This is a genomic window from Bradyrhizobium sp. AZCC 2262, assembly GCF_036924535.1.
Taxonomy (GTDB): Bacteria; Pseudomonadota; Alphaproteobacteria; order Rhizobiales; family Xanthobacteraceae; genus Bradyrhizobium.
This window is the reverse complement of the sequence record NZ_JAZHRT010000001.1, coordinates 8,111,165-8,164,756: the sequence shown is the minus strand read 5'-3', so window position 1 is coordinate 8,164,756 and position 53,592 is coordinate 8,111,165. Positions and strand designations below refer to the sequence as shown.

The window sequence follows — 53,592 nt, the reverse complement described above, 5'->3', positions numbered from 1 at the left end:
ATGAAACCCTGCAACACGGCTACATCTAGTTAAACTCGAAAAGCGCCTACGCGCCGGCCTCGGGCGAGCCATCCTCGCGATTCAGCCGCTCGCGCATTTCCTTGCCGGTCTTGAAGAACGGCACGCTCTTCTGGTCGACCGGCACATGCGCGCCGGTGCGTGGATTGCGCCCCGCGCGCGCCGGGCGATGCTTGACCGAGAAAGCGCCGAAACCGCGCAGCTCGACACGGTCGCCGCGCGCTAGCGCAGCGACGATCTCATCGAGGATCGCATTCACAATGTTCTCCACATCCCGCTGGTAGAGGTGCGGGTTGTGCTCGGCGATGCGCTGAACAAGTTCGGATTTGATCATCGAAGTTGGGATCCGGGACCGTGCGGATAACCATTTCCGTGAAAATGCCTTGCACTGTCAAGTCGCTAAATCACTTTTGGGCAGCGCGAAAGCACGTGACAAACGACCCGGAGGGGGTTTGTGACGACACCCGCAGTGCGGGAGAATGTGACGAACCGCAGCCGGTGCGGCTCAGTTGGTGGCTGCGGGGCGCCACAACGCCAACATGCCGCCAAGCGAGAGCTGATCGACCGCCTGGGCAACGCCGGCCTGCTCGATCTGGCGCGCGATGGAACTCAGGCCGAGCGCATCGAACGTGACAGAAGCCGCCGCGCGCAGGAACGTCAGGTCGCCGAACTGCGGGGTCAGCTTGTAATCGCGCACTGGCAGATCGCTCTTGATCTTCTTTTCGGCAACCAGCCAGGCAATGGCTGCTTTTTCATCACCAAGCTGATCGATAAGCTTCAATTCGACCGCCTGACGACCAGTGAAGACCCGTCCGTCCGCAACCTTTTCGAGTAGCGCGTCGTCCATGCCGCGCCGCTCCTTCACCAGGCCGCGGAACCAGGCATAGGAATCCTTCACCAGCGCGTCGAGCGCGGCGCGCGCCTCCGGGCTGGTCGGCTCGAAACCGTTGGGCGCAGCCTTCAACGGCGAGGATTTCACCTCCTCGACCTTGACGCCCACGGTCTTCATCAGGTCAGTGAAATTCGGAAACTGGAACAGCACGCCGATCGAGCCGACCAGCGAGCTCTGGCGGGCGACGATATGATCGGCTGCGATCGCCGTGATGTAACCGCCCGACGCGGCCAGCCCCTCGACCACCACCACCAGCGGCTTCTTGGCCTTCACGCGCACCAGCGAATCATAGAGCTGCTCGGAGCCGGCCGTGGTGCCGCCCGGCGAGTTGATGTGGACGATGACGGCGACGTGGCTCGATTTCTCCAGCCGCTCCAGCGCCTCGACCCGTTGCTGGTCGCTGCGGATCAGGCCTTCGATGTTGACCCGCGCGATCGATCCCGATGCCGAGAGCGCAGCCGGCCCGATCTTTGTCGCGATCGCGCCGACGGTGACGATCGCCGCGATGGCAACCAGGCCAGCCGCGACACGCCAGAAGGTCAGCTTGCGGCGGATCCTGCGGCGATCGACGATCACGTCCGAATCGAGCGACATCGAATTTCTCCTGAAATAATCAGCGCGTTTTGCGCTCGCAGCGTGAGCTAAGCGTTACCTGATTATATCAATTGCGGTGCAATATGAAGAAAACAAGACCCCTGCAATTGTAGCCCGGATGGAGCGAAGCGAAATCCGGGCTACGGGCGCCGCCGGGATGACGGCTCAAACGAAAAAAGGCCCCGGTCGAAACCGGGGCCTGATGTCACAGACAGATAAGCTAAGCGCTTACTTGTCTCGGTTCTTGAGCGCGGTGCCGAGAATGTCGCCCAGCGTCGCTCCCGAATCAGAGGAGCCGTATTGCGCGATGGCTTCCTTCTCTTCGGCAACTTCCAGCGCCTTGATCGAGACCTGCACCTTGCGGGCCTTCTTGTCGAACTGGATCACGCGGGCATCGACCTTCTCGCCGACGGCGAAACGTTCGGCGCGCTGATCGTTGCGGTCACGGGCGAGTTCGGAGCGCTTGATGAAGGTGGTGAAGTCGGTGCCCGAGATCTTCACCTCGATGCCGGCTTCCTTCACTTCGAGCACTTCGCAGGTCACGACCGCGCCCTTCTTGACGTCGCCAGGTTCTGCGAAGGGGTCGCCTTCGAGCTGCTTGACGCCGAGCGAGATGCGCTCCTTTTCGACATCGACGTCGAGCACCACGGCCTTGACCATGTCGCCCTTCTTGAAGTTGTCGATGACCTGCTCGCCCGGAAGCTTCCAGTCGAGGTCGGACAGATGGACCATGCCGTCGACGTCGCCGTCGAGACCGAGGAACAGACCGAACTCGGTCTTGTTCTTGACTTCGCCTTCGACGGTCGAACCGACCGGGAACTTCTCGACGAAGACTTCCCAGGGGTTGCGCATGGTCTGCTTGAGGCCGAGCGAGATGCGGCGCTTGACCGAATCGACTTCCAGGACCTGCACTTCGACTTCCTGCGAGGTCGAAACGATCTTGCCGGGGTGCATGTTCTTCTTGGTCCACGACATTTCCGAGACGTGGATCAGGCCTTCGATACCCGGCTCCAGTTCGACGAACGCGCCGTAGTCGGTGATGTTGGTGACGCGGCCGGTGAAGCGCGCGTTCAGCGGATACTTCGCCTCGATGCCCTGCCACGGATCGTCCAGCAACTGCTTCATGCCGAGCGAAATGCGGTGGGTCTCGTGGTTGATCTTGATGATCTTGACCTTCACGGTCTGGCCGATGGTGAGCACCTCGGTCGGGTGGTTGACCCGGCGCCAGGCGATATCGGTGACGTGAAGCAGGCCGTCGATGCCGCCGAGATCAACGAACGCACCGTAATCGGTGATGTTCTTGACCACGCCGTCGATCACCTGACCTTCTTCGAGGTTCTGCACCAGTTCCTGGCGCTGCTCGGCGCGGGTCTCTTCAAGAACCGTGCGGCGCGACACCACGATGTTGCCGCGGCGGCGATCCATCTTGAGGATCTGGAACGGCTGCGAGTTGTTCATCAGCGGCGCAACGTCGCGGATCGGGCGGATGTCGACCTGCGAGCGCGGCAGGAAGGCGACAGCGCCGTCGAGGTCGACGGTGAAGCCGCCCTTGACCTGGTTGAAGATGACGCCGTGAACCTTCTCGTTGTTGTTGAAGGCCTTCTCGAGCTTGCCCCAGCTTTCCTCGCGGCGCGCCTTGTCGCGCGACAGCACGGCTTCGCCGAGCGCATTTTCGATCCGATCGAGGAACACCTCGACCTCGTCGCCAACCTTGAGATCGCTTTCGCGGCCGGGGCCGGCGAATTCGCGCAGCGCCACGCGGCCTTCGGTCTTCAGGCCGACGTCGATGACGGCCATGTCCTTTTCAATTGCAACTACCTTGCCCTTGATGACGGAGCTTTCCTGCAGATTGCCGCCGGCGAAGGACTCGTCCAGCATTGCAGCGAAATCGTCACGGGTAGGATTATAAGAAGCAGCAGTCGAAGCCATATGTTCTCCAGATGCGGTATTGCCGGCCATTCGGGTTAAGGGGCGTATCGCGCGTGAAGTGTCGGGGTCCGCAAATCCCAACGACCGCTGTTTGCGGGAGGCGCAAAAGCGGGCCGGCAGCATGCCTGCACGTTCGGTACGTTTGATTTATCCGGAGCCTGAAACGAGCGTATCGACTTCAAGAACCTGGAGCGGGCTTTCCTCCAATGACAGCAGGGGTTCAAACCTCCCGCCGGCCCGCTCGGACAGCCCTGATCTTATCGATGGCGGCCCGGATGGGCGTGGATATAGCCCCAAGGGCCATTTTCGGCAAGCCGGAAATGCCCGATTTACGGGCCCTTAAGGCTGACGGACGCTAACCATGGTCCCGCGCTTTCAACGCCTTATTGACCGCATGACGCGAAAGGTCCGCGGGCCTTGGGTGGGCTGGAACCCGACCTTAATCGCGGCCTCATACGATGGCGCCGTCCAAAAACAGGGGTGCCCCCATGAAGAGCCTGATTGCTCTGACCGCCATCGCCGCCTTTACCGTCGCCACGGCCGTTGCCGGCAAGCCGGGTGCCTTTGCGACCGACAAGGCGATTGCCGCTGCCAAATCGAAGCCCGTCATGATGGCCGAACAGCAATTGCCCTTCGATCGCGCACGCTCCAAGAACTGACACGCGTTTCGGACCCAACTAGCGAGAGCTTCCCCGCCCGGCGCGGACCGCCTCGACGATCGCAATGGCGGCGCGAACGCCGCCTTCGATGTCGAGATTGGAATTATCCAGGATATGGGCGTCCTCGGCGGCCTTCAGGGGGGCGGCTGCGCGGTTCTTGTCCCGTTCATCGCGCTTGAGAATATCGGCCAGAACCAGCGCCTCGTCGGCGGCTTCGCCGCGCGCCAGCGCCTCCAGCGTGCGGCGGCGGGCACGCACATGCGGGTCGGCGACCACGAAAATCTTCACATCGGCATTCGGGCAGATCACGGTTCCGATGTCGCGCCCGTCGAGCACGGCGCCCGGCGGATCGGCCGCGAACTGGCGCTGAAAATTGACCAGCGCCTCGCGCACGCTGGGTATTGCCGACACGACAGAGGCGGCATCGCCGATGCGCTGCGTCTTCAACTCGGGATGGCCGAACCTTTCGGGATCGAGCTCCATGGCAACCGCCACCGCCCGCGCCTCGTCGGTGAGGTCAAACCCCTCATCCAGCAGCGCTTTCGCGACCGCGCGATAGATCACGCCGGTGTCGAGATGGCGATAGCCGTAATGGTGGGCGAGGCGTTTGCCGAGCGTGCCCTTGCCGGATGCCGCCGGTCCGTCGATGGCGATGATCATCAGAGCCATGTGCGACAGAGCGGCCATGTGGTCAAGGCCGTGGAGACGCAGGTGCGTCCAAATGTTCCTCGCCCAGGCCGTCGACCGTCCCTATTCTGAGACCTGCCCGGAATTCCATCCAAGGATCTGCAGAAATAGCACCGGCCGGAGGGATACGATGAGCGCCATTTCACGACGTCGTTTTATCGGCAGCGCCGCGGCCACCTCGGCGATCCCCCTGATCGGGTCCTCGGCCCACGCGCAGACCGACTGGCCTATGGCGCCGGCTCATACGCGCACATGGCGGTCGCCGAAATGAACAAGCAGTATGGTCTCAGGATGGAAGCCGTGCACTATGCGGCGAAGCCCCGATGTGGACCGATCTCGCCGGCGGATTTATCGACGGCGCCCACGGCAGCTATTCCGCGGCGTTGTCCGTGTTACAAAGCGGCCGCGGCCGTCCGGTCGCTGTCTCGCGCAAGCGCATGTCGACCTTGCCCGACGTTCCTTCTTTTGCCGAGCAGGGCACGACATCGCCCATTTTCAAGCTGACCGGCTTCCAGTGCTGCGCGGTGCCGATGGGCACGCCGGCAGCCGTCATTCAAAAGCTGTCAAAACTCCTGGTCGCCGGCGGCAAGAACGAGAAGGTGCTGCAGCTCATGAAATCATTCGGCGTCGACGATACCGCGATGACGTTCGAGCAGACGCAGAAACTCTACAAGGAAGAATCGCCGATCTGGCTCGAGGCGGTGACCAGCCTCGGGCTCGCGCCCTCCTGAGCCGCGCGGGCGCGTGCTCTATTGCTCTGACGGATGCGGGCCGCGTGCACGCCGTAACGGTCGCTCTTCGGTAAAAATGTTGCGCGACGCAAATTCGGCAGGACTGCTGAAGGTCAGATATTCGCGCATGGAATCGGACGGACTCGTCACCGTAAACCAGGGCTTTTCCAGACGGCGCGCAGGATCGCAGACCCAATGCGGAACTCGCCCCAATCTGCGCTGCTTGGCCAGATATTCGGCGATAGCACCCACGAGGGCGTCGAGCTGGTCGTCACCAGTCAGTTCCGGCTCTTCCTCGATCGACGCGTAGCGATCCTGATCGGTTTGCGCTGAGTCGAAACTATCCACGAATTCGGCCAATACCGTTTCGCGCGCCGAACCGGCCTGAATGGTTTGGACGGCTTCAGCGAGGGTATTCGGGCGCATCGGCCACTCCCTCGCGATTCATGTGCCTCAGCAAGAACTGTTGCTTCTCCGAAGAGGCGGCGCTGAGGGGGAAATATCGACCCAGCAGGGCGATGGCTTCGTCCACCGTCGATATCCCGACAACGCGCATCAAATTCAGTATGTCCAACCGCTCGGTTTCGCCGCGAATCGGATCCATGATCCTGAACGCCTTCAATTTAAGCGCTAGCAAATACTCTGCCGACGGAACCGAAACCACGAGCCCTGCCGGCGTACCATCGCGAGGAAAAGTCCCGAACTCAAGATGGTCGGCGGCACTGCCTGCGAGCGGGCTGAGGTGAAACGCCACTCCGTCGTTGAACCAGTCCTTCTGCCAATGGTTCTGGTCGGCGAGTTCTTGCACAACGGTTGCCAACCAGTCTGGCAGCGGATGGTCGAGTTTGGATACGTCGACGTCTTCCGTTGCAAACCGAAAATTGCTCGCCAGCATCAGCGCGGACCCACCATACACGGCGATTTGCAGCTTCGTTCCGGCGTCGACCGCCGCGCGTCCAATCCTGTCAAAGGCGTCGAGGAGCGCGTCGCGGTCGAAGGTTGCACTCATCGCGCCCGCCTCATGAGAACTCAGCCCCCAGCGAGCGCATCATCGGGAGGAAATCCGGAAAGCTGGTGGCGATGAAGGCGGTGTCGTCGACCTTGACCGGCTTGTCGGCAGCGAGCCCCATCACCAGCGCGGACATCGCGATGCGGTGATCCATGTGGGTGGCGACAAGGCCGCCGCCGGGCACATGGCCGCGGCCCTCGACGATCAGATCGTCGCCCGCGATCTCGACCTTGACGCCGTTGACGCGCATGGTGGAGCGCAGCATGGCGGCAGTCGCCTCCAGCCGGTCGGATTCCTTGACGCGCAGCTCCTGCAGGCCGCGCATGATGGTGGTGCCTTCGGCGAAGGAGGCTGCCACCGCCAGCACCAGATATTCGTCGATCATCGAGGGCGCGCGCTCCGGCGGCACCTCGACGCCGCGCAGTTTGGAGGCGCGCACGCGCAAGCGGGCCATCGGTTCGCCGGCATCGCCGCGGACTTCGCTTTCTTCGATGGACGCGCCCATTTCGCGCAGCGTCGTGAACAGGCCGGTGCGCAGCGGATTGGTCATGACGTCGGAAAAAGTCACGTCGGAGCCATCTACAATCAGCGCCGCCACGATCGGGAATGCGGCCGAGGACGGATCGGCGGGCACCACGACATCAGCGCCATGCAGCTCGGGCTGGCCCGTGAGCGCGATCTTGCGGCCGTGGATGCCTTCATTGACGGAGACGATCTCGGCGCCGAAATGTTTCAGCATCAGCTCGGTGTGGTCGCGGCTGGCTTCCTGTTCGATGACCGTGGTAACGCCCGGCGCGGCAAGTCCCGCCAGCAGCACCGCCGACTTGATCTGGGCCGAGGCCACGGGAGTCCGGTAGAGGATCGGCACGGGATCGCGGGCGCCGTGCAGCGTCAGCGGCAGGCGGCCACCTTCCTTGCACTCACCGGCTTTGGCCCCCATCAGTTCCAGCGGATCGAGGATCCGGCGCATCGGGCGGGACCGCAGCGAGGCGTCGCCGTCGAACACGGCCGTGATCGGGCACCCCGCGACCGCCCCCATCACCAACCGGCAGCCGGTACCGGAATTGCCGAAATCGAGCGGGGAACCTGGCTCCGCAAAACCCGCTACCCCCACGCCGGCGACCTTCCAGGCAAACGGCCCCGTCCGCTCGACCCTAGCGCCTAGCGCCTGCATCGATTTTGCGGTGTTGAGGACGTCTTCGCCCTCGAGCAGGCCGGAAATCCTGGTTTCACCGACCGAAAGCGCCCCCAGGATGAGGGCACGGTGCGAAATCGACTTGTCGCCGGGAACGCGAACTTTGCCGCTCAAAGGGCCGCTTGTGCGTGATTCCAGCGGGGTTTGGGTGGTTGAATGGGTCAAGATTGGGGTCCTCTGCGAGGGCGGCAGTACCACATGGCCCCCACGGCGTCACGCGGCCGTCAAATGCGATAAACCGCTATTGACACCGGCCTCTCAACTAGCCAAGTGAAGCACCGTTTTTCAGAATTTCCCAGGATCCACACGTGGCCAAATCCGATCTCGGAACCAAACGCATTTGCCCGACGACGGGTAAGAAATTCTACGATCTGAACAAGAACCCGGTGATCTCGCCCTACACCGGCGAGGTCGTGCCGATTGCGCCGATTGCGCCACCGCGGGCCGCCCGTGGCGATGCCGCACGCGCCGCGGCTGCCGCTTCGGCCACCGCCGCTGCCGATATGCCGGAAGCCGCCGAGGCCGAAGAGTTGGTCTCGCTCGAGGAAGCCGACGCCGAGGAGAACACCGGCAAGGTCAAGGCTGTTGTTCCCGAATCGGAAGACGACATCGAGATCGACGAGACCATCGAAGGCGATGACGACGACGATTCCACCTTCATTCCCGACGAGGAAGAGGGCGATGAGGACGTCACCGACATCATCGGTGATGTCGGAGGCGACGAAGAGACTTGAGATCGGCCCAGAACTGTGTTCTGGGTCTCCCCCGCAAGTCGCCCAAGGCTTGCGGGAGCATGGTCGGAAGAGACCGTGCCCTGACTGTGACGGGGCCATAGCTCAGCTGGGAGAGCGCTTGCATGGCATGCAAGAGGTCGGCGGTTCGATCCCGCCTGGCTCCACCAGCCTTCGCTCGCTTCGCGAGCTTCGGCTGGGCAGGCCCGGGAAGTCCTTCGTAGCGAAGTGAGCGAAGGCTGCCACGCCATAGCCCGAAGGGCGACGGCGGGCTCTATCTGCAGTACTCAATTCGCGATCTATAGCTGGGCGGGCTCTCTCAGACCAGAAACGCGATATCCTGCGGTTTTTCCCCAACGCAGGTAGTCACATGAAATACGTCTACATCTTGGAGAGTCTCGATTCCGAGCACTTCTATGTCGGCATCACGGAAGATCTACGCGCCCGCTTAACGAAGCATAATGCGGGGGAAGTTCCTCATACTTCGAAATATGGACCTTGGCGGTTAAGGACCTACATCGCATTCAGCGACGAGAAATGCGCCCGTGCATTCGAGAAATACCTAAAGTCAGGCTCCGGCAGGGCATTTGCGAAGAAGCATTTCTGAGCCTCCGCACGGGGCATCAGCCCCCCTACTCCCCCAACACCGCATTCAACCGATCGCGAAGTGCGACGATCTCGTTCTTCATCGCCACGAGTTCGCCGACCGAGCAGGCTGACGCCGCGAGAATCGATTGCGGCACCGCTCTCGCTTTCTCCCGCAGCGTCTCGCCCTTGGACGTCAGCGCAATCAGCACCTGCCGTTCGTCCTCGGTGCTGCGGGTGCGCTTGATGAGTTCGGCTGTCTCCAGCCGCTTGAGCAGCGGCGTCAGCGTGCCGGAATCCAGGAACAGGCGCTCACCGATGTCCTTCACCGGTACGCCGTCGCGCTCCCACAGTACCAGCATGACGAGATATTGCGGATAGGTCAGACCGAGTTTGTCGAGCAGCGGCTTGTAGACGCGGTTGAACGCGTGCGCGGTCGAATACACCGCGAAGCAAATTTGATTGTCGAGCCGGAGCGGAAAGTCCGCTGAAGATTTCCTGGCCATCACGTCCTCGTCAACGAGCCGCGCCCAGACACTGATATGGTGGCTAAGCGCTTGATTTCAATTGCATACAATTAAATCGCGCAGCCTGCAATAATTTATATTGCGCACAATCTAATTGCGTGCAGTATATCTTTCATCGAAACGGCAAACCCAAGGGAGACCGATATGTCTGTGAACGTGCTCTACAAGACCAGCGCCAAGGCCACCGGTGGCCGTGACGGCACCGCCGCGACCCTCGACGGCGCACTCGACGTCAAGCTCGCGACCCCGAAAGAACTCGGCGGCGGCGGTGGCGCCGGCAACAATCCCGAACAGCTGTTTGCGGCCGGGTATGCCGCCTGCTTCATCGGCGCGATGAAATTTGTCGCTTCGCAGGGCGGTCCGAAGGTGCCCGCGGACGCCACCGTCACCTCCACCGTCGGCATCGGCCCGCGTTCGGAGGGCGGCTTTGGCCTCGATATCGACCTCGCCGTCTCACTGCCCGGTGTTCCCAAGGCGGAAGCGGAAGCCCTTGTCGCGAAAGCGCACCAGGTGTGCCCGTACTCCAACGCCACTCGCGGCAATGTGGATGTGCGCCTGACGGTCGTGTAACGACCGGCGGTTGTATGAGATGACGCCCGAGTGGCCCGCCGCTGATGTCGGCGGGCCATTCGCACGCCTCACGGAATTTTCCGAGAGTTTGCTATGGCCGCCACGTCATGCGCCTGTGCGCGAGACGCCATTGCCGCCGCGCCTGAAGACCGCTAGCTCAAGACTTCGATTTTCTCCTTGAGCGAAGGTTCTTATCCCATGAGTTCTGTAGCCGCTCCCGGTGCAATGACCGGCCTGCGCGTCGTCGATCTCACGCGCGTGCTCGGCGGCCCTTACTGCACGCAAATCCTCGCCGACCACGGCGCCGACGTCATCAAGGTCGAACCGCCTGCCGGCGACGAAGTGCGCGACTGGGGCCCTCCGTTCCACGAGGAAGACGCGGCCTATTTCGTCGGCATCAACCGCAACAAGCGCTCGATCGGACTCGACCTCGCCTCCGAAGGCGGGCGCGCCGTGCTCTTGAAGATGCTGGAGACGGCCGACGTCCTGATCGAGAATTTCAAGCCGGGCACGCTCGACAAATGGGGCATCGGCAACGACGCGTTGCGCGAAAAATTCCCAAAGCTCGTGCATTGCCGGATTTCCGGCTTCGGCGCGGACGGCCCGCGCGGCGGCAATCCCGGCTATGACGCCATCATCCAGGCCATGACCGGCATGATCGCGGCGACCGGCTCGCCGGAAAGCGGTCCGATGCGGATCGGCGTACCCCTGGTCGACATCACCACCGGGCTGTATGCGGCGATCGGCATTTTGATGGCGCTGTCGGAGCGGCAGCGTTCTGGTTTGGGGCAGTTTCTCGAAACGACGCTGTATGAAACCGGCCTTGCGATCATGCATCCGCACACCGCGAATTATTTCATGCATGGCAAGCCGCCGGGCCTGACCGGCAATGAGCATCCCAATCTCGTGCCCTACGCGATCTTTCCGACCAAGACTGACAACATCTTCATCGGCGTCGGCAATGACGGCACCTTCCGCAAGCTCGCCAAGGAGATCGGCAAGTCCGAACTCGGCACCGATCCGCGCTTTGCCCGCAACAAGGACCGCATCGCCAACCGCGACGCGCTGCGCGCCGAGCTTGCCGCCGTGTTCAGCCAGCATGAGGCTGAGCCGCTCTGTAATCGCCTGCTGGCGGCAGGACTGCCCGCAGGCCCGGTACAGAAGATCGACCAGGCGCTGACCAATCCGCATACGTTGCATCGCGGCGATATCATTGAGAAGGATTGGTACAAGGGCGTCGCCTCCCCGATCCGGCTCGAGCGGACCAAGCCGAGCCTGCGCCGGACGCCGCCGAAATTCAGCCAGCACACATCGGAGGTGCTGGGCGAGTTCGGCTATTCCAAGAGCGAGATCGAGGCGCTGGTCGCCAAGGGCGCGGTCTGCGGCGCCGAACGCAAGCGGTAACCTTTGGTCGCCCCTGCGACAGCAGGGGCCCATACGCCGCGGCTCTGTTTTTCTGCGCTGTAGCAGTCGCCTTGCTGCTATCACAGCCCCCTGTGGTTATGGGTCCCTGCTCCCGTGCGCAATTGCGCACTAGGCAGGGACGACAACGCGGCCTTCGCCTATTTTCCGGCTTCCCTCCAAGCCCGCTTCCCCGATACCATCCTTTCGCTTATACGGTCATTTGCACGTCATCCGGCGCTGTTATCGCGCGAAACGAAGGTGACGACCCCAACCCGGAGGAATTCCATGGCACTTCGACAATTCGGCGCAGCGGCGGCAGTGACTGTTGCGCTGGCGCTCGCCACGCCTGCCCATGCTGTGACCGAGATCCAGTGGTGGCACGCCATGACCGGCGGCAACAACGACATCGTCAACAAGCTCGCCGAGGAATTCAACGCCAGCCAGTCCGACTACAAGGTTGTTCCGACCTTCAAGGGCAGCTATCCCGACACCATGAATGCCGGCATCGCCGCGTTCCGCGCCGGCACCGCGCCGCACATCATTCAGGTGTTCGAAGTCGGCACCGCCACCATGATGAGCGCCACCGGCGCCATCAAGCCGGTCTACCAGTTGATGAAGGATGCCAACGAACCATTCGACCCCAAGGCCTATCTGCCGACCATCACCGGCTACTACTCGACCGCCAAGGGCGACATGCTGTCGTTCCCCTTCAATTCCTCGTCGATGGTGATGTGGATCAACAAGGACGAATTGAAGAAGGCAGGTGTGGCCGAAATTCCAAAAACCTGGCCGGAAGTGTTTGCTGCCGCGAAGAAGCTTAAGGCCGCCGGACACGAGACCTGCGGCTTCTCCAATGCCTGGGCAACGTGGGCGCACATCGAACAATTTTCGGCATGGCACAACGTGCCGATCGGAACCAAGGCCAACGGCCTCGATGGTTTCGACACGGTTCTGACCTTCAACTCGCCGCTACATGTGAAGCATTTGCAGAACCTGATCGACCTGCAGAAGGACAAGACCTACGATTATTCCGGCCGAGAAAATAAGAGCGAAGCCCGCTTCGCTTCGGGCGAATGCGCAATCTTCCTGACCTCGTCGGGCTACTACGCCACCGCCAAGAGCACCGCCAAGTTCGACTTCACCTCGGCACCGATGCCCTATTATCCGGATGTCGCGGGCGCACCGCAGAACTCGATTATCGGCGGTGCATCGCTGTGGGTGATGGGTGGCAAGAAGCCCGATGAATACAAGGGCGTGGCGAAATTCTTCACCTTCCTGTCCGACACCAACCGTCAGGCCAGGCTGCACCAGGAATCCGGCTATCTGCCGATCACCAAGGCTGCCTATGAGAAGACCAAGGCCGACGGTTTCTACCAGAAAAACCCGGTACCGGAGACTCCGCTAAAGGAGCTCACCAACAAGGAGCCGACCGAGAATTCGCGCGGCCTGCGCTTCGGCAACATGGTGCAGATGCGCGACGTCTGGGCCGAGCAGATCGAAGCGGCCCTCGCCGGACAAAAAACCGCGCAGCAGGCGCTTGATGATGCCGTCGCCAAAGGCAATGCGATGTTGCGAACGTTCGAAAAGACGGCAAAGTAGACAATCGGCATTGGCTCCCCCTCCGCGCCGGAAGGGGAGCCGGTCTGCCACCTAAGCGCGGAAGGCTGTAAAGCGCCCTAGATGGAAAAGTCGGTCGTCTTCAACAACAGGCTGCTGCCCTATTTGCTGCTCGTGCCGCAGCTCATCATCACATTCGTTTTCTTCTATTGGCCGGCGAGCCAGGCGGTCTGGCAATCCTTTCTGCGCGAGGACGCGTTCGGACTTAATTCCGAATTTGTCGGGCTGGAAAATTACCAGGGCCTGTTCGCCGATCCCGGCTATTACAAAGCGATGCTGACGACGGTGATCTTCTCCTCGCTGGTCGCCGCATTGTCGCTTTCGATTGCCTTGCTGTTTGCGACCCAGGCCGACAAGAACCTGAAAGCCGCCGGTGCCTACAAGACGCTGATGATCTGGCCCTATGCGGTGGCGCCCGCGGTCGCCGGCGTGTTGTGGATCTTCATGTTCCATCCGACCCTCGGGACCCTGGCGCGGCCGCTGCGCTGGATGAATTTCGACTGGAATCCAATGTTGAACGGCAACCACGCCATGACCCTGGTGGTGATGGCGGCGGTGTGGAAACAGATTTCCTACAATTTCCTGTTCTTCCTGGCGGGCCTGCAATCGATCCCCAAGAGCGTGCTGGAAGCCGGCGCGATCGACGGCGCGGGCCCGATGCGGCGGTTCTGGACCATCACCTTTCCGCTGCTGTCGCCGACCACGTTCTTCCTTTTGGTTGTCAATATCGTCTACGTCTTCTTCGACACATTCGGCATCATCGATGCCGTGACCGGCGGCGGCCCGGCCGGCGCCACCACCACGATGGTCTACAAGGTGTTTGCAGACGGGCGCCTGGGAGGCGATCTCGGCGGCTCGGCCGCGCAATCGGTGGTGCTGATGGTGATCGTGATCGCGCTGACCGCGGTCCAGTTCAAATATGTCGAGCGCAAGGTGCAGTACTGATGGTCGAGCACCGCCCGCTCAGCGACATTATCGCCTACACGATCCTGACGCTCGGCATCTTCGTCGTCGCCTTTCCGGTCTATCTGGCGCTTATCGCTTCCACCCATGACGCCGCCACCGTGGTCGGCGGCAACATGCCGCTGACGCCGGGCGGCCATATGCTGGACAACTACTACCGCGCCATCATCGTCGGCGGTTCGCGCGCCATCCGCGAGCCGGTCGGGCAGATGCTGATGAACTCGTTCATCTCGGCGATCGGCATCGCGATCGGCAAGATCTTCATCTCGATCCTGTCGGCCTACGCCGTGGTGTATTTCCGCTTTCCCTTCCGCAAGACCGCGTTCTGGATCATCTTCGTCACGCTGATGCTGCCGGTCGAGGTCCGCATCTATCCGACTTACAAGGTGATCGCCGACCTGAAGATGCTCGACACCTATGCCGGGCTGATCATGCCGCTGATCGCATCCGCCACGGGGACATTGCTGTTCCGGCAGTTCTTCATGACCATCCCCGAAGAACTCCTGGAAGCGTCGCGGATCGACGGCGCCGGCCCGTTCCGTTTCTTCTGGGATACGCTGCTGCCGCTGTCGATCACGACCATCGCCGCGCTGTTCGTGATCCAGTTCATCTATGGCTGGAATCAGTATCTGTGGCCTCTTTTGATCACCACGCAGGATTCGATGCAGACCATCGTCACCGGCATCAAGAAGATGCTGTACACGACCGACGAGCTGGCCGAATGGCAGCTCGCGATGGCCACCGCCATTCTCGCGATGCTGCCGCCGGTCGCGGTGGTGGTGTTCATGCAGCGGCTGTTCGTACGCGGCCTGGTCGAGACGGAGAAATAAGGTATTCATGGCCAACGTCACGCTCCGTAACGTCCGCAAGACCTATGCCGGTGGCTTCGAAGCCATCAAGGGCATCGATTTCGACGTCGGCGACGGCCAGTTCTGCGTGCTGGTCGGCCCCTCCGGCTGCGGCAAGTCCACGCTGCTGCGCATGGTCGCAGGCCTGGAGACCATCACCGGCGGCGAGATCGACATCGGCGGACGCGTCGTCAACCAGATCGAGCCGGCCGATCGCGATATCGCGATGGTGTTCCAGAACTATGCGCTCTACCCGCATATGACCGTCTTCAACAACATGGCCTACGGCCTGCGCAACCGCGGCATGGCCGAACCCGAGATCAAGACGCGCGTGCAGGAAGCCGCGCGCATTCTCGAACTAGGCGCCATGCTGGAGCGCAAGCCGCGGCAGTTGTCCGGCGGCCAGCGCCAGCGCGTGGCGATGGGCCGCGCCATCGTGCGGCAGCCAAAGGTGTTTCTGTTCGACGAACCGCTATCGAACCTCGATGCCAAGCTGCGCATCGCGATGCGGGTCGAGATCCGGAAATTGCAGCGCCGCCTCTCCACGACATCGATCTACGTCACCCATGATCAGCTCGAGGCGATGACGCTGGCCGATATTCTGGTGGTCATGAACGGCGGCCAGGTCGAGCAGATCGGCAATCCGCTCGATATCTACCAGAAGCCGGCGACCACCTTCGTCGCCTCCTTCATCGGCGCGCCGCCGATGAATCTGATGCCGTTGCGCTCCGATGAACTGAAATCGCAATTGGCCGGCGATAGCAGAATCAGCGAGGCCGGCATCCTCGGCATTCGCCCGGAGGATTTCGTCATCACGAACGAAACGGTTTCCGGCGGCGTGGCGCTCGGCCTCACGGTCGAGGCGATCGAGCGCGTCGGTGCCGAAACTTTTATCTACGGCACCAGGCAGCAGGAGATGCAGGGCGTCGCCGCCACCCCAGGTGAACTGCCGCCCGGCGAGGTGATCGTGCGGATTCCCGGCGCCGTTGGCCCGGCGATCGGTGAGCGAATCAGAGCCGTTGCCGCCAGCGACAGGCTGCATCTTTTTACCGCCGATGGCCGTAAGCGGGTCGGTGGATGATTCGGTCATTCCGGGATGGTCCGAAGGACCAGACCCGGAATCTCGAGATTCCGGGTTCGACGCTTCGCGCCGCCCCGGAATGACGGTTTTGTAACCCGCCGCGGCCGATTTACGCAGCTTTCAGAGGCGCTTGAACCCACCCCGAATCACCCCATATTGTTCCTTGACCGGACGGCAAGTCGGCCGGCCGGTTGAATGGGGCGCCGCAAGGGCCCCTCAAAGTCGCTTCGAGAGGACTTTGTAATGTCTCGTGTTCCTTCGTTATCCAGTCCGTTCCTGCTTGGGTTCGACGAAATCGAGCGTGCGCTCGATCGCGTCGTCAAAGGCGCCGACGGTTATCCTCCCTACAACATCGAGCGGTGTGACCGTGCCAACGGCCAACCCGAACGCCTGCGCATCACGTTGGCGGTGGCGGGTTTTACCCGCGACCAACTCGATGTGACCATTGAGGAAAACCAGCTCGTGATCCGGGGCCGCCAGCAGGACGACAAGGCCCGGCAATACATCCATCGCGGCATCGCCGCGCGCCACTTCCAGCGCACCTTCGTGCTGGCGGAGGGGATGCACGTGCTGGGCGCGGATCTGAAAAACGGGCTGTTGTCGATAGACCTTGCCAGGCCGGAGCCTGAAAGGGTCGTTAAGACAATTGCTATCAATGAGCACGAATAATGGAACAAGGAGCGGACTCGACCGCTTAATCTTACAGAGGAGTCGAGACCATGAGTGACGTGAGTGTGACCTTCGAACCCGAAAAAGTTTCCGTCGAGGCATTGGCCCATCTTGGTGAAGGCCACATCGCCTACGTGAAGCAGGTCCGTTCCGAGGATGTGCCGGGGCTGTTTCCGCAGGCGCCGAAAATCGCGCCAGGGCTGAAACTGTTCGCGCTGCATGCCGCCGACGGCACCCCGATCATGCTGACCGACAGCCGTGAAGCGGCGGTCGCCAACGCATGGAGCAATGAGCTTCAGGCCGTCAGCGTGCACTGACGCAGCACTTGCTGCTGTCACTGACGCAGCACTTGCTGCTGTCACTGACGCGGCGTTTGCTGCTTCATCAGCGCTGCAGTTGCTGATTTGACGGTCGATTGAGGCCGCAACGAGAGTTCATCATACGCGGGCACGATCCTCGGGATCGGCTCGCGTATTTTTTTGCGCTTCAGGACGCACCCTGCTTTGGATACGGAGATGCAGAGAGCATGATCCGGAAAAGTGGGCACCGGTTTTCCGAAAAGATCATGCTCAAATCAAAGAGATAGAGCGGGATGACGATTCGAAGAAGAGTCATCCCGCTCTAGTCTCCAATCGGGCACGGAGATCGATGAATGATTCAGAGCCGAGATCGGTTGATGCGGCCGACATGTTGCGGGACGAGGCGCTCGGAAAGGCCCTTCTGGCGCTCAACAACGCACATGCGCAGGAGCTGTCTTGGCTGGAGGCGGAACGGCTCGAATACCTGATCGGCGAAGCGTTCCTGGCAAGACGGATTGGCCGGCTAGACGCCTTCCTGCTCGCGTTCGATCAGGACGCCCGATACGACAGCCCGAATTTCATCTGGTTCCGCGCCCGCTATCCGCGCTTTGTGTATGTCGACCGCATCGTGGTCGCGCCATCGGCGCGCGGACGCGGTTGCGCGCGACGGCTCTATGACGACCTGTTCGAACACGCCGTTCGCGCCGGACACGACCGCATTGTCTGCGAGGTCAACAAGACACCTCCAAACCCGGCATCCGATGCGTTTCATGCGGCGCTGGGTTTTGTCGAGGTCGGCACCGCCAGCGTCCATGGCGGCAGCCGAACGGTTCGTTACCTGTCGCGCACGCCGCCCGAGCGCTAGGTCGAAGCAACGTGCTCGCACTGTCTCCATCATCCCCGCGCAACGGCTTCGCCGTTGTCGCTGGAGGTGCGAGCGAAGTGAGCCTCGAAGGATGAGCGGCCCGTGGCCGTCGCCCTTCGAGGTCCGTGCTGCGCACGGCCACCTCAGGGTGACGGATCACATTGATTCAAGCTTGCTTCATGAGGCGCCAGCCTCGTCTCACGCCGCGCGCACGGTCGAGAGGAATTTCTCCACCTCACCCTTGAGATGATTGCTCTGTCCGAGCAGCGACCGGGCCAGCCCATGCACATGCGTCGATGCCGCGCCGGTATCGGTCGCGCCGCGGTTGACGTTGGTGATGCTGCCCGCGACCTGGGTAGCTCCCTGCGCGGCCTGCTGCACGTTGCGCGAGATTTCCTGGGTCGTGGCGCCCTGCTCTTCCACGGCTGCCGCGATCGCCTGAGAGATTTCCGCAATGCGGCCGATCGTGCCGCCGATTTCCTGGATCGCCGACACCGACTGATTGGTCGCCGATTGCATCTGGCCGATCTGCTCTGAGATTTCCTCGGTCGCTTTCGCCGTCTGCGCGGCAAGCGCCTTGACCTCGGATGCGACGACGGCAAATCCCCGTCCCGCCTCGCCGGCGCGCGCCGCCTCGATCGTAGCGTTCAGCGCCAGCAAATTGGTCTGCTCGGCGACCGCGCTGATCATCTTGACCACTTCACCGATCCGGCTGGCGGACTGGGCGAGATCGGCGATGCGTGCATTGGTCTGCTCGACCTGGCTCACCGCTTCGCGCGAAATCTTGTGCGAATCCTGGACCTGGCGGCTGATCTCCGACACCGATGAGGCCATCTCTTCCGCGGCCGCGGCAGCGGATTGCGCGTTGGCCGAGGACTGCTCCGATGCGGAGGCGACCGTTGCCGAGAGCACCTGGGTCACTTCGGCGGTCTTGGTCAGCTGTCCGGCCGATGATTCGAGTTCGGAGGAAGCGGTTGATACGGTCTGGATGATCTTTCCGATCGCGGAATCGAAGCCGTCGGCCATCTGCAGCATCGCGGCTTTGCGGTCGCCTTCCGCCTTCAGCTTCAGGCCGGCCTGCTCCTGTTCCATCGACTGAACGCGGAGCGCGTTGTCCTTGAAGACCTGGACCGCACGCGCCATGGCGCCGACTTCATCGCCGCGGCTGAGCGCCGGGACCGAGACATTGAGGTCGCCGCCGGCAAGCCCCTTCATCACGTCGGTCATTGCAGCGATCGGGCGAATGACGCCGAATGCCACGCCGAAGATGCCCGCACCGATGATAAGAAACACCACCGCAGAAACACCCCACAGGACCCACGTGAAGGTGCTGACGCGTCCCGTCGCCGCGACTTCCGTCGCTGCGTTCTGGTCGTTGGTCTGCTTGACGATGTCGTCGATGATGGCGCGGTGCGCAGTATAGCGCGCGGTGATTTCAGCATAGGATTTCGTCGCCGCGGCGCTGTCGCCCTTGGCGAGTGCGGGCAGCAGACCGTCCTGGATCGCGGTCCAGAAGCGGCGCACCTCGCTGTCGGATTTCTCCACCAGCTTGGCCTTGAGCACCGGATCGAGATCGGACTTGACCCAGAAATCCCACCGCTCGTCATATTCCTTCTTGAGCTGTGCAAGCCTGTCGCGATGCGCCGAAAGCTGCGCCGGATCGTGCAGCACGAGGGTCGACTCGAGATAGGCTTCGATGACGTATTCCGGCGGAGGCAGAATGTCGGCGATGAGGTCGTTGCCGAGCTTGAGCTGGTTGTAGAGGGGGCCACCGACCTTGAGCTGCGACAGCCCGTAAACGCTGGTGGCAATCACGGCACCGAGACCCAATGCGGTGACCAATCCAAAAATCAATATCGCGCGCGAAATCGTCAGCCGCAGCGTCATGGCAATGTTCTCCGGGCGCGGAAAAAATCGCGCGCACGAAATAACTGCTATTTAGCTTAAAATTGCGTTTAACCAGCTTGGGTTCAGCGCGTGGAGCCTCCCCAGGGAACTCGGGGAGCGGCTCTAGGCCGCGCTTGCCGGCGGCAGGGCGAGCACCGAATAGATCGCCTGGGCGTCGCGGGAGGCGCGCAGCTTCTTGGCGACGTCCTGGTCGCGCAACAGGCGCGCGATTCGCGCCAGCGCCTTCAGGTGATCGGCGCCGGCGCCTTCCGGCGCGAGCAGCAGGAAGATCAGGTCGACCGGCTGGCCGTCCATCGCCTCGAAATCGATCGGGCGTTCCAGCCGGGCAAAAAACCCGAACAGCTTTTCCAGTTTCGGCAGTTTGCCGTGCGGAATGGCGACGCCGTAGCCGACGGCAGTGGTGCCCAGTTTCTCCCGCTGCAACAGCACCTCGAACACCGAGCGTTCGTTCTGGCCGGTCAAGGCGGAGGCGCGCGCCGCCAGTTCCTGCAGCGCCTGCTTCTTGCTGATGACCTTCAAAGCGGGGAGAATCGCCTCGGGTGCGACCAGATCGGTAATCGTCATTGGGCGTTCCGAGGTGAATTAAACCGTCAGGTTGCGAGATAGGTTGTAGAACCGGGGCATCAAGAAGATGAGACGGGAGGCGGGCTTAGCCCGGGTCCCGATTTGCTGGGCTTCTACTCCAACGCTTGGCCGGTGCCAACTCCCGGATGCGGGTTCCTGCACTACCATCGCTGGGGGCCGCGGACCATAGGGAGGGCGGTCGGGGGCGTCAATGCGGTTAGCCATATATCTCATGGGGTAACCGAGGGGGGATCGACCCAGCCGACATTGCCGTCCGTCCGGCGGTAAATGATGTTCACCCGGCCGCTGGACCCATGCTGGAACACGATGCAGGCGGCCCCCGTCAGGTCCAGTTCCATGACCGCCTCGCTGACCGAGAGCCGCTTCAGCGACGTGGTCGCTTCGGCAATGATGACCGGGCTATAGGACGTAACCTCCTCGTCGCCCTCGGCCGGCGCCTCGATCACATAGCTCGGCGCATCGAGCACCGGGGTGTCGATCTCCGCCAGCGCCGCATTGGCAGCATAGGTCTTGCGGGCCGAACGGTCCTTCAGCCGGCTCTTGTAGCGGCGCAGGCGCTTCTCGATCATCAGCAGCGCCTGATCGGCGCTGGCATAGGCATCGGTGGCGTTGGAATCGGCCTCGAGCGTGATCCCGGAATCCAGGTGCAGCGCGCAATCGGTGCGGAAGCCGAAGCCGTCCTTGCTCAGCGTGATGTGACCGGAATAGTTGCCGTCGAAATATTTTCTCAGGACCTCATCGGTGCGCTCGCTGACGCGCGAACGAAGCGCCTCGCCGACACTGATGCTTTTCCCGGAGATTCGAAGGGTCATTTGGTGCCTCACTTGATGCCTCGACCATTCTGGTATTTCGATGCTGGAGGGTGAGTCCTTTCGATGAACCGGCGTCCCTTTCCTGCTGAGGCGGGGAACCGACACTATCGCGATTTGACGCGAACGCAATCAGGCCGGGGCCGTATCGCGGGACCGGTCGGAGGAGGTGGGAGGGGCGGAGAGTGCGTTACCGAGCATGCTCTGTTTGTCGCGGCGCCGTTGCACCGAGGAAGGAATGCGCATCGCTTCGCGGTATTTCGCGACCGTGCGGCGGGCAATATCAATGCCGGATTCGCGCAATCGTTCCACGATGGTATCGTCGGAGAGGATCGCGCTTGGTGCTTCCGCATCGATCAGCTGCTTGATGTGGTGGCGGACCGCCTCGGCCGAATGCGCCTCGCCGCCGTCGGCCGACGCGATCGAGGCGGTAAAGAAATATTTTAGTTCGAAGCTGCCGCGATTGGTCGCCATATATTTGTTGGCGGTAACCCGTGACACCGTCGATTCGTGCATCTGGATCGCATCCGCCACAGCCTTCAGATTCAGCGGCCGCAAATGCGCAACGCCGTGGGTGAAGAAGCCGTCCTGCTGGCGCACGATTTCGGTCGCGACCTTCAGGATGGTGCGGGCGCGCTGATCGAGCGCGCGAACCAGCCAGGTCGCATTCTGCAGGCAATCGGTGAAATAGGATTTGTCGCCGTCCTTGCGGATCGTCTTCGACAGCTCGGTATAATAGATCTGGTTGACCAGCACGCGCGGCAACGTGTCGCTGTTGAGTTCGACATGCCAGCCACCGTCCGGGCCGGGCCGCACATAGACATCAGGCACCATGGTCTGCGTGCGCGCCGAGCCGAACTTCAGGCCGGGCTTGGGATCGAGACGGCGGATTTCACCGATCATGTCGGTAATGTCTTCGTCGTCGACGCCGCACAATTTGCGCAACGCGGCAATGTCGCGCTTGGCCAGGAGATCGAGATTTTCCACCAGCGCCTGCATGGCGGGATCGTAGCGGTTGAGTTCGCGGAGCTGGATCGCGAGGCACTCGCTCAAGTTCCGGGCACAGACACCGGGCGGATCGAACTTCTGCAGCACCGTCAGCACCGCATCGACATCCCCTTGCGAGGCGCCAAGCCGTTCGGCGGCCTGCCCCAGATCCGGCGGCAGATAGCCGGCATCGTCGACCAGATCGATCAGATACTGCCCGATCATGCGCTGCGCCGGTCCGCTGAACGCCACCGCGAGCTGTTCGGCGAGGTGGCTGCCGAGCGTCACCTCGGCAGCGACGAAGGCTTCCAGATTGTAGTCGTCGTCGTTGGAGGCGCCGCCACCCCATTCGGTGTAGGCGGTCGGTGCCGCATCCTGCGCCACGCGGGCGGCGGCTTCGGCCGGCTCTTCGGAAAAGACGTTGTCGAGCGGGGTGTCCAGCGTCTGCTCGATCTCGGTGCGGCTGCCGAGGTCGCGGTTCAGCCAGTCCTCCTGGCCGGGTTCGAAGGCCTCGCCAGCGGGGCCCGACGCCATATCGGAGGCATCGCCGCCCTCCTCGCCATAGCTGCCGGAATCGCCCGAATCGGAGAACTCGGCACGCTCAGTGGCCGGCTCGCCCGCCACCGGGGCTTCGGGACCGTCGCTGGCGCGTTCCAGCAGCGGATTCCGCTCCAGTTCCTCCTCGACGAAGGCCGACAAGTCGAGATTCGACAATTGCAGCAGCTTGATCGCCTGCATCAATTGCGGCGTCATCACCAGCGACTGCGACTGGCGGAACTCTAATCTTTGCGTCAGCGCCATGAGGCCAAGAACCGATCCACTGAAAGTTGGTCCGATTCTTGCTTATATTAGTCCCAGGCCCTTGTACACGGCTTGACGGATGCAAAAATTGGACTATAGCGCGGTCCCGCAAAAATGGGAGCCGGTATTGGGCCCCGGCGCGCCAGAAATTCCCAAGTGAGTGCAATACCTTATCGCCAAACCGCACGCCCCTATGGCGCCGGGTGCGCTAAAGCCGGAATTCCTCGCCAAGGTAAAGACGGCGTACATCTGGATCGTTGACAATTTCTTCCGGACTGCCCTCGGTCAAGATCTGCCCGGCATAGACGATATAGGCGCGGTCGGTCAGGCCGAGCGTTTCGCGCACGTTGTGATCGGTGATCAGGACGCCGATGCCGCGGTTGGTGAGGTGGCGGACCAGGTCCTGAATGTCGCCGACCGCGATCGGATCGATGCCGGCAAAGGGTTCGTCGAGCAGCATGTAGTTCGGACGCGTCGCCAGCGCGCGCGCGATTTCGACGCGGCGGCGTTCGCCGCCGGACAGCGCGATCGAAGGCGATTTGCGCAACCGCGTGATGTTGAATTCATCGAGCAGCGAATTGAGTTCGGCCTCGCGCTTCTTGCGACTGGGCTCGACCACCTCGAGCACGGCGCGAATATTCTGCTCCACCGTGAGGCCGCGAAAGATCGAGGCTTCCTGCGGCAGATAGCCGATGCCGAGTCGCGCGCGCTGATACATCGGCAGCTTGGTGACGTCGTGGCCGTCCAGTTCGATGGCGCCACGATCCGCCTTGATCAGGCCAGTGATCATGTAGAACACGGTGGTCTTGCCGGCGGCCGTTCGGACCGAGCAGGCCGACCGCCTCGCCACGGCGGACATAGATGCTGACGCCGCGCACCACTTGCCGCGTGCCGAAACTTTTTTCCACGCTGTGCACGGCGAGGAAGCCGGGCCGCTTGGTCGGGCGCGGCGCTTCGCCGCCATTGGCCTTGGGACGGGGTTGTTGCGCACGGGGACGCGGTCGGTCATCGCGCGGCGGCTCTGCGGCGGGCTGCGGCTGCGGCAGGTCCAGCCCGGGCAGCGAAGCCGAACGAGCCCTTGGCGGCGCATCGCGCACCGGGCTTGTCAGCATGTCGCCGAAGGAATCGCCGAGCGCGGTGATGTCGTCGCGCGAACGCGCAAACCCGGGGGCGCCGCGCTTCGCGGGGCGTCGACGGAACATGCCGAGTAAATCCACCATCCCGCTTCGCTTACGCCTTTCACGGTGATTCCGCGACGCATCCGCCGGCGAATCGCTTCGCTGGCGAACCATGATGAGTGGATGTCCCCTGCCCAGCGAAACACCCCGCCGTGCGCCCTGCCCAGTAAATACAGGCTCGCGCCACCGGCTTCAACCGTAGCCGCCCTAAATAATCTTCAAGGCATTGATCTACAATTATTTTTTACCGGGTATCAGCGACGGTATGGCGACGGGAGCCGGCTTCGAGCCGCCCGAACCGGACCCGCAATTCTCTCCCTGTATGAACATGCCCTGCACCTTGCCGCTGTCGGATTCGACGCGGGACACGCCGGTCGTCATGTCGACCTTGAGGCGGTCGCCCTTGAGCACGTTCTTGCACTGGGTGAGCACGACCCCGCCCACCATGGTGATGAGGTTGGCCCGCGTGTCGAAGATCGCGGTCTCGCCTGTCACCACCTGATCCTTCTGCGTGACCACGACCGAGCCCTTGGCTTCCAGCCGGCGGATCGACGAACTGCCGCCAGGCCCGGGGGTCGCCGACTGCATCGACCCGGATTTCGATCCCTTCGGCGCGGCGGGCGGCGGCGAAGCGGGCTGTGGCGAGGCGGGCGCCGGGCCGGAATCGTAGAACACCACCAGCGTTTTCGAGGTCATGGTGGTGTCGCCCTGCACGACCTTCACATTTCCGGAGAAAGTCGCTTCCTTTTTCTTGTCGCGCATTTCGAGCGACGCCGCCTCGATCTGAATCGGCTGGTCGCGGTTTTGCGAAAAGCCCTGCATCGCATTCGGCACGCCCGACATGGCGCCCTGCGCCAAGGCGTCACTGGAGACGATCAACGCGAGCGCAAGCGCTGCGGCCGCAAAACTGCGCGAGGAGAACTGCGTCATGAATTTCATTTCGTGTTGGCGGACTTGCCGGAGACGGACCGCGTCCTTGGTGGCGGCGGCGGTTCAGGCTCTGGCTCGGGCGCCGGCGGACTTTCCATGATCAGGTTCATCACGACGTTGCCTTCGAAGCGCACGATCTCGCCGCTGTTGATGATCCTGAGCCGGTCTGCGGTGAGCGTGCCATTCAGCAATTTGACGTCGACATGCTCGTCCGACGTCACCGTTCCCTTGTTGATGTCGACATAGGCCTGCGAAAGCGTGGCCTCGTAGCCGGTAGAGGATTGCAGGAAGATGTCCTTTCGCAGGTCCAGCAGCTGCTGCTTGCTGTCGAAAAATCCCGTGCGCGCATCCATCGTCACGGTGCTCTTGTCCTCCATCATGACCTTGGCCCGCAGCGTCTTGAGCTCGACGTGATCGGGGTCGGTCAGATCCTGGACCGCGGCCTTGGCCCACAATTCGTAAGGACGCTGATCGGTCGAGAAACCCGCGAGATGCGGCGTTTCCATGGTGATCTTGGTACCGGAGACCACGAGATTGCTCATGTCGACGGGCAGCTTCGCCAGCGCAGTCTGAAACGGGTTCAAGAAGACCTGGATCAGGACGATACTGGCCAGCGCCAGCAGCACGGCCCCCGGGACCGCGATCCGCAGCACCCGCACCATCCGGCTGTGGCGGGCGGCCGCGGCAAAGCGGGCCTCCATTCCGGTGGCATAGGCAGGGTTCTGTATCGAGTTCACCGCGGCTCCAGGAACGCCAAAGACAGCGCCATTCTACCCGCAATCGCGGGATTATGCAGCCTGGACACGCGCTATGAGTGTGACCGAAACGGGGCGGAGGCAGGCACCCCGGCGCTTCAAATGGTCCCGGTCACGAATGCGCGAAGATGTCCTCGGCCTCCCAGCCGCCGAGATCGAGCTTGGCCCGGGCCGGCAGGAAGTCGAAACAGGCCTGCGCCAGCTCGTTGCGGCCTTCGCGCGCGAGCATGGCGTCGAGCCGCTCGCGCAAGGCATGCAGATGCAGCACGTCGGACGCGGCATAGGCAAGCTGCGCCTCGCTGAGGCTCGACGACCCCCAGTCGCTCGACTGCTGCTGCTTCGACAGGTCGATGTTGAGGACCTCGCGCACCAGGTCCTTCAGGCCGTGCCGGTCGGTATAGGTGCGGGTCAGCCGTGAGGCGATCTTGGTGCAATAAACCGGCTGCGGCATCACGCCAAAGGTGTTGTAGAGCGCGGCGAGATCGAAGCGCGCGAAGTGAAAGATCTTCGTGATGGCAGGATTGGCCAGCAGCGCCTTCAGGTTCGGCGCATCGGTGTGGCCCTTGGGAATCTGGATGACATCGGCGCTGCCGTCGCCGTTCGACATTTGCACCACGCAGAGCCGGTCGCGATGCGGGTTGAGCCCCATGGTCTCGGTATCGATCGCCACCGAATCCTTATAGCGGGACAAATCGGGCAGATCGCCACGATGCAGGCGGATGGTCATGAAGGAAAGCCTCGTGTCTCAGGTCGATTCGACGGAAACACTAGCGCCCAAACCCGCGCGAGGCGAGCGGCTGGCTGCCGCCAAAGCCGCGAAGAAGGGCTTTTCGCAGCGGTTTTTTGGCCTCAGGCGGATGGCTGTTTTGCGCGAAGCGCTTTCGGATCGCGCATGAACTAGCTCCTGCCCGCGGCCACCCGTCGCCACGCCAGCGCGGCGGTGACGGCGATCAGCACCAGCGCAAGCGGGTGAAAGACCGGCGGGGTTACGCCACTCGAAGACAGCACCGTCATATCGAACACCGGCAGGGCCGCCGTCACGGTCAGGAGGATGGCGAGCGGGGTCCATTGCCGCGTGAGCAGGAATATCGCGCCGGTGATGACGATGACGAGATTGCGCGACAGGTAGACACGATAGAACAGGCTGCCGGCGGCATCGACAACCGGCGCGCCGAAGCGGGCTGACGCCTGTTCCGGCGCGATCAAGCCACGCAATGACAGGGCCGCGAAGGCCAGTAACAGCAGTGCGGTCGCAACAATTGCCGCAACGTCCAGCGACCTCTTCATCGAGACCCCTCCCACTCGGCGCTCGGAAAATCGCTGAAGCCACGGATGGATCAACGGTTTTCGAAATATATATGTTAACCTACATATTATGAAGGTCGACATACTTATTTGCAATTGATATTTTTACGCATGACAAAAGCTACTGATTCCAAAGCGAAAACACTGACCGCTGCGGTCAAGCTGTTTCGCCAGCAGGGCTATCACGGCACCGCGCTGCACGACATCCTGGCGGCCGGAGGGGCGCCGCGCGGGTCGCTGTATTTTCATTTCCCGAAGGGCAAGGAGGAGATTGGCGCAGCCGCACTGTCGCTCATCGGTGAAGCCGTGCGTCAGGCCATCGTCCAGGCCGTCGAAAAATCCGACAACGCCGAAAGCTTTCTGGTCCGCATCGTCCGCGGCATGGCGTCGGATCTTGAACGTTCCGACTATAGGGAAGGTTGCCCAATCGCGACCACGGCACTCGAAACCGCGGCGCAATCCGAAGTGCTGGGCGCTGCAACCCGCACCGCATTCCAGAAATGGGAACTGGAGATCAAACGCGGGCTATTCCGCTTCGGCCTGACTTCGGGCGACGCCGATCTGGTCGCCACGATGGTCCTCAGCCAGCTCGAAGGCGCGCTGTTACTGGCGCGAACCTATCGCAGCCTGGCGCCGATCCAGCGCGCAGAGGAAGCGGTGAAGCTGCTGGCGCGCGCAACACAAAGCGCGAACTGAATCCCGCGATTGTTTGGCATCGAACCAATGAAATTTCATTGGGCGCTTGAAGTAATGGCCCGCGACGCTCAGGCCGTCTTCTCTTCGGATGATTTCGGCGGCTGAAGCCCCGGGCTATTCGCCCAGCGGTCGAGGTTTTCGATGACGTTGGCGTGGCTCGGCCGCCGGGGAGGCGGCGGTTTCTGCTCTTCGGACAGCTTGCGTGGCAGCTTGATGTTCTCGGTCATGGCCGTGCTCCATGCTGGAGATTATGCGCCCGCGCAGACCGTAAATCAACCATTAACACATTGTTTTTACTACGGTATTTAGCTAAATTGGTGCTGGAATCGCGTCTGGAGGAACCAGCGCCAAGGGCAAGCGTTGAGTAAACTACTCAATCATCTCATTTTGGGTCGTTCTGACAATCTGGATCATTCCGATGTCTGATATGCGCGGTGAACGGTTACAGGTGATGCTGTCGCCCGAGGAGCTGACAGCAGTCGACGATTTCCGCTTCAAGCACCGGATGCCGACGCGGGCGGCCGCCGTGCGTGAGCTGTTGAAGCTGGGACTAACGGTCCTTGCGACCGACGGCGGCGGCCGGATGAAATCCAGCAACTACGGCGTGTTCAGCCGCAGTCCGGATGGACATACGTCCGGCTCCGATCCGGAGACGGCGGCTTAGGGTCGGCGATCATTTTCGCAGCGTCGCGGTCGCGGCCCGTTCGCACTTTAAAAGAAGAAAGCTTCCGCGCCGCGCGCCCGGCATCGCCGCCAGGCGGCATCTCACTGGTTTGGGCATGGGCATGGTGCCCAGGAAAGGACTCGAACCTTCACGGCCGTTAAGCCACTGGCACCTGAAGCCAGCGCGTCTACCAATTCCGCCACCTGGGCCCGGGCGGGTTAGTAAGGATCGGTCACGCGCTTGTCAAATCGCTTCAATGCCACCCAAATACGCTGTACAGCGAAGCCGTGTTGGCGTATCGCGAATCCGCTAAATCCAACCGATATCTCTCGAATTCGACCCGCGCAGGAATTGACCATGGCATCGAACCTGGAAACGCTCGTCACGGTTTTTGGCGGATCGGGTTTTCTGGGACGAAACGTGGTGCGGGCGCTGGCCAAGCGCGAGTACCGGATCAGGGTGGCGGTGCGGCGGCCGGAACTGGCCGGGCACCTGCAGCCGCTCGGCCGGGTTGGCCAGATCCACGCCGTGCAGGCCAATTTGCGCTATCCGGCTTCCGTCGAGGCGGCGATGCGCGATTCCCACGTCGCGATCAACCTGGTCGGCACCCTGACCGAAAGCGGCGCGCAGACGTTTGACGCCGTACAGGCCAAAGGGGCCGAGACGATCGCCAGGACTGCCGCCGCTACCGGCGCGCGGATGGTGCATGTATCCGCCATCGGCGCCGACGAGAACTCGCCCTCGGCCTATAGCCGCGCCAAGGCGGCCGGTGAGCAGGCCGTGCTGGTGGCCGTGCCATCGGCCACCATCCTGCGGCCGTCGCTATTGTTCGGCCCCGAGGATCAATTCACCAACCGCTTCGCATCACTCGCCCGGATATCGCCCTTCCTGCCGCTGATCGGCGGCGGGGTCACCCGGATGCAGCCGGCCTACGTCGCCGACGTCGCCGCCGCGGTTGCCGATGCCGTCGACGGCAAGACGAAACCCGGCGCAACTTACGAGCTCGGCGGCCCGGAAGTGCTGACCATGCGCGAGATCATGGAAATCATTCTCAAGATCACCGAGCGCAAGCGGATGCTGATTTCGTTGCCGTGGGGACTGGCAAGGCTGCAGGCAGTGTTTTTGCAGTTCGCGCCGGGACCGTTGAAGCTGACGCCGGACCAGGTGGCGCTGCTGCAGGCGGACAATGTGGTGTCTGACGCCGCCAAGGCCGCGGGCCTGACGCTGGAGGGGCTCGGCATCACGCCGGAATCGATGCAGGCGATCGCCCCGCAATATCTCTGGCGCTTCCGCGCCGCCGGGCAGTTTCAAAGGAAGAGCGCTTAGCTTTCGTCGTCCCGGCTAAGCGGCGCGCAACAGACAGGGACGACGAAAGCGAAACTTTATCGCCCCAGCGCCAGCGCGATCAGGCCGAGCGTGCCGATGATGACGCGCCACCACGCAAAGAACGTGAACCCGTGGCGTGTGACGTAGTTCAGGAACGTCCTCACCACGATGATTGCCGTGATGAACGACACCACGAATCCGATCGCGATGACGCCGATGTGGTCGATCGTCATCTCGCCGCGGTTCTTGTAGAAATCATAGGCGAATGCGCCAATCATCGTGGGGATCGCGAGAAAGAACGAGAACTCCGCCGCCGATCGCTTGTCGGCGCCGAGCAGCATCGCCGCCACGATGCTGGCGCCGGAGCGCGACACGCCGGGGATCATCGCGACGCATTGCGCGATGCCGATCCACAGATACATCAGCAGCGGATAGCGCGTGGCGTCGTCCTCGTGCGGCTTGAGATCGAGCTGATCGACCCACAGCAGGATCGCACCGCCGACGATCAGCGTGAAACACACCACCCACGGATTGAACAGCAGCTCCTTGATGTATTTGCCGACAGCCAGGCCAACGACGACCGCCGGCAGGAACGCCACCAGAACGCCGATCACGAACCGGCGGTCGTCGGGGTTGGTGAACATGCCGAGCGCCACGCGCCACAGCTTGCCGAAATACAGCACGACGATGGCAAGGATCGCGCCGAGCTGAATCAGGATCACAAAGCTCTGCCAGAAGGCGCCCTCGCCAAGGCCGAAGAAGCGCTGCGCCAGCAGCATGTGGCCGGTGGAGGAAACGGGTAGAAATTCCGTGATACCCTCGATGATGCCGAGAATCACCGCTTTCACTGCATCCGACATCATGGTGTTGGTCCATTTTGACTGGAAAAGCCGCGCTCTTCTCGCCTATTCGCCCCCATGCCGCAATCGCAAAAAAACGTCAGAACACCATTGTCTCGCGCGTTTGCTTGGCTAGTGTCCCGATTCGCTTGACGCGGTTTGAGGGTTCCTTTGGTCGCCGCGATTTTACCCTGGGATTTCATGTACACGCTCTATCATCATCCGTTCTGCCCGCATTCGCGCTTCATTCGCCTCGCGCTGGGCGAACACGGCCTCGACCTGCGCCTGGTGGAAGAGCGGTCCTGGGAGCGGCGTGAAGGGTTTCTCGTGCTCAATCCCGCGGCCGCCACGCCGGTCTTGATGGCCGAGGGCTTTCCGCCGATCCCGGGCGCCGGGATCATCGCCGAATATCTCGACGAGACGCACGGCCTGGAGGCGGGCGAGCGGCGGCTGTTGCCGGCCTCGATGGCTGAACGTGTCGAGGTGCGCCGGCTGATGGCGTGGTTCAACGAGAAATTCTTCGAAGAGGTGTCGAACCCGCTGGTGACCGAGCGCATCTACAAGCGCTTCATGAGCGAGGAGAATGGCGGCGGGGCGCCGTCGACCGACGTTATCCGCGCGGCCAAGGTCAATGTGCGCTATCATCTGGCTTATATCGGCTGGCTGGCGCAGACCCGGAATTTCCTCGCCGGCGACCGGCTGACCTACGCGGATCTCGCCGCCGCGGCGCATCTTTCGGCGATCGACTATCTGGGCGATGTGCCATGGCACGAGGACGAGGCGGCAAAGGCGTGGTACGCGCGGGTGAAATCCCGCCCGTCGTTCCGCCCGCTGCTCAGCGAATGGCTGGCGGGCGTGCCGGCCTCGCGCACCTATGTGGACCTCGACTTCTGAACGAGGCGGTCAAACTCTCCGGCACCGATCTGAAGGCCGCGCTCGCACGCGAAGCGGAGACGCTCGGGTTCGATTGCCTCGGGGTGACCGATCCCGACGCGGTCGGCAACGCCGGAAAATATTTTCGCGAATTCCTCGAGGCCGGCGCGCATGGCGACATGGACTGGCTCGCGGCGCAGCCGGAACGGCGGATGGATCCGCGCGTGCTGTGGCCCGGCGTGCGCTCGATCATCATGCTCGGCGTCAACTACGGCCCGGCCGAAAATCCGCTCGCGCTTCTTGCGAAGCGAACGCGCGGCGCGATCTCCGCCTACGCGCAGGGCGACGACTACCACGACGTCATCAAGAAGCGTTTGAAGGCGCTGGCGCGGTGGCTGGTGGCGGCGTCAGGCGAAGAAGTAAAAGTGTTCATCGATACCGCAGCCGTGATGGAAAAGCCGCTGGCACAGGCGGCGGGCCTCGGCTGGCAAGGCAAGCACACTAATCTGGTCTCGCGCGAATTCGGCTCGTGGCTGTTTCTCGGCGCGATCTTTTCCGCATCCGACCTGCCGCGCGACGCGGCTGACGCTGACCACTGCGGCTCCTGCAATGCCTGCCAGGAGATCTGCCCGACCGCGGCGTTCCCCGCGCCCTACAAGCTCGATGCGCGGCGCTGCATCTCGTACCTGACCATCGAGAACAAGGGACCTATTCCGCACGAATTCCGCAAGGGTATCGGCAACCGCATCTATGGCTGCGACGATTGTCTCGCCGTATGCCCGTGGAACAAATTTGCGCAGGAAGGCCGCGAAGCAAAGCTGGCCGCACGTGCGGAATTGCAGGCGCCTTCGCTTTCCGAGCTGGCGCGGCTCGACGACGCCGCGTTCCGCGCGCTGTTTTCGAAATCGCCGGTCAAGCGCATCGGCCGCGACCGCTTTGTCCGCAACGTGCTGATCGCGATTGGCAACGCCGACGATGCATCGCTGGCGCCGGCGGCCGAACGATTGCTGGACGATGCAAGCCCGCTGGTGCGCGGCGCGGCCGTATGGGCGCTGTCGCAGTTGGTCGAGCGGGAGCAATTTGACGCGCTGGCTGCAAAGGCGACGGGCAGCGAGACGGATGACGACGTGCGCGCGGAGTGGCACGTTGCTAGACCCTCATCCTGAGGAGCCTGCGCAGCAGGCTTCTCGAAGGACGAGGCCACTAGCCGCGCCGCATGGTTCGAGACGGCGCTTTGCGCCTCCTCACCATGAGGAATCCACACATCTCCTGCCCTTGATTTCACGCATCCAAATCCGTCATGGTCGCCCGCCATGACAAAAAACCAGCCGTTCTTCACCCACGACCGCGACAGAGATACTTTCATGCCCACGCCCGTCTCCAACGGCCCGTGGGACCTGAATTCGCTGCACGGCCGCGTCGTCATCGGCCTGCTCGCCCACGTGATCGAGCAGCGCCACGGCTCCGACGATTTCGTGCCGGCGCGGCTCACCGTCGACATGTTCCGCCTGCCCAACACCACGATGCTGATCGAGGTTACGACAAAACTCGTGCGCGACGGCAAGCGCATCAAGGTGGTGGAGGCCGAGTTCATCAGTGGCGGCACCAGCATGGCGCGCGCTTCCTGCCAGTTATTGCGCAAGACGGAAAACGCGCCGGGCAATGTCTGGTCGCCGCCGAACTGGGACGTGCCGAAACCGTCGGACATTCCAAAGCCGACCGATCCCCGGCTTGGCATGAACGGCAAATGGACCACGCGGCCGATCACAGGCCACATGGGCGCGCTCGGGCCCCGCCGGCTGTGGATGAGCGAGGTGCGCGCACTGGTCGAGGGCATCCCGATGTCGCCCTTCGTGCATGTCGCCACCGGCGCGGATTTCGCCAGCCCCTTCGCCAATGCCGGCGATCAGGGGCTCGGCTACATCAACAGCGACGTCACGCTCTATCTGCACCGGCTTCCGGTGACGCCATGGGTCGGCTTCGACGTGGTCAACCACCACGCCACCGACGGCATCGCCATCGGCGAATGCTGGCTCTATGATGAACAAGGCCCGATCGGGACCTCCACGGTGGCGGCGCTCGCGCAGCGCAAGCCGATGACCAACGTGCCGCCGCCGTAATTTCTTCGCGTCGTTCCGGGGCATCGCGCAGCGATGAACCCGGAACCTCGAGATTCCGGGTTCGATGCTTTGCATCGCCCCGGAATGACGGCTGCGCCGTCACTCCGCCAGATGCCGCTTCATCTCCGGCCGCGCCTTCAGCGCCGCGCCCTGCTTGGCAACGATCTTGGCAATACGCGCCGGCGCAAACTTGATGTCGACGAAGGCCGGCGCAGTGTTGGCGACCTCGTGGTACTCCGTGATCTTGCCGTCGCGCAGCCGCATGATCGCAACACCTTCGAACATCGCGCGCGCCCCTTCCGCCTCCGGCAGCGTCGAACGGTAGCTGAAGGTGTAGCGCGCATAGAGCGTCTCGCCGTCGCTGACGGGACCGTGCATGTCCCAGCGAAAATCGGTGGCCGTGCGATAGAACCAGTCCTCGATCATCCCGGCGATTTTCGCGCGGCCCTCGAACGCGCCGTAGAACACGTCGTGATAGACGCCGTCCTCGGTGAACAGTTCCGAGAAAGCCTTGCCGTTGCGCTGTTCGACGGCGTCGCAGAAGGCGCGGAGCATGGTGGATGGGTTCATGGCGTTGTCTCCCCGGTCGCATTTTCTTTCCCTCTCCCCTTGTGGGAGAGGGTGGATCGAATGAGCGTCAGCTCATTCGAGACGGGTGAGGGGTCTGTCTCCGCGGATAGAGACCCCTCATCTGCCCTCGCTCTTGCGAGGGCACCTTCTCCCACAAGGGGAGAAGGAAGAAAGATCACCCCATCTCCGCCACCGCCGCCATAATCCTCGCGATATCCTGCGGGCGCGACAGGCGGTGGTCGCCGTCCTGGATCATGGTCAGCACCACGTCCTCGGCCGGCAGGCGGTGCGCCAGCGCGAAAGCGTGCTGCCAGGGCACGTCGGGGTCCTGCGCGCCCTGCAGGATGCGCACCGGGCATCCGACTTCGATGGCGCTGCCGAGCAGGAGATGGTTGCGACCCTCCTCGATCAGCGCGCGCGTGATCGGATAGGGCGCGCCGTCGCCATACTCCGACGGCCGCATCCACACGCCCTGGGTCCTGATCTCCTCGCGGACCTCGTCGGAGAATGCGTTCCACATCAAGAGCTCGGTGAAGTCGGGCGCCGGCGCGATCAGGACCAGGCCGGCGAGCGCAGCCGCCGCCTCGCGGTTGGCGATCGCGCGCGCCAGCAGCAGCGCCATCCAGCCGCCCATCGACGAGCCGATCACGACCTGCGGCCCCCGGCAGAACTGCTCAAACACGGCGATACCCTCTTCCAGCCAGCGTCCGATGGTGCCGTCGATGAACGCGCCGCCTGATTCGCCATGGCCGGAATAATCGAACCTGGTGCAGGCCCGGCCATGTTCCGCAGCCCAGGCGTCCAGCGCCAAGGCCTTGGTGCCCCGCATATCGGAATTGAAGCCACCGAGCCAGAACAGCCCGGGCCCGCAGCCGGCACGGGCCCGCACGGCAATCCTGCGGCGGGCATCGCCCTCCCCCACCTCGATAAAGGTCGGTTCCTGGTCGATTGTTGCTGAATTGGTCATGGATCTGTCACCCTCGCCGGCTGCTTTGTCCGTGGTCGCACTTCATCGGTCAAGCACGGCCGGACTTTGCTTGCGCATCGGGCCGCCGAGCTATATTTGCCTGAAGTGACCGAAATGCCTCGCATTTGACGGTTTTCAGGCGCAGTGAGCGAGTTCGCTTGCTGTATTCAGCATATTGCTTCAAACTACGGCCCTTCCTTTCACAACTTTGGAGAACTACCCATTCGCCGTCCCAACAGAGCCCCGCCCGCTGCAACCAAAGACGGGCCGCGCACCAATGATGATATCCGCAACGCACAGATCCAGCTGATCGATCAGACCGGCCTCAACCACGGAACAGTCGAAACCGTGGTGGCCATCAAGATGGCGCTTGAGGCGGGCATGGATCTCGTCGAGATTTCGCCGAACAACAATCCTCCCGTTTGCAAGATTATGGACTACGGGAAGTTCAAGTATTCGGCACAGAAGAAAGCCGCCGAGGCGCGCAAGAAGCAGAAGATCGTCGAGATCAAGGAGATCAAGCTGCGGCCGATGATCGACGATCACGATTACGACGTGAAGATGCGCGCGATGCAGCGGTTCTTCGAGGAAGGCGACAAGGTCAAGATCACCTTGCGCTACCGTGGCCGCGAAATGGCGCACCAGGAAATCGGCACCAAGCTTCTGGACAAGGTCAAGGCCGACGTCGCCGAGTTCGCCAAGGTCGAGCAGGACGCACGTTTCGAAGGCCGCCAGGTCGTGATGGTGCTGGCGCCGCGCTAATACGAGTTACTGGAATTGAGAGCGGCCCGTCGGATGATCTGGCGGGCCGTTTTCGTTTTCCCGTAGCCCGGATGGAGCCAACGGGTCGCGCGAATGCGCCCGATGGCTACATCCGGGCTACAACGCCTCGCCCTTCAACAGCCGCGGCACTTCGCCGGACAAACCCGCGGCCTGGCGGATGAACAGGCTCTTGAGCGGCGGCGCGCGATCGACGAGGCCGAGCCCGATATCGCGCACGGTGCGCAACAAGGTCGATTCGTTCGAGAACAGGAAGTTCAGCGAATTGGTCGCAAGCCCCATCGCCATGGTGTCGAAGCGCCGCCAACGCTGGTAGCGATCGAGCACATCGGCCTGCCCGGGATCGATGCCGAGCCGCGCCGCATCGACCACCACTTCGGCCAGCGCCGCGACGTCCTTCAGGCCCATGTTGAGGCCCTGCCCAGCGATCGGATGAATGACGTGCGCGGCGTCGCCGACCAGCGCCAGCCGCTCGGCGATGAATGAACGCGCGACGAAATAGCCGAGCGGAAACGCGCGCGGCTTGTCGAGCGCCTTGATCTCGCCGAGGTGCAGGCCGAAGCGCTTCTCGAGTTCATCGTGGAACTCGGCTTCGCCGAGCGCGGTGATGCGCGCGGCCTCGCCGCGGCTCTCGGTCCACACCAGCGACGAGCGTTTTCCGGTCAGCGGCAGGATCGCGAACGGACCCGCCGGGAGAAAATGCTCTTCAGCGCGGCCATGATGGTCCCGCTCATGACCCACGGTGACGACGATGCCGGATTGATCGTAGTCCCAGCCGTGGGTGGCGATGCCGGCCCGCTCGCGCAGTTTTGAGCGCGCGCCGTCAGCGGCGACCAGCAGGCTCGCCTCGATGACATTGCCGTCCGCGAGCGTCACGGTGACGCCATCGGAACGTGAATCGTAGGTGGAAACCGCCGTAGCCCGGAGATCGATGCCTTCAGCCTCGGCACGCGCAACCAGCACATCGATCAGACGGCGGTTTTCGACCATGTGGGCGAAGGGTTCGCCAGGTTCGACATCGCCGGCAAAGGTCAGGAACACCGGACGGGTGGCATCCTCCAGTTTGGAATCGGTGACGACCATGTCGAGGATGGCTTGGGAGTCGGCGGCCACCTGGTCCCAGACGCCGAGCGCCCCGAACAACCGCCGGCACGCGGCCACAATGGCGGTCGCCCGCGGATCGCGGCTCGGCCGCACCGCCAGGGCCGGATCGGCCACAATGACAGGAATATCCGCGCCGAGGCCCTGGCGGAACGCCAGCGCCAGCGCCAGCCCGGCAAAGGCGCCGCCGCAGATGACAATGCTTCGCTGTGCCGCCATGCGATCCTTGCCCGGTTACGTCATCAGACTACGCTTGCTACCTGATAATAGCTGGGCGAAACAGAGCCGAGAAACAAGGCTTATATCACCCCGTCATTCCGGGGCACGCGCCAGCGTGAACCCGGAATCTTGAGATTCCGGGTTTGATGCTTCGCATCGCCCCGGAATGACGCAAAATGTTCGACCGAAAGCACTCCCATGTCCAAGGGTTTGATTGACCTGATTTCCATTCTCGATCTCGAACAGCTCGAGGTGAACCTGTTCCGAGGCAACAGCCCGAAGACGAGCTGGCAGCGGGTGTTCGGCGGCCAGGTGATCGGGCAAGCCATGGTGGCGGCATGCCGCACCGTCGAGGGCCGCCTGCCGCATTCAATCCATTGCTATTTCATCCTGCCCGGCGATCCGCAGATCCCGATCATCTACCAGGTCGAACGCCTGCGCGACGGCAAGAGCTATTCGACCCGTCGCGTCACCGCGATCCAACATGGCAACGCCATCTTCTCGATCATGGTGTCGTTCCATGCGGAAGAGGAAGGCGCGTTCAACCATCAGGAAAAGATGCCGGATGTCCCGCCGCCGGAAAAACTCACGGCGGAGGAAGTATCGAAGCAGCCGATGTTCAAGGAGATGCCGGAGTTCATCCGCCGCTATTATGAATCCGATCGCCCGATCGAACTGCGCCCGGTCGAGCTCGGACGTTACTTCGGCCAGACGATCGACGACGGGCGCATCCATGTCTGGATTCGCACCGCCGCCAAGCTGCCCGACGATCCGGCGCTGCATTTGTGCGCGCTGGCCTATGCGTCGGATTTCTCGCTGCTCGATGCGGTGATGGCGCGCTATGGCCGCACGCTGTTCGACAAGCGCATGATGCCGGCCAGCCTCGATCACGCGATGTGGTTTCACCGGCCGTTCCGCGCCGACGAATGGCTGCTCTACGCGCAGGACTCGCCGAGCGCGCAAGACGGCCGCGGATTGACCCGCGGCCTGATCTTCAAGCCCGACGGCACGCTGGTGGCGTCCGTCGCCCAGGAAGGCTCTGTGCGCCAGCGCAAGTAACGCTTAGGCGTTCGCGTGCGCGCCTCGCTCGGCCAAAACAGTCTGCGACGCCAGCCACTGTGACATCCAGCGATACATCCACGGTATCGGGATGATGAAGAAGCTGACGAGAGCCGCCACGATTGCACGCCACAGAAACTCCAGGCCGCTGCCGATGAAGAGGACTTCGCGCCGCGTGCCCTGGATATTGCGGCAAAACCATCGCAGCCAGGCTACGTAAACCCAGGCCCAGCCGATGATGGTGATGACCGAGATGGCCGCAAGAATGGCCCAACCGAGGTAAGCCCAGACCGAGCCGGAGAAACTGAGCTCGAGCGGCTGCCCGTTGGACGCAAGATTCGCGATGAACCATTTGAGAAACAACCAGTACAGGGCCATCTGAACGAGGATCATCAGATTGCTGAGCAACTGGCTACCGATAAAGCCAACGCCAATCATGAGGACGACGAAGCCAAAAAACCAGGGAACGAGCGTCATCGCCTGGCCCTCGAAGCTGAGGTTCGGCCGTCCAGGCACGCGCACGCACGGGACGATCCACTTGATGTACCAGACCAGGACCCACGGTGCGGGGATGATGAAGATAAGACCGAGCAGCAGCACGATACTGCGCCACGTGAACTCCAGGATCCCGAAGTCGATCGACAGCGGACCGCCGCTATAGCTCCCGGCCATTGGCGGCGCGCCGGGATGCGGGACGGACGGCGGGCTTGATCCGCCGGGAACCAGGCCGGGAATTTCTCCGGCTCGCTGCCAGCCCGACATCCCCTCAGTCCAGACCAACGTGTCCGCAGTGACCATGCCCCGGGTAATGAGGTCGCGCAGCTGGGCCTCCGGATAAGGGCCCTGTTGTTGGCCACTGGATGCATAAAACCACGATCGGTTCGACATTTTTGCCCCTTGAGCCGTGGGGAGGGAGAAAGCCGGCGGGATGGCTGGCGGTGAACCCGTATTTTGGCGGACGATCCCACCGCCTGTACAGTGATTGACGTCACCAGCTCCAAATGTTTTCCCCTTCTACTGCAACATTTTTGTGCCATTTGCCCAGAAAGATGCCAGATTTGGGTCGGCAGTGATCCGCCCGGCGGTCTGCCTGCCGAGTGCTCAAAAAATAATCCAGGGAAATGAAGGCCTGACCATGAAACTCGTCGTCGCGATCATCAAACCCTTCAAGCTTGACGAGGTGCGTCAGGCGCTGACGGCCATCGGCGTCCACGGCATGACGGTGACCGAGGTCAAGGGCTACGGCCGCCAGAAGGGCCACACCGAAATCTATCGCGGCGCCGAATATGTCGTGAACTTCCTGCCCAAGCTCCGAATCGAAATCGCGGTCGCCTCCGACGTCGCCGACAAGGCGGTCGAGGTCATTACCGCGAACGCGCGTACCGGGCAGATCGGCGACGGCAAGATCTTCGTGACGCCGATCGACCACGCTCTGCGAATCCGCACCGGCGAGACCGACAGCGACGCGCTCTGAGACATCGCGAAAATTCAAGGCGCGGCGGCAACGACGCCGAACGCGAGAAGTCAAGAAACAACAACAGGCCGGGGGAATTCCATGGGGGCACCATCGTATCGTGCAGCGGGGAAGGCTGCGCTCGTCACGCTTGCGGCGAGCTCGCTCGCAACGCCGGCCCTGGCCGCCGAGACGTCGACCATCAATGCCGCCGACACCGCGTGGATGATCGCCGCCACCGCGCTGGTCTTGATGATGACGATACCGGGCCTGGCGCTGTTCTATTCCGGCATGGTGCGCAAGAAGAACGTACTGGCGACGATGGCGCAGAGCCTTGCGGCCGTTGCGATCATCTCGATCCTGTGGGTGATGTTCGGCTATTCGCTGGCCTTCGTCGGCGATGGTCCGTGGATCGGCACGCTCGATCGCTGGTTCCTGATCGGCATGACGATGGAGAGCGTCAACCCGGCGGCGAAGACGATTCCGGAAGCGCTTTTCATGCTGTACCAGATGACGTTTGCGATCATCACGGTGGCGCTGGTGGCGGGCGCGGTGGCGGACCGGATGCGGTTTTCAGCCTATCTCCTGTTCTCCGTCGGCTGGTTCATGTTCGTCTATGTGCCGCTCGCACACTGGGTATGGGGCGGCGGCTTCCTCGCAACCGCGGGCGTTCTGGATTTCGCCGGCGGTCTGGTCGTGCATCTTTCCGCCGGCGTCGGCGGCCTGGTTGCCGCGACGGTGATCGGCCGGCGTCACGGCTACGGCAGCGAGAACCTCGCGCCGTTCGACCTGTCGCTCGCCGTGATCGGCACCGGATTGTTGTGGGTCGGCTGGTTCGGCTTCAATGGCGGATCGGCGCTGGCCGCGAACTCGCGCGCGGTGATGGCGATCACCGCGACACATCTGGCCGCTTGCGCCGGCGCACTGACCTGGGCCGCGATCGAATGGGCGACCCGGCGCAAGCCGTCGGTGCTCGGCATGATATCAGGCGCGGTCGCGGGCCTCGGAACGATTACACCCGCCTCCGGATTCGTCGCGCCGTGGCACGGCGTCATCATCGGCGTCGTAGCGGGAACGCTTTGTTTCTGGGCCTGCACCTGGCTCAAGCAGCGCTTCAAATATGACGACTCGCTCGACGTGTTCGGCGTCCACGGCATTGGCGGATTGACCGGCACGCTGCTCGCCGGCGTCTTTGCGGTGAACGCGATCGGCGGTACGGCCGGCCTGATCGAGGGCAATCCACAGCAGGTGCTGACCCAGCTCTACGGCATCGCGGCTACTTTCGTGTGGTCCGGCGGCGTCACCTTTGCGCTGCTCAAGCTGGTCGGCGTGTTCGCACCGCTGCGGGTGTCGATGCAGCAGGAGCTGGAAGGCCTCGATATCTCCCAGCACGGCGAAGCGCTGCAATAGGCGCCCACCCCGTCACCACTTTCTTGCACTGCCTCTGGGCAGCGATTTGTGCCGCTGCCCAAGCCTGCTCACGATTTGTGCAAATCTGACTACGCTTTGGGCGCGACCGAATGGCGCAGGAACGTGCAATTCCCGCAAAGGGCGAAAAGGGCCGGATTCATAATCTCTTAGGGAACGGTCCCGATCTGGCACGGCATTTGATTCTAAGGGTACTGGCTGTGCCCGCGTAGTGAACATCTCCGCGTGGTGAATCTCAGTCGAGAACGCCCGGTCCTCGTCTGAACCGGGCCCAAGCGGGGATAGGACCCATGAAAATTGTTATGGCGATCATCAAGCCATTCAAGCTCGAAGAAGTCCGTGATGCCCTGACCGCCATTGGCGTTCATGGTCTCACGGTGACAGAAGTCAAAGGTTATGGCCGCCAGAAGGGCCATACGGAAATCTATCGTGGCGCCGAATACGCCGTGAGCTTCCTGCCCAAGATCAAGATCGAGGTCGCTGTCGCCTCGGATCAGGTCGACAAGACCATCGACGCCATCACCACGGCTGCCAAAACCGGCCAGATCGGCGACGGCAAGATCTTCGTCATCAACCTCGACCATGCGGTACGCATCCGCACGGGTGAGGCGGATGCCGCGGCCCTCTGATTTCGCGCTCAAACCTTACCACTCAGGAGTAAAACCAAATGACGTTTAAACGTCCCTATAGCGCGGGACTGGCGGCCCTCGCAGTCGGCATGTTCGCCGCGACCGCAGCCTACGCCGAACCAACCGTCAACAAGGGCGACAACGCCTGGATGCTGACGTCGACAGTGCTGGTGCTGTTGATGACCATCCCCGGCCTTGCGCTGTTCTATGGCGGTCTCGTCCGCTCCAAGAACATGCTCTCGGTGCTGATGCAGGTTTTCTACACCGTCTGCATCGTCACCCTGCTCTGGGCGCTCTACGGTTACAGCCTCGCCTTCACCGGCGGTTCCGACTTCATCGGCGGCTTCTCCAAAGCCTTCATGATGGGCATCACTACCGATTCGAAGGCAGCGACCTTCTCGGTCGACGCCAACATCTCGGAACTGGTCTATGTCTGCTTCCAGATGACCTTCGCGGCGATCACGCCCGCGCTGATCGTCGGCGCCTTTGCCGAGCGCATGAAGTTCGCGGCAATCGCGCTGTTCATCCCGCTCTGGGTGACGCTGATCTACTTCCCGATCGCGCACATGGTCTGGTACTGGCCCGGTCCGGATGCGATCCAGGATGCCGCCAAGGCGCTCGCCGCGGCGGCTGACGGGGCCGCCAAGACCGCGGCGCAGGCCAAGCTCGACGAGATCAACGCCGACGCCGGCTGGATCTTCAAGAAGGGCGCGATCGACTTCGCCGGCGGCACCGTGGTGCACATCAACGCCGGTATCGCCGGTCTCGTCGGTGCGCTGCTGATCGGCAAGCGCGTCGGCTACGGCAAGGAGCTGATGGCTCCGCACTCGCTGACCATGACCATGATCGGCGCTTCGCTGCTCTGGGTCGGCTGGTTCGGCTTCAACGCCGGATCGAACCTCGAAGCCTCCGGCGGCGCTGCGCTCGCCATGACCAACTCCTTCGTTGCAACCGCAGCGGCGGCGCTGGCCTGGATGTTCGCGGAATGGATCGTCAAGGGCCATCCTTCCGTGCTCGGCGCATTGTCGGGTGCGGTGGCGGGCCTGGTGGCGGTCACGCCCGCGGCCGGCTATTCCGGTCCGATGGGCGCGATCGTGCTCGGTCTCGTGGTCGGCGTCGTCTGCCTGTTCTTCTGCACCGTGGTGAAGAATGCGCTGGGCTATGACGACTCGCTCGACGTGTTCGGCGTCCACTGCATCGGCGGCATCGTCGGCGCCCTCGGCACCGGCATCCTGGTGAATCCGGCCCTCGGTGGCGCGGGTATCATCGACTACACCGCCATTCCGCCGAAGGTCGCCGACTACGACTTCGTTGCGCAGATGACCTCGCAAGTGTGGGGCGTCTGCACCACGCTGGTGTGGTCGGGCATCGGTTCGGCGATCCTCTACAAGGTGGTCGACGTGATCGTCGGCCTGCGCGTCAACGTCGAGACCGAACGTGAAGGCCTCGACGTCACCGAGCACACCGAGCGCGCCTACAACATGTAAGTTCTCCCGGGGGATGATCCCCAAAGGTCATCCCCACAACTCCGGTTCGGGCACATACCCGGCAATGCCCTGACCGTTGAGGGGCTCCAGCGCAAGTTGGAGCCCCTTTCTTTTTGTTGTTTCGCGATCCGAGAAATGATTTGCCAAAACTCCTGCAGGCCGTCGAAAATGGCGGCAACAACAAAGGGAGGACGTCATGAAGCTCGAAGGCGGATGCTATTGCGGCAAGGTGCGCTATGAGGCTGAAGGCGAGCCGATGATGGCGGCGCAGTGCCATTGCCGCGAATGCCAGTACATCTCCGGCGGCGCGCCGAACATGTTCGTGGCGATGCCGGTCAGCGGGTTCAAATACACCGCAAGCCAGCCAAAACAGTTCAGCCGCAGCGACCTCGAGCGCGCCGTGACGCGCGAATTTTGCGCCGAATGCGGCACCCATTTGGTGACCAAGGTGCCTGGATTGCCTGCGGTGGTGCTGAAGGCCGGAACCTTGGACGACCCTGCCCTCTTCAATCCGCAGATGGCGATCTACACGATCGACAAGCAGGCGTTCCACCATGTGCCCGAGGGGATGCCGGCCTTCGAGCGGCTGCCACAGCGGTAGCGCTGCAAGGCGCTACCCTCCGCTCTCCGACGGCGTGATCAGCTCAACTGTCGGGAAATAGGTGCGGTAGCGCCGCGCATCCCGCGTCAAGAGCGGCCGCTGCTCGACCGCGGCGTGAGCGCCGATAAAAAAATCGGACAGTACGCCGGTGCGAACGCCACCCGTCGCGCGGTATCGCAGATTGGCCTTGCCCGCCAGAAAGAGCGCAGTGCGCGGAATCGTCGCCACGCCAATATCCAGATTGCGGAGCATCGCGTCTACATCTTCGACCGTGGAGTAGCGTGTCGAGATCTCAGCGTAGATGACGTTGTTGATAATAAGCGGCCCAGCCGAAGCCGCTTGCTCAAGCTGCTCTTGCGACCAGTCCGCCCATGTCTCACCGTCGGTGACGACGTCCAGAATGACGTTCGAATCGACGAGCGTCATTCCGGCTCGCCGCGCAGGAGAGCCATCAGTTGATCGGTCGTCAGGCCCGGCCCGGCCGATCCGCGCGCTTTGGCAAACTTGCTTGGCGGTCGAGGCCCATCAGCTTTCTCTATCACCACGCCGCCGTCCGCGCTGCGGCGGAAATCCACCCGACTGCCGGGCTGAATTCCCAAATAGTCGCGGACTGGCTTCGGGATTGTCACCTGGCCCTTGCGGGTGACTGTTGTTGCCATCGCTCTCCTCCTGGTAATACCTCGTCCAGATATGGTAATACCGAGCAAATTGTCCAGTCTGACCGATGGTTAATCGCGTCTTAACCTCGCCGTATCTATGGTGGTTTGATGTGTTTCCGGTCGTCGGATAGGTCCCTCGGCCACTCGTGAAAGTGCTGGCGTTTCTAACATGGCAATGACCGCCTCTTCCGGCGTGGCGCAGGGCGCCGGCAGCGTACCTGCCGGTCAGGCCGAGCGCTCGCCGTTTATCCGGACCACCGAGCTGCTGGCACCGTACCAACCAGCCAAGCCATTGATTACACTGTCATTGGGCGAGCCGCAGCACCCGGTCCCGGATTTTGTCGGGCCGGTCCTGGCGAAGCACATCGCTGATTTCGGCCGCTATCCCCTCGCCAAGGGTATCGAGCCGTTCCGGCGGGCCGCCGCGAACTGGCTGTCGACCCGGTTCCAGCTCCCCCGACCGGTCGATCCCGAAAGCGAAATCCTGGTGCTGAGCGGCAGCCGCGAGGGTCTGTTTTTCGCAGCGATCACTGCCGCCCGTTATGTTGGCCCGCGCAAGGGCAAGCCCGCGATCCTGATGCCCAACCCGTTCTATCCGGCCTATGGCGCGGGCGCCCGCGCTGCCGGTTGCGAACTGATCTACCTGCCGACCACGCTCGCCAACGGATTCTTGCCGGATCTCGATGCGCTCGACGAAGCGACGCTGGCCCGAACCGTGGCGATGTTCATCGCCTCACCCGCCAATCCGCAAGGCGCCGTCGCCTCGCGCGACTACTTCATCCGCTTGAAGAAACTCGCCGACCGTCATGGCTTCATGATCCTGAGCGACGAGTGCTATTCGGAAATCTACACCAGGCAGGCGCCGGGCAGCGCGCTGGAAAGCGCCGGGCCCGATTTTACCAACGTCGTTGCGTTCCAGTCGCTGTCGAAGCGCTCGAACCTGCCCGGCATGCGCGTCGGCTTTGCCGCCGGGGACCGAAAGTTTCTCTCAGCCTTTCACGAATTGCGCAATGTGGCCGCACCGCAGGTGCCGGTTCCGCTGCAGCACGTCGCGGTTGCCGCTTATAGCGACGAAGCGCACGTCGAAGAGAACCGCAGGCTTTACCGCATCAAGTTCGACCTCGCCGACCAGATTCTCGGCAGCCGCTACGGCTATATGCGGCCCGCCGGCGGCTTCTGCGTCTGGCTCGACGTATCCGAGCTCGGCGGCGATGAGGCTGTGGCGGTGAAACTCTATCGGGATGCCGGGGTCCGCGTGATCCCCGGAAGTTATCTGTCGCGGCTGCAAAACGACGGCTTCAATCCCGGCGCGGGCTACATCCGTCTCGCGCTGGTCTCAGACAGTGAATCAACGGCCGAGGCACTGCACCGGCTAGTCGAAATTCTGGATTAATCGCAGGGCCCCATGAGCATGCCAGCGATCGAACGTGTCATTCCCCTGGTCGGCCATCTGCCGGTCTCGATCCGCGACGCCCTCGCGCGGCGCCTGCGCGAGCTCGCGGGCCTTTGCCTGATCGCGCTGTCCGGCGTGGCGGCCGCGGCGTTGATGACGTGGTCGGTACAGGACCCGAGCCTGAGTCACGCGACGTCGCGTCCGATCCGCAACGTCCTCGGATATCCCGGCGCGATCGGCGCCGATCTCCTGATGCAGATTCTCGGCCTCGGCGCGATCATGCTGATCCTGCCCATAGCGGTGTGGGGCTGGCGCATGCTGACCCATCGCACCTTCGACCGCGAAGCACTCCGTCTTGGATGCTGGATTCTCTGCACGGTGATCGCGGCCGGCTTTGCAAGCTGCTGGCCGCACGGCGGAGCGTGGGCGTTGCCGACCGGCCTTGGCGGCGTCGTCGGCGATGCGCTGGTGCGGGCGCCGGCTGTGGTATTCGGTCCCGCCGGCTTCACCTATCGTCTAGTGATCGGCATCATCCTGTTCGTGGCGATGTGCGCGGCGTTCCTGTTTGCCAGCGGCTGGGGCTCGCGCCCGAGAGAGGAAGAGCTGACGCCGATCGAGGACGATGACACGCCCTTCGTGGAAGAAGAGGATCGCAGCTCGGTTTCGCTCGGATGGGTGTATCACGCGCTGATGAGCGCAAAGGCGCGGCTCGCTTGGCTGATGAGCGTGGCCTACCGATCACTGGTGTCGAGTTCGCCGCCGCCTCGCAGGGCCTCGTTCGAACGTCAGGAACCAAGCCTCAAGGGCGGCCGCGCCGCGCCGGCACTGGCTCCGCAGGACGAGGAATTCGAGGACGAGGAAGAGGAGGAAGAAGAGGAGGCCCCCCGCGCTTCGCGCAAGAAGGCCGCGCCGCGTGCGGCGGCACGCAAATCCGAAAAATTTGAACTGCCTTCGGTCTCGGTGCTCACGGCGCCCAAGGCGTCGGACCGGCAGCCGCTCAGCAAGGCCGAGCTGGAGGCCAATTCGCGCGCGCTGGAGGGCGTGCTCGGCGACTTCGGCGTCCGCGGCGAGATCGTCAAGGCCAATCCCGGCCCGGTCGTGACGCTGTACGAACTCGAACCGGCACCCGGCATCAAATCCTCGCGCGTCATCGGCCTTGCCGACGATATCGCCCGCTCGATGAGCGCGCTTTCGGCCCGCGTCGCCGTGGTCGCCGGCCGCAACGCCATCGGCATCGAGCTGCCGAATGTGCATCGCGAAAAGGTTTATCTGCGCGAATTGCTGACGGCGAAGGACGAGTCGCACGCAAAACTTCCGCTCTGTCTCGGCAAGAACATCGGCGGCGAATCCATCATCATCGATCTCGCGCGCACGCCGCATATGCTGATCGCCGGTACCACCGGTTCCGGCAAATCGGTAGCGATCAACACCATGATCCTGAGCCTGGTCTACCGCCTGCGGCCGGATCAGTGCCGCCTGATCATGGTCGATCCAAAAATGCTCGAACTCTCCGTCTATGACGGCATCCCGCACCTTCTGACGCCGGTTGTGACCGATCCGAAGAAGGCGGTGGTGGCGTTGAAATGGGCCGTGCGCGAGATGGAAGAGCGTTACAAGAAAATGGCCAAGCTCGGTGTTCGCAACATCGACGGCTACAACCAGCGCCTCGTCGAGGCCAAGGGCAAGGGCGAAGATCTGACGCGCACGGTGCATACCGGCTTCGACAAGGAAAGCGGCAAGGCGATCTACGAGGAAGAAAAACTCGACCTCGAGCCGCTGCCCTATATCGTCATCATCGTCGACGAAATGGCCGACCTGATGATGGTGGCCGGCAAGGACATCGAAGGCGCAGTGCAACGCCTCGCGCAGATGGCGCGCGCCGCCGGCCTGCACGTCATTCTCGCCACCCAGCGTCCATCGGTCGACGTCATCACCGGCACCATCAAGGCGAACTTCCCGACCCGTATCTCGTTTCAGGTCACTTCGAAAATCGACAGCCGCACCATCCTCGGTGAAATGGGCGCCGAGCAACTGCTCGGACAGGGCGACATGCTCTATATGGCCGGCGGCGGACGCATCAGCCGTGTGCACGGGCCGTTCGTTTCCGACGAGGAAGTCGAAAAGGTCGTGCGTCATCTCAAGACGCAGGGTCAGCCGGAATATCTGGAAGCGGTCACGGCGGAAGAGCCGACCGACGAGGACGGCGCGGTGTTCGATTCCACCGGCATGGGCGGCGACGGCGGCGGCGACTTGTTCTCGCAGGCGGTTGCGATCGTCAAGCGCGACCGCAAGGCCTCCACATCATACATTCAGCGCCGGCTGCAAATCGGCTATAACCGCGCAGCGTCGTTGATGGAGCGGATGGAACAGGAAGGCATCGTCGGGCAGGCGAATCACGCCGGCAAGCGCGAAATTCTGGTCGAGGAGGAAGAGGGCGGATTCTAGGGTGCCGGCGCTGAATGTGGATTCGGTGCAACGATTTTCACGGAAAAACGATATCTCCTTTGCCTGAAAGCGCGATAAAATGGCTGCAAGCGGGACGCCTCGTTGAATAGAGATCCGAAATATCTGATGACACAACAATCCACCCATCGCGGGCTGCGCGCCGGACTGGCCCTTTTGATCGCCACGTCCATGGCAGGCTTCGCGACGCCGGCTTTCTCGCAGACCGTGCCGGTTCCGAAACCCTCGCCGGTTCCGAAGCCTGCGCCGAAGGCCCGCGACGGCAGCGTGCAGATGAGCGCGCAGGACAAGGCGCCGACCACCACCGGCGCTACCCAGACGCCGCCAAACCCGGTGATCCCCGATCCGAACCGCAATGTCCCGGCTAATATTTTTGCAACCTTCGACACCAACCAGAAGGCGCAGGCGGCCCGGGTCAGCTCCTACCTGTCTTCGCTGCAGACGCTGGTCGGAAATTTCGTCCAGGTCGGCCCCGACGGCAGCAAGACGAAGGGCGACTTCTACATCCAGAAGCCGGGCAAGGTGCGTTTCGAATACGATGCGCCCAGCCAGATCGCGATCATCGCCGACGGTTCGTCGCTGGCGGTGCGGGATACCAAGCTCGCGACCCAGGACATCTACCCGCTGTCGCAGACGCCGCTGCGCTTCCTGCTGTCGGACCGGATCGATCTGTTGAAGGACACCAATGTCGTCAACGTCACGGCCGATGACATCTACATCAGCGTCACCATCGAGGAGAAGCAGGCCCTGATCGGCACCAGCCGGCTGATGCTGATGGTCGGCGTCAAGGACGGCCAGCTCAAGCAATGGACGGTGACCGATCCGCAGGGCTACGACACCACGATTGCGGTCTACAATCTGGATTCGTCCAAGAAGGTCGATCCCGGCCTCTTCAAGATCGACTTCACCAACTACATCACCCCCGCAAACTGAACGGCGGGCTTTCCTCCTCTGGAGACCGTAGGGTGGGCAAAGCCAACGGGTCGCGCGAATGCGCGCCCGATGACAGGCTCCGCGTGCCCACCAACAGTGGCGCGTTTCGATAGATGGTGGGCACGGCGCAGAGCGCCTTTGCCCACCCAACGAAATTCCACCTGTGGACAAGCAGGGCGACGCCATCACGAACCGTGGTAAGACACGGCCCTCATGCGGTTTTCCCTGACAACGTGGAATATCAATTCGGTGCGCCTGCGCATCGACATCGTCGCCAAATTCCTCAAATCGGCGCGGCCGGACGTGCTGTGCCTGCAGGAAACCAAATGCATCGACGACGCTTTCCCGCTGAAGCGCTTCAAGCGTCTTGGCTATGAGCATGTCGCGCTGAACGGACAGAAGGGCTATCATGGCGTCGCCATCGTCTCGAAACTGCCGTTCGAGACCACCGATATCAGAACCTTCTGCGACAACGTCGATTCGCGCCACATCTCGGTAGCGTTCGGCGAGAAGGCGCAGCTCGCAAAGCCGCTGGTGCTGCATAATTTCTACGTGCCGGCCGGCGGCGACATTCCCGATCCCGCGCTCAATCCGAAGTTCGATCACAAGCTGAAATTTCTCGACGAGATGAGAGCCTGCGAACCGCTGCACCCGCGCGGCGACGACCGGCATATCCTGGTCGGCGACCTCAACGTCGCCCCCCATGAGAACGACGTGTGGTCGCACAAGCAGCTCTTGAAGGTCGTCTCGCACACGCCGATCGAATGTGAGAAGCTGCTGGCGGCGCAAGCCCACGGCGAGTGGTTCGACGTCGCGCGCGAGCGGATCCCGCTTTCGGAAAAGGTCTATACGTGGTGGAGCTACCGCGCCGCCGACTGGACGGTGGGCGACCGTGGCCGGCGGCTCGACCACATCTGGGTCTCGCGCGCGCTGAAGGATGGAATCAGCGATTTCAAGATCACCCGCGACGCCCGCAGTTGGGAGCGCCCGTCCGACCACGTGCCGGTAACGGTAACGCTGGAAGTGTAGCTGCGATCAAATACTCAGCTTGGCGCCGGCCATCAAAATATCGCTGGCGAGCTGGCTGGTGCGGGTGGCAAGTTCGTCGCGCAGGCGGCGCGCCGCGGCGGGATCGCTTTCGAGCACGCGTTGAAACAGGCTGCGCGCCACCCGGATGACCGAGGCATGATCGAGCGCGACCGCGCTCGACGGCCGCTTCATCGCAACGATCAGCGCCAGTTCGCCGATCAGAGAACCGGGCCCCGCAACGACTTCAGCGCCGCCGTCCTCGACGCGGAACGCGCCGCGTTGAACGATATAGCCCGCATCCGCCTCGTCGCCGGCGTTGAACAGATAATCGCCAGCCGAAAAATCGCGTTGCTCCGAGCCGATCGCCAGCATGCGCAGAGCCGCCGTTCCCAACAGGCTCAACGTCGGGACCCGCTCGAACAGGGCAACATCATCTTCGATCGACATGGATTTGTGACCGGGATGCGCGAAAATCACGAAGCGCGGCTGCTAGTCGTATCACGGCACCAGCTTGTAGCCGCCTGCTTCCGTCACCAGGATTTCCGGATTGGCCGCATCCTTCTCGATCTTCTGCCTGAGACGGTAGATATGGGTTTCCAGCGTGTGCGTGGTGACGCCTGAATTGTAGCCCCAGACTTCCTGCAGCAGCGTCTCGCGCGATACCGGCAACTGGCCGGCGCGATACAGGAAGCGCAGGATCGCGGTTTCCTTCTCGGTCAGCCGCACTTTTCTGGCATTGGCGGCGGTCAGCATCTTGGAGCCGGGCCGGAAGCTGTAGGGACCGACGGAAAACACCGCGTCCTCGCTGGCCTCGTGCTGGCGGAGTTGCGCCCTGATCCGGGCGAGCAGCACGGCGAAGCGGAACGGTTTTGCGACATAATCATTGGCGCCGGATTCGAGCCCCAAGATGGTGTCCGAATCGGTGTCGTGGCCGGTCAGCATGATGATCGGCGCCTTGAAGCCGCCCTTGCGGAGGCTGCGCACGACTTCCCTTCCATCGGTATCCGGCAAGCCGACATCCATCAGCACCAGATCGGGGGAATTGGCCTTGGCGGCGCTGGCGCCCTTGGCGCCGGTATCGACTGCGGAGGCTTCGAACTCCTCGTGCAGCGATAGTTGTTCGACCAGCGTGTCGCGCAGATCGTTGTCGTCCTCCACGATCAGGATCTTGCGGGCATTAGGCATAGGATACAATCCTCTTTAGGCAGGCGGCGGACGCAGGGGAAGCGTCAAGCCGGGTCTTGGTCGATGACAACCTGATTCGCTGGCAAAGCTCGCGAGCAAGTCGGGGTCCGTCAGGTACTGATTCGCATCAGGTAAGAAATTGTTACAGTTTCACAAGGCGAACCGGAGTCTATTCCAAATTTGAGGCGCGTTTGGGTGAATGTCCTGTAATGGCGTCAATAGAACAATTGCGGCCGGGCAAGCAATCCCAGGATTCGGGCATTGGCATGGAAAGTAACGCTACTTCAATCACTTATCAGACATCCGCGCGTGATCGGCCGCTGACTTCCATTCGGGTCCACCGGGCTGCCGGCGAGCCTTGCCGGGGCTGGCTGACGGCGGACGGCTGGACCGTGCCGGTGGCACTTGGTCGCGGCGGCATCCTCGCCAATAAACGGGAGGGCGACGGCGGCACTCCCAGAGGCATCTATCGCCCGCTGCAATTGTGGTGGCGCGCCGACCGCCATCCGCGACCGCGGACCTATCTGCCGGTCCGGCCGATCCGGCCCGAAGACGCCTGGTGCGAGGACCCGCGGGACCGCCGTTACAATCAGCCCATCCGCCTGGTCCGCGACCAGCCCGGCGATCGGCTGACGCGCGAGGACCATCTCTACGATTTCATCGTCGAAATCGATCACAACGCCGGCCCACGGGTAGCCGGTCGCGGCAGCGCCGTGTTCCTGCATCTGGCGCGGACCAACTTCTCGCCGACCGCGGGATGCGTTTCGATGACGAAATCGGCCATGCTGCGGCTGTTGCGGCGAATGGGCCCGCAGACGAAAATCAGGATCGGCTGATGGGGAATCAAGACAATGCTGGACAAGAACGCGATCGCAGCCGCATCAAAGACGCTGCACGACCACTGGCGCGCCGGCACCAAGTTTGCCGGCCTCGACGATCGACTGCGACCGCGCGATCGCGTCGAGGCCTATGCGATCCAGGCGGGAATCGAAAAATATTCGTCCGATAGTCTGTTCGGCTGGAAGATCGCGGCCACCAGCGAGGCCGGACAAAAGCACATCAACGTCGACGGCCCGATGGCCGGACGCATCCTGGCCGAGACCGTGATAGTAAATGGGGGAACGGCTTCGATGGCGGGCAATGAAATGCGCGTCACTGAGCCGGAATTCGCCTTTCGCATGCGCGTGGATCTGCCGGCGCGTACCGCGCCCTACACGATGCAGCAGGTCCTCGACGCGGTCGACACGCTGCATCCGGCCATCGAGATTCCGGATTCGAGGTTTGCCGACTTCGTCAGCGCTGGCGCGGCGCAGATCATTGCCGACAACGCCTGCGCGCATCTGTTCGTCCTCGGCCCGGCGACAAGCGCGGACTGGCGCGCGCGCGATCTCGTCGAGGAGCGGCCTGTCATCACGATGCGCGGCCGGCAATTTATAGGTCACGGCAAGAATGTGCTGGGCGATCCCCGGATCGCGCTGACCTGGCTCGCCAATGAACTGCGCCAGCTTGGCGTGACGCTAAAGGCTGGCCATGTCGTCACGACCGGCACCTGTCACCCGCCGCTGCCGATCCAGTCCGGTGATTTTTGCGCCGTCGATTTCGGCTCGCTCGGAAAGGTATCGGTGGGGTTCAGGTAAACACCGCTGTCGTCCCTGCGAACGCAGGGACCCATACGCCGCGGCTTCTCGATTTATAACGGCTGGTCAACAGCCTTTGCGCAACAACACACGCCTATGTTTATGGGTCCCTGCGTTCGCAGGGACGACAGCATGGACCTCTACCGCGCCCCGAAAATCGCCGAGCCCACACGCACGTGCGTGGCGCCGAGCTGGATTGCTACCGCGAAATCAGCGCTCATGCCCATCGACAGGTTTTTCAGCCCGTTGCGCGCGGCGATCTTGGCCGTCAACGCGAAATGCGGCGCCGGCGCTTCGTCGACCGGCGGAATGCACATCAAGCCGGAAACGACGAGACCGTATTTTTCGCG

At 62.7% G+C, this 53,592-nt stretch carries 60 protein-coding genes, 2 tRNA genes and 1 pseudogene (1 of these 63 running past the window's edge); 34 read left to right on the top strand and 29 right to left on the bottom strand.

Going from position 1 to position 53,592, the window contains the following annotated elements:
• Nucleotides 1–46: 46 nt before the first annotated feature.
• From V1283_RS38350 to rpsA, 3 genes are all read right to left on the bottom strand, one after another.
• Entirely contained in the window at nt 47–352 is a 306-nt protein-coding gene (locus V1283_RS38350) for an integration host factor subunit beta (RefSeq protein WP_334391754.1), read from the bottom strand.
• A gap of 171 nt (nt 353–523) precedes the next feature.
• Nucleotides 524–1,504 (bottom strand): signal peptide peptidase SppA, encoded by a 981-nt coding sequence (gene sppA / locus V1283_RS38345; RefSeq protein ID WP_334391753.1) that lies wholly within the window; start codon nt 1,502–1,504, stop codon nt 524–526.
• Nucleotides 1,505–1,732: 228 nt separating this feature from the next.
• Nucleotides 1,733–3,463 carry a 30S ribosomal protein S1 gene (gene rpsA / locus V1283_RS38340; RefSeq protein ID WP_108512700.1) on the bottom strand — a complete coding sequence of 577 codons (1,731 nt, stop codon included), beginning with the start codon at nt 3,461–3,463 and terminating at the stop codon, nt 1,733–1,735.
• Between the two features lie 458 nt (nt 3,464–3,921).
• Between rpsA and V1283_RS38335 the strand changes: the two genes are divergently transcribed.
• Entirely contained in the window at nt 3,922–4,092 is a 171-nt protein-coding gene (locus V1283_RS38335; protein ID WP_334391752.1) for a hypothetical protein, read from the top strand.
• Between the two features lie 18 nt (nt 4,093–4,110).
• Here V1283_RS38335 and cmk read toward each other — a convergent pair whose 3' ends face one another.
• The gene (gene cmk / locus V1283_RS38330) at nt 4,111–4,752 is read right to left on the bottom strand and encodes a (d)CMP kinase (RefSeq protein ID WP_334393330.1); all 642 of its coding nucleotides are present in this window, start codon (nt 4,750–4,752) and stop codon (nt 4,111–4,113) included.
• Nucleotides 4,753–5,102: 350 nt separating this feature from the next.
• Here cmk and V1283_RS38325 point away from each other — a divergent pair, with 350 nt between their 5' ends.
• Nucleotides 5,103–5,510 (top strand): tripartite tricarboxylate transporter substrate-binding protein, encoded by a 408-nt coding sequence (locus V1283_RS38325; protein WP_334391751.1) that lies wholly within the window; start codon nt 5,103–5,105, stop codon nt 5,508–5,510.
• An 18-nt stretch (nt 5,511–5,528) separates the two neighbouring features.
• Here the strand turns inward: V1283_RS38325 and V1283_RS38320 are convergent, their stop codons facing one another.
• The 3 genes from V1283_RS38320 to aroA are packed head-to-tail and all read right to left on the bottom strand — an operon-like array spanning nt 5,529 to nt 7,879.
• Complete coding sequence (locus tag V1283_RS38320) at nt 5,529–5,870, bottom strand: hypothetical protein (protein WP_334391750.1); 342 nt, start codon at nt 5,868–5,870, stop codon at nt 5,529–5,531.
• A gap of 43 nt (nt 5,871–5,913) precedes the next feature.
• Nucleotides 5,914–6,519: a hypothetical protein gene (locus V1283_RS38315; RefSeq protein WP_334391749.1), complete on the bottom strand. Its 606-nt coding sequence runs from the start codon at nt 6,517–6,519 to the stop codon at nt 5,914–5,916.
• 10 nt (nt 6,520–6,529) lie between these two features.
• Nucleotides 6,530–7,879 (bottom strand): 3-phosphoshikimate 1-carboxyvinyltransferase, encoded by a 1,350-nt coding sequence (gene aroA / locus V1283_RS38310; protein ID WP_334391748.1) that lies wholly within the window; start codon nt 7,877–7,879, stop codon nt 6,530–6,532.
• Nucleotides 7,880–8,022: 143 nt separating this feature from the next.
• Here aroA and V1283_RS38305 point away from each other — a divergent pair, with 143 nt between their 5' ends.
• The 3 genes from V1283_RS38305 (at nt 8,023) to V1283_RS38295 (ending at nt 9,052) form a co-directional block, all read left to right on the top strand.
• A complete protein-coding gene (locus tag V1283_RS38305) occupies nt 8,023–8,448 on the top strand; it encodes a TIGR02300 family protein (protein WP_214488112.1) in 426 nt (141 codons plus the stop codon).
• Between the two features lie 91 nt (nt 8,449–8,539).
• Nucleotides 8,540–8,615: transfer RNA gene (locus V1283_RS38300), tRNA-Ala, on the top strand.
• Between the two features lie 200 nt (nt 8,616–8,815).
• Entirely contained in the window at nt 8,816–9,052 is a 237-nt protein-coding gene (locus V1283_RS38295; protein ID WP_334391747.1) for a GIY-YIG nuclease family protein, read from the top strand.
• A gap of 25 nt (nt 9,053–9,077) precedes the next feature.
• On the opposite strand, the gene V1283_RS38290 is transcribed toward V1283_RS38295, so the two are convergent.
• The gene (locus V1283_RS38290) at nt 9,078–9,536 is read right to left on the bottom strand and encodes a MarR family winged helix-turn-helix transcriptional regulator (RefSeq protein WP_334391746.1); all 459 of its coding nucleotides are present in this window, start codon (nt 9,534–9,536) and stop codon (nt 9,078–9,080) included.
• A 165-nt stretch (nt 9,537–9,701) separates the two neighbouring features.
• On the opposite strand from V1283_RS38290, the gene V1283_RS38285 reads away from it, so the two are divergent.
• The 9 genes from V1283_RS38285 to V1283_RS38245 all read left to right on the top strand — a co-directional run bounded on the left by V1283_RS38285 (nt 9,702) and on the right by V1283_RS38245 (nt 17,873).
• Nucleotides 9,702–10,127 carry an organic hydroperoxide resistance protein gene (locus tag V1283_RS38285; RefSeq protein WP_057837514.1) on the top strand — a complete coding sequence of 142 codons (426 nt, stop codon included), beginning with the start codon at nt 9,702–9,704 and terminating at the stop codon, nt 10,125–10,127.
• Nucleotides 10,128–10,325: 198 nt separating this feature from the next.
• On the top strand, nt 10,326–11,531 hold the full coding sequence (locus V1283_RS38280; protein WP_334391745.1) for a CaiB/BaiF CoA transferase family protein: 1,206 nt from the start codon (nt 10,326–10,328) through the stop codon (nt 11,529–11,531).
• 285 nt (nt 11,532–11,816) lie between these two features.
• The gene (ugpB, locus tag V1283_RS38275; RefSeq protein ID WP_334391743.1) at nt 11,817–13,130 is read left to right on the top strand and encodes a sn-glycerol-3-phosphate ABC transporter substrate-binding protein UgpB; all 1,314 of its coding nucleotides are present in this window, start codon (nt 11,817–11,819) and stop codon (nt 13,128–13,130) included.
• 81 nt (nt 13,131–13,211) lie between these two features.
• Nucleotides 13,212–14,093, top strand: a complete 882-nt coding sequence (gene ugpA, locus V1283_RS38270; RefSeq protein ID WP_334391742.1) for a sn-glycerol-3-phosphate ABC transporter permease UgpA — start codon at nt 13,212–13,214, stop codon at nt 14,091–14,093.
• Nucleotides 14,093–14,941, top strand: coding sequence for a sn-glycerol-3-phosphate ABC transporter permease UgpE (ugpE, locus tag V1283_RS38265; RefSeq protein WP_334391741.1), 849 nt, complete (start codon nt 14,093–14,095; stop codon nt 14,939–14,941). The genes ugpA and ugpE overlap by 1 nt, the downstream gene beginning before the upstream one ends.
• Nucleotides 14,942–14,948: 7 nt before the next feature.
• Nucleotides 14,949–16,040: a sn-glycerol-3-phosphate import ATP-binding protein UgpC gene (locus V1283_RS38260; protein WP_334391740.1), complete on the top strand. Its 1,092-nt coding sequence runs from the start codon at nt 14,949–14,951 to the stop codon at nt 16,038–16,040.
• Between the two features lie 243 nt (nt 16,041–16,283).
• On the top strand, nt 16,284–16,709 hold the full coding sequence (locus tag V1283_RS38255) for an Hsp20 family protein (RefSeq protein ID WP_027538067.1): 426 nt from the start codon (nt 16,284–16,286) through the stop codon (nt 16,707–16,709).
• Nucleotides 16,710–16,759: 50 nt separating this feature from the next.
• Nucleotides 16,760–17,026: a DUF1150 family protein gene (locus V1283_RS38250; protein ID WP_100415689.1), complete on the top strand. Its 267-nt coding sequence runs from the start codon at nt 16,760–16,762 to the stop codon at nt 17,024–17,026.
• Between the two features lie 370 nt (nt 17,027–17,396).
• Nucleotides 17,397–17,873, top strand: a complete 477-nt coding sequence (locus V1283_RS38245) for a GNAT family N-acetyltransferase (RefSeq protein ID WP_334393328.1) — start codon at nt 17,397–17,399, stop codon at nt 17,871–17,873.
• A 198-nt stretch (nt 17,874–18,071) separates the two neighbouring features.
• On the opposite strand, the gene V1283_RS38240 is transcribed toward V1283_RS38245, so the two are convergent.
• The 8 genes and pseudogenes from V1283_RS38240 to V1283_RS38205 form a co-directional block, all read right to left on the bottom strand.
• Nucleotides 18,072–19,760 carry a methyl-accepting chemotaxis protein gene (locus tag V1283_RS38240; protein WP_334391739.1) on the bottom strand — a complete coding sequence of 563 codons (1,689 nt, stop codon included), beginning with the start codon at nt 19,758–19,760 and terminating at the stop codon, nt 18,072–18,074.
• 123 nt (nt 19,761–19,883) lie between these two features.
• Nucleotides 19,884–20,345, bottom strand: coding sequence for a PTS IIA-like nitrogen regulatory protein PtsN (gene ptsN, locus V1283_RS38235; RefSeq protein ID WP_108512713.1), 462 nt, complete (start codon nt 20,343–20,345; stop codon nt 19,884–19,886).
• Nucleotides 20,346–20,575: 230 nt separating this feature from the next.
• Nucleotides 20,576–21,178, bottom strand: a complete 603-nt coding sequence (gene hpf / locus V1283_RS38230; RefSeq protein WP_334391738.1) for a ribosome hibernation-promoting factor, HPF/YfiA family — start codon at nt 21,176–21,178, stop codon at nt 20,576–20,578.
• Nucleotides 21,179–21,307: 129 nt separating this feature from the next.
• Nucleotides 21,308–22,963 (bottom strand): RNA polymerase factor sigma-54, encoded by a 1,656-nt coding sequence (gene rpoN, locus V1283_RS38225; RefSeq protein ID WP_334391737.1) that lies wholly within the window; start codon nt 22,961–22,963, stop codon nt 21,308–21,310.
• A 208-nt stretch (nt 22,964–23,171) separates the two neighbouring features.
• Nucleotides 23,172–24,183: pseudogene (gene lptB / locus V1283_RS38220) on the bottom strand (LPS export ABC transporter ATP-binding protein).
• Between the two features lie 195 nt (nt 24,184–24,378).
• Nucleotides 24,379–25,080: an LptA/OstA family protein gene (locus tag V1283_RS38215; RefSeq protein WP_334391736.1), complete on the bottom strand. Its 702-nt coding sequence runs from the start codon at nt 25,078–25,080 to the stop codon at nt 24,379–24,381.
• On the bottom strand, nt 25,077–25,808 hold the full coding sequence (gene lptC, locus V1283_RS38210; RefSeq protein WP_334391735.1) for an LPS export ABC transporter periplasmic protein LptC: 732 nt from the start codon (nt 25,806–25,808) through the stop codon (nt 25,077–25,079). Before lptC ends, V1283_RS38215 begins: the two co-directional genes overlap by 4 nt.
• Before the next feature lie 130 nt (nt 25,809–25,938).
• Nucleotides 25,939–26,553: a ribonuclease D gene (locus V1283_RS38205; RefSeq protein WP_334391734.1), complete on the bottom strand. Its 615-nt coding sequence runs from the start codon at nt 26,551–26,553 to the stop codon at nt 25,939–25,941.
• On the opposite strand from V1283_RS38205, the gene V1283_RS38200 reads away from it, so the two are divergent.
• On the top strand, nt 26,546–26,722 hold the full coding sequence (locus V1283_RS38200; protein ID WP_334391733.1) for a hypothetical protein: 177 nt from the start codon (nt 26,546–26,548) through the stop codon (nt 26,720–26,722). The two genes, V1283_RS38205 and V1283_RS38200, sit on opposite strands and share 8 nt — an antisense overlap.
• 1 nt (nt 26,723) lies before the next feature.
• Here the strand turns inward: V1283_RS38200 and V1283_RS38195 are convergent, their stop codons facing one another.
• Entirely contained in the window at nt 26,724–27,113 is a 390-nt protein-coding gene (locus tag V1283_RS38195) for a DUF4267 domain-containing protein (protein WP_334391732.1), read from the bottom strand.
• A 129-nt stretch (nt 27,114–27,242) separates the two neighbouring features.
• Between V1283_RS38195 and V1283_RS38190 the strand changes: the two genes are divergently transcribed.
• Entirely contained in the window at nt 27,243–27,827 is a 585-nt protein-coding gene (locus V1283_RS38190) for a TetR/AcrR family transcriptional regulator (protein WP_334391731.1), read from the top strand.
• A 68-nt stretch (nt 27,828–27,895) separates the two neighbouring features.
• Here V1283_RS38190 and V1283_RS38185 read toward each other — a convergent pair whose 3' ends face one another.
• Nucleotides 27,896–28,054 (bottom strand): hypothetical protein, encoded by a 159-nt coding sequence (locus V1283_RS38185; RefSeq protein ID WP_334391730.1) that lies wholly within the window; start codon nt 28,052–28,054, stop codon nt 27,896–27,898.
• Between the two features lie 191 nt (nt 28,055–28,245).
• Here V1283_RS38185 and V1283_RS38180 point away from each other — a divergent pair, with 191 nt between their 5' ends.
• Nucleotides 28,246–28,491, top strand: coding sequence for a hypothetical protein (locus V1283_RS38180; RefSeq protein ID WP_334391729.1), 246 nt, complete (start codon nt 28,246–28,248; stop codon nt 28,489–28,491).
• Nucleotides 28,492–28,613: 122 nt separating this feature from the next.
• On the opposite strand, the gene V1283_RS38175 is transcribed toward V1283_RS38180, so the two are convergent.
• A tRNA-Leu gene (locus tag V1283_RS38175) sits at nt 28,614–28,700 on the bottom strand.
• A 148-nt stretch (nt 28,701–28,848) separates the two neighbouring features.
• On the opposite strand from V1283_RS38175, the gene V1283_RS38170 reads away from it, so the two are divergent.
• Nucleotides 28,849–29,817 (top strand): complex I NDUFA9 subunit family protein, encoded by a 969-nt coding sequence (locus V1283_RS38170; protein WP_334391728.1) that lies wholly within the window; start codon nt 28,849–28,851, stop codon nt 29,815–29,817.
• A 56-nt stretch (nt 29,818–29,873) separates the two neighbouring features.
• Here the strand turns inward: V1283_RS38170 and V1283_RS38165 are convergent, their stop codons facing one another.
• Nucleotides 29,874–30,680, bottom strand: coding sequence for an undecaprenyl-diphosphate phosphatase (locus V1283_RS38165; RefSeq protein WP_334391727.1), 807 nt, complete (start codon nt 30,678–30,680; stop codon nt 29,874–29,876).
• A 177-nt stretch (nt 30,681–30,857) separates the two neighbouring features.
• On the opposite strand from V1283_RS38165, the gene V1283_RS38160 reads away from it, so the two are divergent.
• From V1283_RS38160 to V1283_RS38150, 3 genes are all read left to right on the top strand, one after another.
• Entirely contained in the window at nt 30,858–31,550 is a 693-nt protein-coding gene (locus V1283_RS38160; RefSeq protein WP_334393327.1) for a glutathione S-transferase family protein, read from the top strand.
• On the top strand, nt 31,499–32,695 hold the full coding sequence (queG, locus tag V1283_RS38155; protein WP_334391726.1) for a tRNA epoxyqueuosine(34) reductase QueG: 1,197 nt from the start codon (nt 31,499–31,501) through the stop codon (nt 32,693–32,695). Before V1283_RS38160 ends, queG begins: the two co-directional genes overlap by 52 nt.
• A 147-nt stretch (nt 32,696–32,842) precedes the next feature.
• Nucleotides 32,843–33,649: an acyl-CoA thioesterase domain-containing protein gene (locus tag V1283_RS38150; protein ID WP_334391725.1), complete on the top strand. Its 807-nt coding sequence runs from the start codon at nt 32,843–32,845 to the stop codon at nt 33,647–33,649.
• Between the two features lie 99 nt (nt 33,650–33,748).
• Here the strand turns inward: V1283_RS38150 and V1283_RS38145 are convergent, their stop codons facing one another.
• Together V1283_RS38145 and V1283_RS38140 are read right to left on the bottom strand one after the other, a co-directional pair.
• Nucleotides 33,749–34,219 (bottom strand): nuclear transport factor 2 family protein, encoded by a 471-nt coding sequence (locus V1283_RS38145; protein ID WP_334391724.1) that lies wholly within the window; start codon nt 34,217–34,219, stop codon nt 33,749–33,751.
• A gap of 175 nt (nt 34,220–34,394) precedes the next feature.
• Entirely contained in the window at nt 34,395–35,186 is a 792-nt protein-coding gene (locus tag V1283_RS38140; protein WP_334391723.1) for an alpha/beta hydrolase, read from the bottom strand.
• A gap of 222 nt (nt 35,187–35,408) precedes the next feature.
• Between V1283_RS38140 and infC the strand changes: the two genes are divergently transcribed.
• Entirely contained in the window at nt 35,409–35,948 is a 540-nt protein-coding gene (gene infC / locus V1283_RS38135) for a translation initiation factor IF-3 (RefSeq protein ID WP_057849055.1), read from the top strand.
• A 117-nt stretch (nt 35,949–36,065) separates the two neighbouring features.
• On the opposite strand, the gene V1283_RS38130 is transcribed toward infC, so the two are convergent.
• Nucleotides 36,066–37,286 (bottom strand): ubiquinone biosynthesis hydroxylase, encoded by a 1,221-nt coding sequence (locus V1283_RS38130; protein ID WP_334391722.1) that lies wholly within the window; start codon nt 37,284–37,286, stop codon nt 36,066–36,068.
• Nucleotides 37,287–37,484: 198 nt separating this feature from the next.
• Between V1283_RS38130 and tesB the strand changes: the two genes are divergently transcribed.
• Nucleotides 37,485–38,345, top strand: coding sequence for an acyl-CoA thioesterase II (tesB, locus tag V1283_RS38125; RefSeq protein ID WP_334391721.1), 861 nt, complete (start codon nt 37,485–37,487; stop codon nt 38,343–38,345).
• Nucleotides 38,346–38,348: 3 nt separating this feature from the next.
• On the opposite strand, the gene V1283_RS38120 is transcribed toward tesB, so the two are convergent.
• A complete protein-coding gene (locus tag V1283_RS38120; RefSeq protein ID WP_334391720.1) occupies nt 38,349–39,233 on the bottom strand; it encodes a DUF4339 domain-containing protein in 885 nt (294 codons plus the stop codon).
• 247 nt (nt 39,234–39,480) lie between these two features.
• Here V1283_RS38120 and V1283_RS38115 point away from each other — a divergent pair, with 247 nt between their 5' ends.
• From V1283_RS38115 to V1283_RS38095, 5 genes are all read left to right on the top strand, one after another.
• A complete protein-coding gene (locus V1283_RS38115) occupies nt 39,481–39,819 on the top strand; it encodes a P-II family nitrogen regulator (protein ID WP_028348351.1) in 339 nt (112 codons plus the stop codon).
• Between the two features lie 81 nt (nt 39,820–39,900).
• Complete coding sequence (locus tag V1283_RS38110) at nt 39,901–41,208, top strand: ammonium transporter (protein WP_334391719.1); 1,308 nt, start codon at nt 39,901–39,903, stop codon at nt 41,206–41,208.
• A gap of 308 nt (nt 41,209–41,516) precedes the next feature.
• Nucleotides 41,517–41,855, top strand: a complete 339-nt coding sequence (locus V1283_RS38105) for a P-II family nitrogen regulator (protein WP_007598642.1) — start codon at nt 41,517–41,519, stop codon at nt 41,853–41,855.
• Between the two features lie 38 nt (nt 41,856–41,893).
• Nucleotides 41,894–43,342: an ammonium transporter gene (locus V1283_RS38100; RefSeq protein ID WP_334391718.1), complete on the top strand. Its 1,449-nt coding sequence runs from the start codon at nt 41,894–41,896 to the stop codon at nt 43,340–43,342.
• Between the two features lie 196 nt (nt 43,343–43,538).
• Nucleotides 43,539–43,943 (top strand): GFA family protein, encoded by a 405-nt coding sequence (locus tag V1283_RS38095; protein ID WP_334391717.1) that lies wholly within the window; start codon nt 43,539–43,541, stop codon nt 43,941–43,943.
• Between the two features lie 12 nt (nt 43,944–43,955).
• On the opposite strand, the gene V1283_RS38090 is transcribed toward V1283_RS38095, so the two are convergent.
• The gene (locus V1283_RS38090; RefSeq protein WP_334391716.1) at nt 43,956–44,369 is read right to left on the bottom strand and encodes a type II toxin-antitoxin system VapC family toxin; all 414 of its coding nucleotides are present in this window, start codon (nt 44,367–44,369) and stop codon (nt 43,956–43,958) included.
• Entirely contained in the window at nt 44,366–44,602 is a 237-nt protein-coding gene (locus V1283_RS38085; protein ID WP_334391715.1) for an AbrB/MazE/SpoVT family DNA-binding domain-containing protein, read from the bottom strand. The genes V1283_RS38090 and V1283_RS38085 overlap by 4 nt, the downstream gene beginning before the upstream one ends.
• Nucleotides 44,603–44,771: 169 nt before the next feature.
• Between V1283_RS38085 and V1283_RS38080 the strand changes: the two genes are divergently transcribed.
• From V1283_RS38080 to V1283_RS38065, 4 genes are all read left to right on the top strand, one after another.
• The gene (locus tag V1283_RS38080) at nt 44,772–45,995 is read left to right on the top strand and encodes an aminotransferase class I/II-fold pyridoxal phosphate-dependent enzyme (RefSeq protein WP_334391714.1); all 1,224 of its coding nucleotides are present in this window, start codon (nt 44,772–44,774) and stop codon (nt 45,993–45,995) included.
• 12 nt (nt 45,996–46,007) lie between these two features.
• The gene (locus V1283_RS38075) at nt 46,008–48,440 is read left to right on the top strand and encodes a DNA translocase FtsK (protein WP_334391713.1); all 2,433 of its coding nucleotides are present in this window, start codon (nt 46,008–46,010) and stop codon (nt 48,438–48,440) included.
• Between the two features lie 189 nt (nt 48,441–48,629).
• Entirely contained in the window at nt 48,630–49,391 is a 762-nt protein-coding gene (locus V1283_RS38070) for an outer membrane lipoprotein carrier protein LolA (RefSeq protein ID WP_334393326.1), read from the top strand.
• A 213-nt stretch (nt 49,392–49,604) separates the two neighbouring features.
• Nucleotides 49,605–50,420 carry an exodeoxyribonuclease III gene (locus V1283_RS38065; protein ID WP_334391712.1) on the top strand — a complete coding sequence of 272 codons (816 nt, stop codon included), beginning with the start codon at nt 49,605–49,607 and terminating at the stop codon, nt 50,418–50,420.
• Between the two features lie 6 nt (nt 50,421–50,426).
• Here the strand turns inward: V1283_RS38065 and V1283_RS38060 are convergent, their stop codons facing one another.
• The gene (locus V1283_RS38060; RefSeq protein WP_334391711.1) at nt 50,427–50,867 is read right to left on the bottom strand and encodes a cyclic nucleotide-binding domain-containing protein; all 441 of its coding nucleotides are present in this window, start codon (nt 50,865–50,867) and stop codon (nt 50,427–50,429) included.
• A gap of 51 nt (nt 50,868–50,918) precedes the next feature.
• Nucleotides 50,919–51,605: a response regulator transcription factor gene (locus V1283_RS38055; RefSeq protein ID WP_057853752.1), complete on the bottom strand. Its 687-nt coding sequence runs from the start codon at nt 51,603–51,605 to the stop codon at nt 50,919–50,921.
• Between the two features lie 266 nt (nt 51,606–51,871).
• On the opposite strand from V1283_RS38055, the gene V1283_RS38050 reads away from it, so the two are divergent.
• Nucleotides 51,872–52,441, top strand: coding sequence for a L,D-transpeptidase family protein (locus tag V1283_RS38050; protein ID WP_334393325.1), 570 nt, complete (start codon nt 51,872–51,874; stop codon nt 52,439–52,441).
• Between the two features lie 15 nt (nt 52,442–52,456).
• Entirely contained in the window at nt 52,457–53,242 is a 786-nt protein-coding gene (locus V1283_RS38045; RefSeq protein ID WP_334391710.1) for a 2-keto-4-pentenoate hydratase, read from the top strand.
• A gap of 140 nt (nt 53,243–53,382) precedes the next feature.
• Here V1283_RS38045 and V1283_RS38040 read toward each other — a convergent pair whose 3' ends face one another.
• On the bottom strand, nt 53,383–53,592 hold the final stretch of the coding sequence (locus tag V1283_RS38040) for a YggS family pyridoxal phosphate-dependent enzyme (RefSeq protein WP_334391709.1). It continues 468 nt past the right edge of the window; only the last 210 of its 678 coding nucleotides appear in the window; its start codon lies beyond the right edge, outside the window; the stop codon is at nt 53,383–53,385.

Coding starts and splice junctions, on each gene's coding strand:
- V1283_RS38315 (WP_334391749.1), bottom strand. CDS start 6,519: ATGAGTGCAACCTTCGACCGCGACGCGCTCCTCGACGCCTTTGACAGG.
- V1283_RS38350 (WP_334391754.1), bottom strand. CDS start 352: ATGATCAAATCCGAACTTGTTCAGCGCATCGCCGAGCACAACCCGCAC.
- V1283_RS38260 (WP_334391740.1), top strand. CDS start 14,949: ATGGCCAACGTCACGCTCCGTAACGTCCGCAAGACCTATGCCGGTGGC.
- V1283_RS38250 (WP_100415689.1), top strand. CDS start 16,760: ATGAGTGACGTGAGTGTGACCTTCGAACCCGAAAAAGTTTCCGTCGAG.
- V1283_RS38080 (WP_334391714.1), top strand. CDS start 44,772: ATGGCAATGACCGCCTCTTCCGGCGTGGCGCAGGGCGCCGGCAGCGTA.
- V1283_RS38050 (WP_334393325.1), top strand. CDS start 51,872: ATGGAAAGTAACGCTACTTCAATCACTTATCAGACATCCGCGCGTGAT.
- V1283_RS38150 (WP_334391725.1), top strand. CDS start 32,843: ATGACAAAAAACCAGCCGTTCTTCACCCACGACCGCGACAGAGATACT.
- V1283_RS38165 (WP_334391727.1), bottom strand. CDS start 30,680: ATGATGTCGGATGCAGTGAAAGCGGTGATTCTCGGCATCATCGAGGGT.
- V1283_RS38065 (WP_334391712.1), top strand. CDS start 49,605: ATGCGGTTTTCCCTGACAACGTGGAATATCAATTCGGTGCGCCTGCGC.
- V1283_RS38115 (WP_028348351.1), top strand. CDS start 39,481: ATGAAACTCGTCGTCGCGATCATCAAACCCTTCAAGCTTGACGAGGTG.
- V1283_RS38070 (WP_334393326.1), top strand. CDS start 48,630: ATGGCAGGCTTCGCGACGCCGGCTTTCTCGCAGACCGTGCCGGTTCCG.
- V1283_RS38145 (WP_334391724.1), bottom strand. CDS start 34,219: ATGAACCCATCCACCATGCTCCGCGCCTTCTGCGACGCCGTCGAACAG.
- V1283_RS38060 (WP_334391711.1), bottom strand. CDS start 50,867: ATGTCGATCGAAGATGATGTTGCCCTGTTCGAGCGGGTCCCGACGTTG.
- V1283_RS38190 (WP_334391731.1), top strand. CDS start 27,243: ATGACAAAAGCTACTGATTCCAAAGCGAAAACACTGACCGCTGCGGTC.
- rpsA (WP_108512700.1), bottom strand. CDS start 3,463: ATGGCCGGCAATACCGCATCTGGAGAACATATGGCTTCGACTGCTGCT.
- V1283_RS38290 (WP_334391746.1), bottom strand. CDS start 9,536: ATGGCCAGGAAATCTTCAGCGGACTTTCCGCTCCGGCTCGACAATCAA.
- V1283_RS38085 (WP_334391715.1), bottom strand. CDS start 44,602: ATGGCAACAACAGTCACCCGCAAGGGCCAGGTGACAATCCCGAAGCCA.
- V1283_RS38140 (WP_334391723.1), bottom strand. CDS start 35,186: ATGACCAATTCAGCAACAATCGACCAGGAACCGACCTTTATCGAGGTG.
- tesB (WP_334391721.1), top strand. CDS start 37,485: ATGTCCAAGGGTTTGATTGACCTGATTTCCATTCTCGATCTCGAACAG.
- V1283_RS38045 (WP_334391710.1), top strand. CDS start 52,457: ATGCTGGACAAGAACGCGATCGCAGCCGCATCAAAGACGCTGCACGAC.
- V1283_RS38130 (WP_334391722.1), bottom strand. CDS start 37,286: ATGGCGGCACAGCGAAGCATTGTCATCTGCGGCGGCGCCTTTGCCGGG.
- hpf (WP_334391738.1), bottom strand. CDS start 21,178: ATGACCCTTCGAATCTCCGGGAAAAGCATCAGTGTCGGCGAGGCGCTT.
- V1283_RS38215 (WP_334391736.1), bottom strand. CDS start 25,080: ATGAAATTCATGACGCAGTTCTCCTCGCGCAGTTTTGCGGCCGCAGCG.
- V1283_RS38160 (WP_334393327.1), top strand. CDS start 30,858: ATGTACACGCTCTATCATCATCCGTTCTGCCCGCATTCGCGCTTCATT.
- V1283_RS38110 (WP_334391719.1), top strand. CDS start 39,901: ATGGGGGCACCATCGTATCGTGCAGCGGGGAAGGCTGCGCTCGTCACG.
- ugpA (WP_334391742.1), top strand. CDS start 13,212: ATGGAAAAGTCGGTCGTCTTCAACAACAGGCTGCTGCCCTATTTGCTG.
- V1283_RS38105 (WP_007598642.1), top strand. CDS start 41,517: ATGAAAATTGTTATGGCGATCATCAAGCCATTCAAGCTCGAAGAAGTC.
- ugpE (WP_334391741.1), top strand. CDS start 14,093: ATGGTCGAGCACCGCCCGCTCAGCGACATTATCGCCTACACGATCCTG.
- V1283_RS38100 (WP_334391718.1), top strand. CDS start 41,894: ATGACGTTTAAACGTCCCTATAGCGCGGGACTGGCGGCCCTCGCAGTC.
- V1283_RS38195 (WP_334391732.1), bottom strand. CDS start 27,113: ATGAAGAGGTCGCTGGACGTTGCGGCAATTGTTGCGACCGCACTGCTG.
- V1283_RS38170 (WP_334391728.1), top strand. CDS start 28,849: ATGGCATCGAACCTGGAAACGCTCGTCACGGTTTTTGGCGGATCGGGT.
- V1283_RS38095 (WP_334391717.1), top strand. CDS start 43,539: ATGAAGCTCGAAGGCGGATGCTATTGCGGCAAGGTGCGCTATGAGGCT.
- rpoN (WP_334391737.1), bottom strand. CDS start 22,963: ATGGCGCTGACGCAAAGATTAGAGTTCCGCCAGTCGCAGTCGCTGGTG.
- V1283_RS38090 (WP_334391716.1), bottom strand. CDS start 44,369: ATGACGCTCGTCGATTCGAACGTCATTCTGGACGTCGTCACCGACGGT.
- V1283_RS38285 (WP_057837514.1), top strand. CDS start 9,702: ATGTCTGTGAACGTGCTCTACAAGACCAGCGCCAAGGCCACCGGTGGC.
- V1283_RS38205 (WP_334391734.1), bottom strand. CDS start 26,553: ATGACCATCCGCCTGCATCGTGGCGATCTGCCCGATTTGTCCCGCTAT.
- V1283_RS38185 (WP_334391730.1), bottom strand. CDS start 28,054: ATGACCGAGAACATCAAGCTGCCACGCAAGCTGTCCGAAGAGCAGAAA.
- ptsN (WP_108512713.1), bottom strand. CDS start 20,345: ATGACGATTACCGATCTGGTCGCACCCGAGGCGATTCTCCCCGCTTTG.
- cmk (WP_334393330.1), bottom strand. CDS start 4,752: ATGATCATCGCCATCGACGGACCGGCGGCATCCGGCAAGGGCACGCTC.
- V1283_RS38200 (WP_334391733.1), top strand. CDS start 26,546: ATGGTCATGAAGGAAAGCCTCGTGTCTCAGGTCGATTCGACGGAAACA.
- V1283_RS38075 (WP_334391713.1), top strand. CDS start 46,008: ATGAGCATGCCAGCGATCGAACGTGTCATTCCCCTGGTCGGCCATCTG.
- V1283_RS38240 (WP_334391739.1), bottom strand. CDS start 19,760: ATGACGCTGCGGCTGACGATTTCGCGCGCGATATTGATTTTTGGATTG.
- V1283_RS38055 (WP_057853752.1), bottom strand. CDS start 51,605: ATGCCTAATGCCCGCAAGATCCTGATCGTGGAGGACGACAACGATCTG.
- queG (WP_334391726.1), top strand. CDS start 31,499: ATGGCTGGCGGGCGTGCCGGCCTCGCGCACCTATGTGGACCTCGACTT.
- V1283_RS38280 (WP_334391745.1), top strand. CDS start 10,326: ATGAGTTCTGTAGCCGCTCCCGGTGCAATGACCGGCCTGCGCGTCGTC.
- ugpB (WP_334391743.1), top strand. CDS start 11,817: ATGGCACTTCGACAATTCGGCGCAGCGGCGGCAGTGACTGTTGCGCTG.
- V1283_RS38325 (WP_334391751.1), top strand. CDS start 5,103: ATGTGGACCGATCTCGCCGGCGGATTTATCGACGGCGCCCACGGCAGC.
- V1283_RS38335 (WP_334391752.1), top strand. CDS start 3,922: ATGAAGAGCCTGATTGCTCTGACCGCCATCGCCGCCTTTACCGTCGCC.
- V1283_RS38255 (WP_027538067.1), top strand. CDS start 16,284: ATGTCTCGTGTTCCTTCGTTATCCAGTCCGTTCCTGCTTGGGTTCGAC.
- V1283_RS38120 (WP_334391720.1), bottom strand. CDS start 39,233: ATGTCGAACCGATCGTGGTTTTATGCATCCAGTGGCCAACAACAGGGC.
- sppA (WP_334391753.1), bottom strand. CDS start 1,504: ATGTCGCTCGATTCGGACGTGATCGTCGATCGCCGCAGGATCCGCCGC.
- V1283_RS38180 (WP_334391729.1), top strand. CDS start 28,246: ATGTCTGATATGCGCGGTGAACGGTTACAGGTGATGCTGTCGCCCGAG.
- V1283_RS38245 (WP_334393328.1), top strand. CDS start 17,397: ATGTTGCGGGACGAGGCGCTCGGAAAGGCCCTTCTGGCGCTCAACAAC.
- V1283_RS38295 (WP_334391747.1), top strand. CDS start 8,816: ATGAAATACGTCTACATCTTGGAGAGTCTCGATTCCGAGCACTTCTAT.